General features: G+C 56.0%; 27 protein-coding genes, 2 tRNA genes, 2 rRNA genes and 1 pseudogene. 20 read left to right on the top strand and 12 right to left on the bottom strand.

Features of this window, described 5'->3' with window-relative positions:
- A partial coding sequence (locus RSSM_RS08940) for an MFS transporter (RefSeq protein WP_044301935.1) occupies positions 1 to 1351 on the top strand: 1351 nt, incomplete at its 5' end.
- 49 nt (positions 1352 to 1400) lie between these two features.
- Positions 1401 to 4886: a hypothetical protein gene (locus RSSM_RS08935; RefSeq protein WP_008676918.1), complete on the top strand. Its 3486-nt coding sequence runs from the start codon at positions 1401 to 1403 to the stop codon at positions 4884 to 4886.
- Positions 4887 to 5195: 309 nt separating this feature from the next.
- Here RSSM_RS08935 and RSSM_RS08930 read toward each other — a convergent pair whose 3' ends face one another.
- Positions 5196 to 6146 carry an IS1096 element passenger TnpR family protein gene (locus RSSM_RS08930; RefSeq protein ID WP_008676915.1) on the bottom strand — a complete coding sequence of 317 codons (951 nt, stop codon included), beginning with the start codon at positions 6144 to 6146 and terminating at the stop codon, positions 5196 to 5198.
- 763 nt (positions 6147 to 6909) lie between these two features.
- Between RSSM_RS08930 and RSSM_RS08925 the strand changes: the two genes are divergently transcribed.
- Complete coding sequence (locus RSSM_RS08925; RefSeq protein ID WP_008676914.1) at positions 6910 to 8997, top strand: M13 family metallopeptidase; 2088 nt, start codon at positions 6910 to 6912, stop codon at positions 8995 to 8997.
- Positions 8998 to 9091: 94 nt separating this feature from the next.
- Here RSSM_RS08925 and RSSM_RS08920 read toward each other — a convergent pair whose 3' ends face one another.
- Positions 9092 to 10660: a BBP7 family outer membrane beta-barrel protein gene (locus RSSM_RS08920; protein ID WP_008676912.1), complete on the bottom strand. Its 1569-nt coding sequence runs from the start codon at positions 10658 to 10660 to the stop codon at positions 9092 to 9094.
- Positions 10661 to 11111: 451 nt separating this feature from the next.
- Here RSSM_RS08920 and RSSM_RS08915 point away from each other — a divergent pair, with 451 nt between their 5' ends.
- Entirely contained in the window at positions 11112 to 13967 is a 2856-nt protein-coding gene (locus RSSM_RS08915; RefSeq protein WP_008676908.1) for an SdrD B-like domain-containing protein, read from the top strand.
- 40 nt (positions 13968 to 14007) lie between these two features.
- Here RSSM_RS08915 and RSSM_RS08910 read toward each other — a convergent pair whose 3' ends face one another.
- The 3 genes from RSSM_RS08910 to RSSM_RS08900 form a co-directional block, all read right to left on the bottom strand.
- Complete coding sequence (locus tag RSSM_RS08910; protein ID WP_008676907.1) at positions 14008 to 15336, bottom strand: alpha/beta hydrolase family protein; 1329 nt, start codon at positions 15334 to 15336, stop codon at positions 14008 to 14010.
- 103 nt (positions 15337 to 15439) lie between these two features.
- The gene (locus RSSM_RS08905; RefSeq protein WP_008676905.1) at positions 15440 to 17590 is read right to left on the bottom strand and encodes an ATP-dependent DNA helicase; all 2151 of its coding nucleotides are present in this window, start codon (positions 17588 to 17590) and stop codon (positions 15440 to 15442) included.
- Positions 17587 to 18765 (bottom strand): hypothetical protein, encoded by a 1179-nt coding sequence (locus tag RSSM_RS08900; protein WP_008676903.1) that lies wholly within the window; start codon positions 18763 to 18765, stop codon positions 17587 to 17589. The genes RSSM_RS08905 and RSSM_RS08900 overlap by 4 nt, the downstream gene beginning before the upstream one ends.
- A 162-nt stretch (positions 18766 to 18927) precedes the next feature.
- Here RSSM_RS08900 and RSSM_RS08895 point away from each other — a divergent pair, with 162 nt between their 5' ends.
- The 3 genes from RSSM_RS08895 (at position 18928) to RSSM_RS08885 (ending at position 22822) form a co-directional block, all read left to right on the top strand.
- Complete coding sequence (locus RSSM_RS08895) at positions 18928 to 19836, top strand: TrmH family RNA methyltransferase (protein ID WP_008676902.1); 909 nt, start codon at positions 18928 to 18930, stop codon at positions 19834 to 19836.
- Positions 19837 to 20016: 180 nt separating this feature from the next.
- Positions 20017 to 21411: a hypothetical protein gene (locus tag RSSM_RS33640; RefSeq protein ID WP_008676897.1), complete on the top strand. Its 1395-nt coding sequence runs from the start codon at positions 20017 to 20019 to the stop codon at positions 21409 to 21411.
- Between the two features lie 97 nt (positions 21412 to 21508).
- Complete coding sequence (locus RSSM_RS08885; protein ID WP_144059665.1) at positions 21509 to 22822, top strand: hypothetical protein; 1314 nt, start codon at positions 21509 to 21511, stop codon at positions 22820 to 22822.
- 94 nt (positions 22823 to 22916) lie between these two features.
- Here RSSM_RS08885 and ald read toward each other — a convergent pair whose 3' ends face one another.
- Positions 22917 to 23999 (bottom strand): alanine dehydrogenase, encoded by a 1083-nt coding sequence (ald, locus tag RSSM_RS08880; RefSeq protein ID WP_044301925.1) that lies wholly within the window; start codon positions 23997 to 23999, stop codon positions 22917 to 22919.
- 219 nt (positions 24000 to 24218) lie between these two features.
- Entirely contained in the window at positions 24219 to 26153 is a 1935-nt protein-coding gene (locus RSSM_RS08875; protein WP_008676890.1) for a TlpA disulfide reductase family protein, read from the bottom strand.
- Positions 26154 to 26544: 391 nt separating this feature from the next.
- Here RSSM_RS08875 and RSSM_RS08865 point away from each other — a divergent pair.
- The 4 genes from RSSM_RS08865 (at position 26545) to rrf (ending at position 30676) form a co-directional block, all read left to right on the top strand.
- Positions 26545 to 26618: transfer RNA gene (locus RSSM_RS08865), tRNA-Ile, on the top strand.
- A 90-nt stretch (positions 26619 to 26708) separates the two neighbouring features.
- Positions 26709 to 26781 (top strand) — tRNA-Ala (locus RSSM_RS08860).
- Positions 26782 to 27577: 796 nt separating this feature from the next.
- A 23S ribosomal RNA gene (locus RSSM_RS08850) occupies positions 27578 to 30460 on the top strand.
- A 107-nt stretch (positions 30461 to 30567) separates the two neighbouring features.
- Positions 30568 to 30676 (top strand): 5S ribosomal RNA (gene rrf, locus RSSM_RS08845).
- Positions 30677 to 31872: 1196 nt separating this feature from the next.
- Here the strand turns inward: rrf and RSSM_RS08835 are convergent.
- A complete protein-coding gene (locus RSSM_RS08835) occupies positions 31873 to 35481 on the bottom strand; it encodes a bifunctional proline dehydrogenase/L-glutamate gamma-semialdehyde dehydrogenase (protein ID WP_008676881.1) in 3609 nt (1202 codons plus the stop codon).
- A 140-nt stretch (positions 35482 to 35621) separates the two neighbouring features.
- Between RSSM_RS08835 and RSSM_RS08830 the strand changes: the two genes are divergently transcribed.
- The 3 genes from RSSM_RS08830 to rsmH all read left to right on the top strand — a co-directional run bounded on the left by RSSM_RS08830 (position 35622) and on the right by rsmH (position 37814).
- Complete coding sequence (locus RSSM_RS08830; protein WP_044301916.1) at positions 35622 to 36110, top strand: hypothetical protein; 489 nt, start codon at positions 35622 to 35624, stop codon at positions 36108 to 36110.
- Positions 36111 to 36329: 219 nt separating this feature from the next.
- Positions 36330 to 36719 carry an acyl-CoA thioesterase gene (locus RSSM_RS08825; RefSeq protein WP_044301914.1) on the top strand — a complete coding sequence of 130 codons (390 nt, stop codon included), beginning with the start codon at positions 36330 to 36332 and terminating at the stop codon, positions 36717 to 36719.
- Positions 36720 to 36866: 147 nt separating this feature from the next.
- Positions 36867 to 37814, top strand: a complete 948-nt coding sequence (rsmH, locus tag RSSM_RS08820; protein WP_261340252.1) for a 16S rRNA (cytosine(1402)-N(4))-methyltransferase RsmH — start codon at positions 36867 to 36869, stop codon at positions 37812 to 37814.
- On the opposite strand, the gene RSSM_RS08815 is transcribed toward rsmH, so the two are convergent.
- Positions 37811 to 38857 carry a hypothetical protein gene (locus RSSM_RS08815; protein WP_236621026.1) on the bottom strand — a complete coding sequence of 349 codons (1047 nt, stop codon included), beginning with the start codon at positions 38855 to 38857 and terminating at the stop codon, positions 37811 to 37813. The two genes, rsmH and RSSM_RS08815, sit on opposite strands and share 4 nt — an antisense overlap.
- Positions 38858 to 39023: 166 nt before the next feature.
- Between RSSM_RS08815 and RSSM_RS08810 the strand changes: the two genes are divergently transcribed.
- From RSSM_RS08810 to RSSM_RS08785, 6 genes are all read left to right on the top strand, one after another.
- Positions 39024 to 40934: an ATP-binding protein gene (locus RSSM_RS08810; protein WP_008676868.1), complete on the top strand. Its 1911-nt coding sequence runs from the start codon at positions 39024 to 39026 to the stop codon at positions 40932 to 40934.
- Positions 40935 to 41126: 192 nt separating this feature from the next.
- Positions 41127 to 41633, top strand: coding sequence for a Crp/Fnr family transcriptional regulator (locus RSSM_RS08805; protein WP_008676866.1), 507 nt, complete (start codon positions 41127 to 41129; stop codon positions 41631 to 41633).
- Between the two features lie 76 nt (positions 41634 to 41709).
- Positions 41710 to 42228, top strand: coding sequence for a hypothetical protein (locus RSSM_RS08800; protein WP_144059664.1), 519 nt, complete (start codon positions 41710 to 41712; stop codon positions 42226 to 42228).
- 92 nt (positions 42229 to 42320) lie between these two features.
- On the top strand, positions 42321 to 42860 hold the full coding sequence (gene ruvX / locus RSSM_RS08795) for a Holliday junction resolvase RuvX (RefSeq protein ID WP_008676862.1): 540 nt from the start codon (positions 42321 to 42323) through the stop codon (positions 42858 to 42860).
- A gap of 118 nt (positions 42861 to 42978) precedes the next feature.
- Positions 42979 to 44721 carry a C25 family cysteine peptidase gene (locus RSSM_RS08790; RefSeq protein WP_144059666.1) on the top strand — a complete coding sequence of 581 codons (1743 nt, stop codon included), beginning with the start codon at positions 42979 to 42981 and terminating at the stop codon, positions 44719 to 44721.
- A gap of 118 nt (positions 44722 to 44839) precedes the next feature.
- Complete coding sequence (locus RSSM_RS08785; protein ID WP_008676857.1) at positions 44840 to 46318, top strand: sulfatase family protein; 1479 nt, start codon at positions 44840 to 44842, stop codon at positions 46316 to 46318.
- A gap of 22 nt (positions 46319 to 46340) precedes the next feature.
- Here the strand turns inward: RSSM_RS08785 and RSSM_RS08780 are convergent, their stop codons facing one another.
- The 3 genes and pseudogenes from RSSM_RS08780 to RSSM_RS08770 form a co-directional block, all read right to left on the bottom strand.
- Positions 46341 to 47417 (bottom strand): acyltransferase family protein, encoded by a 1077-nt coding sequence (locus RSSM_RS08780; RefSeq protein ID WP_008676856.1) that lies wholly within the window; start codon positions 47415 to 47417, stop codon positions 46341 to 46343.
- 30 nt (positions 47418 to 47447) lie between these two features.
- Positions 47448 to 48824, bottom strand: a complete 1377-nt coding sequence (locus RSSM_RS08775; protein WP_008676854.1) for an O-antigen ligase family protein — start codon at positions 48822 to 48824, stop codon at positions 47448 to 47450.
- A 142-nt stretch (positions 48825 to 48966) separates the two neighbouring features.
- Positions 48967 to 49483, bottom strand: a pseudogene (locus RSSM_RS08770) (lipoyl synthase); the annotation flags it as partial.

Raw genomic sequence — 49483 nt, 5'->3', positions numbered from 1 at the left:
TTTCGCGATCACGGGGATGCTGACCTTCTATACCCCCGACCTCGGCCCGACAGGGAAACTGATCTATGCCTACGTGACTTATACCCTGGTGATGATGGCGTACACGGCGATCAACATTCCGTACGGAGCGTTGATGGGCGTCATCTCATCGGATTCGATCGAACGAACGAGCGTATCGACGTACCGATTCATTGCCGCGTTCTGCGGTGGCATCGTGGTGCAGTACTGCACACTTGGGATGGTGGCGTTCTTTGGCGGGACGGAAACAAGAGTCATCGACGGTGTCACTCAAGACGTCGTCTTGAACGAGCAACGCGGGTTCTTCTTGACCATGGTGGTTTTCTCCATCGCCGCGGTGTTTCTGTTTTTCATCACCTTCCTGACGACGAAGGAACGCGTGCAACCGATCGTGGAGGAAGGGTCCACGTTTCGCGCCGATCTCAAGTTCATCTTGACGAGTCTGCGTTTGCATCAAGTGTTGCTCGGGGGGCTCGCGTTGTTGGCGTGTTTGGCAACCGCATTTTCGTTAGACAAAGTCGTGCCGATTCTAATCGGCTACGCGGTGTTGAGTGTTCTGTCGTTGGGCGTTCGCGCGATCGCGTTGCAGCGGTTTTCGGATGAAACAGAGACCTCGACGTTCGAACTCGATTTCAATGATCTTCTTTCCAATCATCCTTGGATGGTGCTTTTTGTTTTCGGGTTGCTGCAACTCTCGGGTCTCTTCATTCGAGGCGGCGCGATTCTTTATTACTTCAAATATTACTGTGGCGACGCGAGTATCGCTCCGACGTTTTGGGTCTCGGGCAGTTTTGCGGCGATCGCCGGGATGCTGTTGACCAGACCGTTGACCCGCATTTTCGGCAAGAAGGTGTTGATGATCGGTATGAACGCAGGGGTTGCGGTACTCACGGGGGCGTTCTTTTTTCTCGAACCCGACCAGATCAACATGATGTTGGCGTTGCAGGTGGCCGCGTCGTTTGTTGGCGGTCCCATCCCAGTGCTGTTGTGGGCGATGTACGCCGACACGGCAGATTATTCCGAATGGCGTAGCGGACGGCGGGCGACGGGTCTCGTGTTCGCGGCGGCAACTTTTTCTCAAAAGATGGGATGCGCCGTGGGTGCGGCCATGACCGGATTTGCGTTGGATTTCTACCAATACGCGCAACCCATTGATGGTGTGGATCAGATGCAATCGGAAACAACTCTACGCGGGTTGCAAATGATGATGAGTCTGATCCCCGCCACATTCTTGTTTTTATCGGCGGCATGCTTGTTGTTCTATGGGATCGATAAGCATCTGACGGAACAGATCGAATCCGACCTGCAGTCGCGCAAGTTGAAGGAAGGCTAAGACGGCCTCTCGCATTTCTTATCTCAACCGTTATCCAAGACAATTGACAATGAATAATCTTTCTACAGCATCGCGTTCGAACGCGTCGGTTCATCCGAAAGACGAACCTTCGCAGTTGGTGGGCGGTCAATACGTCACAATGGATGACAGCGTCTGGTACAAAATCAGCAACAGTCATCGCATGTCCCCTTTCTTTATGACCGCGGTCAGTTCGGGCGATCATTGGATGTTTGTGTCCAGCCGAGGTGCGTTGACGGCGGGGCGACGGAATCCGGACTCGGCACTGTTTCCTTACTACTCGGCAGACAAAATTGTCGACACGTCGGACTGCACCGGACCAAAAACGTTGCTCAACGTTCGCCGCAGCGATGGGACGAGCGAACGGTGGGAGCCCTTCTCACCGGCGACTCGCTACTGCGGACAATGCACTCAGAACTTGTATAAGAACTGGTACGGAAACCGGATCATTTTTGAAGAGATCCACCATTCGCTGCGGCTCGCGTTTCGATACGGTTGGACGTTTGGAGAGCGATTCGGATTTATCCGTGGATGCGAATTACTGAACCTCGACGACAATCCGGTGGACGTGGATATTGTCGACGGAATCGAGAACATTCTTCCGAGCAGACTCGGCAGTGAGTTTCAATTGCGATACAGCAATTTGGCCGATGCCTACAAAAAATCAGAACGTCTCGATGAGTCAAACCTAGGTGTCTACTATCTCAGTTCGATACCGACCGACCGCGCCGAACCGAGCGAAGGGTTGCTGGCCACGGTGGCATGGCATACCGGGCTCGAGAACGCGAACGTTGCGATCAGCGGATCACAGATTGATGACATCCGCGGAGGTCAAGCGATGGCGGATGAGTCAAACATGCGTGGGCAACGTGGCGCCTACTTCATCTCTAAAACACTGCAACTGCCAACGCTCGAACCACTGCGATGGAATGTCATTGCCGACGTCAACTATGACCACTGTGACGTGATCGAACTGCATGACCGCATTGCAAATGGTCATGAATTGGCGAAGCAGATTGATGAAGATGTCGCCGCCAACGAAGCCAAGTTGTTGCAAATTCTTTCGGCGGCAGACGGGCGTCAGGTCAGTGAAAACCGACTACGAGCTCAGCGTCATCAGTCCAATGTCTTGTTCAACGTCATGCGTGGAGGAATTCCAGCGAACGGATACGAAGTCGCGGCGGCGGATTTCGTGCAGCATGTGGCAACGGCCAACCGGAACGTATCGCAGCGTTGTCAGGCGTTCCTCGATGGGTTGCCAGAATCCTTGTCAATTGATTCTCTGCAGGACCGGGTCGCCAATGCCGGTGATTCGGATCTGGTTCGCTTGGCGTCAGAGTACCTGCCGCTGCGATTCAGCCGTCGACACGGAGACCCGACCCGACCATGGAACAAATTCTCGATTGATCTGACGTGTGAAGACGGTGGCGAAAATCTGAGCTACCAAGGAAACTGGCGTGACATCTTTCAGAACTGGGAGGCGCTATCGGTCGCGTATCCGAAGTTCACCGTCAGCATGATTCTGCGATTCGTTAACGCTTCGACAGCGGACGGGTACAACCCTTATCGGATTACTAAAGACGGATTCGATTGGGAGGTACCCGATCCGGATGACCCATGGGCAAACATTGGTTATTGGGGTGATCACCAGATTGTTTATCTGTTGAGATTGTTGCAGCGTGGCCGATCGATGACGCCGTCGCAGTTGGATGATTGTTTGTCACGTGATACCTGCGTTTACGCCAACGTTCCCTATCGCATTCGTTCGCACAAAGAAATCTGTCGTGATCCACAAAACACGATTGATTTTGACTTCGACGGTGCCGCGGAAATCGATCGCCGCGTCCGAGAGGTTGGCAGCGACGGCAAACTGTTGTGTGATGAAGAGGGATCTCCCCTACGAGTCGGACTCGTTGAGAAATTGCTCGTTCCGGCATTGGCGAAACTCAGCGGTTTCGTTCCCGGCGGTGGACTCTGGCTCAACACCCAACGTCCGGAGTGGAACGATGCCAACAATGCGTTGGTCGGCCGGGGTCTGTCCGTTGTGACGGTTTGCTATCTGCGTCGGTATTTGTCGTTCCTCGTTGAATGGTTCGACGGAGACAGTGATCGGCTTCCCGATAACGTGCTTCTTTCAGGAAGCGTTTTTCGTTTTGCCGAGACGCTCAAAGACGTGCTGGCCGAACACGCCGGTGCGTTTGAGGGACCGATCGATGACGAGCAGCGTTTTGTCATTTTGGACAAACTCGCCGCGGCGGGATCGGACTATCGCGGTACTCTCTATGCCGAGGGAATCGGCGCGGAGAAAGTTTCAACCTCGCTCGATTGGGTCGTTGATCTGTTTCGTCGGGCTTTGGCGATGGTGGATCACACGATCCGAGCGAATCGACGCGACGACGGGATGTACCATTCGTACAACCTGATTCACCTAGAAAACCAACGTGCCTCGGTGTCTCATCTTTATGAGATGCTCGAAGGGCAGGTGGCGGTGCTCAGCAGCGGGTTGCTCTCCGGTGAGGAAGCCGTCAAGGTGCTCGACACGCTGCGCAGCAGCAAGATATATCGGGAGGATCAACAGAGTTACATGTTGTATCCCAATCGGACGTTGTCACGTTTTCTCGACAAGAATTGTGTGTCGTCCGAAGATGCACTGCGGTCACGACTCGTCCGAACGTTGACTGATGCAGGAGACAAGACGGTTCTGCAGCGGGATATTCATGGCGAGTTTCACTTCAACGGCGGATTCCGCAACGCGGCCGATCTCAATGTGGCGTTGGATCGACTGCGTTCTGAGGAACGCTACCGTGATCTGGTTGACGAGGAACGAGAACGAATCCACGAGATGTTCGAACAAACGTTCGGTCATCGACAGTTCACCGGTCGATCGGGGACGTTCTTCGGATACGAAGGGTTGGGATCGATCTACTGGCACATGGTTTCGAAACTCGCCTTGGCGGTGATGGAACACTGTGTCCAGGCTCATGAGCATTCGTCGTCAACCGATCCTGACGTGTTGGGAAGGTTGCACGAACACTACCGCGAGATACGCGACGGCATCGGTTTGACGAAAACGCCACAGCATTATGGTGCGTTTCCGTCGGATCCGTATTCACATACGCCCGAAGACGGCGGAGTACGCCAACCCGGAATGACCGGTCAGGTCAAAGAAGACATCTTGTCTCGATGGGATGAGTTAGGGATCCGGATTGACGGTGGACGGGTACGCTTTGACCCGAAATTCTTTGAAGCCTCCGAGTTTCTGCAGAGCGATTCGGAGTTGGACTATTTCGACGTCAACGGTCATCGACAACAGATGAACGTGCCGGCGGGTTGCTTCGCAATGACCTTGTGTCAGGTTCCGGTCACCTATCGCACCGGGCAAAGTCGATGCCTCGCGATTCACTTTGCCGATAAACCCACGATTCTTCGCAGCGTCTTGGAGTTATCCGAGAGTGAGTCCGACTCCCTCTTTTCTCGCCGAGGAGAAATCACTCAAATCGAGATCCGGTTTGAATAGGGCAGTCTGAAATTTGGCGTGTCCGGCGACATCAATCTTCAAAACGCTCTAGCGTTCGTAATTCTTTAGTCGCTCAAGATACCGATGCGATTCAACGAAGTCGCGATGTCCAGGGCTCGTTAGCTTTTCGAGTAACTCCAATGTTTTCGAGTAACTCCAATGCGGATAGGTAGCTGGCCAGATTTCCGTTCGACGAAAATCTCTTTGCCGTCACGGACAAAGCTGACTTTGCTGTCGTCCTGCACGGCGAGGTTAGGTACGTCTGCTGTAACAAACCACCGCCGACGATATAGGTCACCAACCGTTTCGCTACCAACTCGGCAGTCCGGCCCGCATCGCCGAGGTCGTTTCGGCGACATCAAAGTCGAGCGGATCGACCGGGCCGATCCACTCCATCAGTTCTTCATGTCGTTCGTGCTTGGGATCAGCGAGGGCTGCGAGCAGATCGGCGTAGCCCCAAACACCACCACAATCTTCCGGTGGACAGGCATGTTCTCCAGCAATGCAGCGGGGGAATGCTTCGGCCGGTTCGTTGCAATCGCGCAGGATCTTTTCCAGCTTGATTTCATGTTGCCAGTTATCTCCGAAGTCGTATTCGTAGCGTAACTTTAACTTGTTGCCGTGTTGGCTCACCAAGTCGCTAATCAGCAAGTCGTCGTAGGGTTCGCTCACGCCATCGTCAAAGTCACTCAGCATCCTGGACGAGCAATATGATTTTTTCTTGATCACAAACCGGTGCAAGTGCGAATTGGTCCAACCCATTGCGGTTTGAATGTGTTCGTGAAATGTTTCCAAGTTGGTGTCAGCGGTTTCAATCCGCCGCCAAATCGCGGGCTTGAAATCCATCAACGTGATTTTGAAGCGATAGATGTCGGGAGTCATCCGATTTTTAAATTTGACTGCGTTCTTGGCTCGGCGTCGCTGTGCTTTTCGAAGGTCGATGACTTCTTCGGCACGCTGGTCGAAGTCATCTTGGGAAGCGTTCTTTGGCATCCAGAATTGCATACTGACCCGGATAGCCTTTCTCCATTTGGGTAGAGATGCCGGATCGACCAGCACTTCGATCGACCTGGCTTCACCGTTGGTTCGTTCAATCAGGGCCTTTTTCTCGAGCGTCTTGAACATACCGCTGACCGAAGCCGTCGAGACATCCAAGGCATCAGCCACATCCTGCATCGAAGGCGGCTCCCCTGCCGCCTCGGTGTAAGCGTGAATGAACGACAGATATTTTGCTTGAGTCTTGGTGGGTTGGTTGGTCATGGGGCTGGCGAGTTAAGAGCAGTCAGAGTGCATCGTTCAACAGTTTCCATCAACGAAACCCGGATGCCAATGAAGCGGTATCGTACCCGAGTATTGAACAATCAGGGGCCTCAGCTTGCTGGGCCTTTGGCCCGGAAATCCCGAATCGCTTTGGTGATTAGTTGGTTGGCAATGCGTCCAGTTCGACAACGAGCAAAGCAGCGTTAGCTTCCGCTTGTTGCCGCGTTTTGTATTAGGGGCAACGCCCCGTTCGTTTGTCTAGCCCAGGGCAACGCCCTGGGTTACGAGTCACCAAACCAACGAATGATAGGGCCGAAGGTCCGTCCGTTTGCGTCGTTTGCTGGACCCGTGTGGGCAAACTGTCGGGCCTTTGGCCCTTGTGTTCGTGCGGTCGGGTTACCCAGCTCGTTGGGCTGGGCTAGGCAAATAGCTGGGCCTTTGGCCCGGAGATCCCGAATCGCTTTGGTAATTGGTTCGGGGCCGTTGGCCCGAAAACTCTCGGTGTACGCAACTTTGTAACTTCCGCGCGAGGTGACTCCGTTCACTGGGCTGGGTTTGGTGAAATGGGGGAGGTTTTGCCTGCAGTGGCTTCTTTGGGGGGACGATTGCTCTGGGGTGATGGCCCCTCTGGGCAATCGGGGAGACATGGCCCAGAATTGTTGATTCTCAGGCGCGTTCCGCCGGTGGCGTTGAGGTTTGACAAAGTCTCAGTCGCTGCACGCGTGGATGCGATCGAACATTTCTTCCTACCCCGCGACTTTCGATGAAACGCACATTGACGCAACTCTTCACTGCGGTCCTTTGGGTCTCGATCCCCTCACTGCTTCTGTTTCCGGTTTCACGTCACGTCGTCGCGATGGACGCGTCGGTGACTACGGATGAACAGACGACTGTTGACGAAAAGGTGTCAGGAATCGATCAATCGCTGTTCAGCGAAAAGGTCGCTCCGGGTGAGAACTTTTATCTGTACGCCAACGAGAAATGGTTGGAGAACACCCCCATTCCGGCAGACAAGTCGAACTATGGAATTTTCACGGTTCTCGATGACGAGACTCGCCAACAAGTTCGAACGCTGATTGAAGCCGCGGCCGAAGAAGATGCCGCGAAAGGTACGCCGTCGCAGAAGGTCGGTGACATGTACCGATCGGTACTCGATGTGGAGCAACGAAACGCGTCGGGTATCAATCCGATCGAATCGGTGCTGAAGATCGCAAACGATATCGATTCGAAAGAATCGCTCGCCGCGGCGCTTGGGTTGTTGGTTCAGAAGGGCGTCTATGGTCCCTTCGCTCCGTATGTCGGTGTCGATGCGAAGAACAGTGACCAGTACATCGTTTATCTGACACAGTCTGGTCTGACACTCCCGGATCGAGACTATTACCTCGAAGACGATGCCCGGTACGTGGAACTACGCGAGCAACTTGAGGTGTACGTGACTGACATGCTCGCAGCGATCGGTGTCGAGAATGCCGGCGAGGCGGCGAAGGAAGTGATCGCGATCGAAAAACAGATTGCCGAGCGTCAATGGACCAAGACTGAGAACCGCGACCCGGAAGCGACCTACAATCGCAAGACCCTAGAAGAACTCGCCGAGCTAGTGGAAAAGTTCCCGATCGGTGCGATGTTGGAATCCGCGAAGATCAGCGATCAGGATGCTGTGGTCGTTCGTCAGCCGACGTATTTCTCCGAAATTGACGATGTCATCGCGGACGGTTCACTCGACGCGTGGAAGAACTACCTCGCGTTTCATGTGATCGATTCGTACGCGGCGTTCCTTAGCGAAGACCTCGAACGACGCCATTTCGAATTTCACGGCAAAGCGGTTTCGGGAACGGACGAACAACAACCGATGTGGAAACGAGCCGTGGATGCGACCGGTTCGGTGCTCGGCGAAGTGGTTGGGCAGCTTTATGTGGAGAAACACTTCACTCCCGAGGCGAAGGCTCGGATGAACGAGTTGGTTGAAAACCTCAAGGCGGCGTTTGCTCAACGGATCATGTCGCGTCCGTGGATGGGTGAAGGGACAAAGAAACAGGCGCTCGCGAAACTGGCCAAGTTCACGACGAAGATCGGGTATCCGGATGAGTGGAAGGACTACTCGTCGTTGCAGATTACCGACGAGTCGCCGGCGACCAACATGATCGCGGCGGCCACGTTTGAGTTTGAGCGAGACCTGGCCAAACTCGGTGGTCCGATCGATCGCAACGAGTGGCACATGACTCCGCAAACGATCAACGCGTACTACAACCCGACGATGAACGAGATCGTGTTTCCGGCTGCGATCCTGCAACCGCCGTTCTTCAACATGGCCGCCGACGACGCGGTGAACTACGGCGGTATCGGGGCGGTCATCGGTCACGAACTGAGCCACGGGTTTGACGACAAGGGCAGCAAGTACGATGGCGACGGCAACTTGCGAAATTGGTGGACACCCAAAGACCGCGAAGAGTTCGAAGCGAGGGCATCGGGTTTGGTCGAGCAGTATGGCGAGTTCAAACCGTTCGAAGACATGACCGTCAACGGCGAGTTGACGTTGGGCGAGAACATCGGCGACCTGGGTGGGCTCGCGGTTTCTTATGCCGCCTATCGCTTGTCACTCGGTGACGAAGAGGCACCGGTCATCGATGGTCTGACAGGGGATCAGCGATTCTTTTTGGGTTGGTCGCAGATCTGGCGTCGTTTGTACCGCGAGCAGGAACTTCGCAAACGATTGATCACCGACCCGCACAGCCCGAGTGAGTACCGCGTCAACGGGATCGTTCGCAACATGGACGAGTGGTATGACGCGTTCGGCGTCGATGAAGACGACCCACTGTACGTCGCCCCAGAAGATCGAATTCGAATCTGGTAGATCGTCGGTTAGAGTGCAGCCTCCAGGCGATTCCAATCGCGCAGAATCGGCGGCTGCTATCTTTCAGCTCTTCGACGCTACCGCACGCATTTCGTTAGAACTCGCCAAGCAATCCGATCGTGATTGCTTGAGCGGTGAGGTCGTTGTAGAAGGCGGACCTCTGCGGTGCCTCATACCCTTGCAGTCCGCCGGGATCGAGGGCGGTGAGGTTGAGCAGCGGATCGATTTGTTCGCCCGCTCGCAAGACACGGCTGAGGTACAGAAAGTGGTACCCGACCGAGAAGCTCCAATCGCGGTTGAATCGGCGATTGAGGACCAAACGGATTTCTGGGGCAACGGCGAACTCATCGTGGTCGCGTGATCCCGCGTTGGTGTCTTGAACGAGCAGTCCGGTGTTACGCGTCGAGACATCGGTTCCTCCAGTGATCGGCACGGACGTGGTGGTCGATCCGGAGGCAGTGAGTGTGGAGCTGGTCACGCCGAGTCCGAGCTTCATGGTGGTCGCGAGAGACCACGGCCCGAAACAGGTTCGACCGCGAACGCCAAAGGCGGCCCCGTGGAAGTTGTTATCGGTCGCAAAACGGTCGGTTTCGTCGAGCGTGGTGTTGACGGCGAGCCCGCCTCCTCCGCCGATTACCCGTTTGAAATCGTGGATCGATATATCGTCATCGAGACGGATGTAGCTGTATCCGAAGAGGCCTTCGAGTTCGCGATCGGGTTGGCTGATCAACATCCCCCGCAGCAAGACATCGCCGGCGTGGAAACTGGTCGAAGAGCGGACGTCGATGTTACCAACCAGTTCACCGGGGAAGGCAACGAGTTCGGCGTCGTTCCCGAGACCTCCTGGGGAGACGTCGACAAACGGACGAGCCAAGATGCCGTAGGCGACCGAATCGCCTGAGAAGTTTTGGTCGACATCGTCTGCAAACAGGATCGACGCGGAGAGTCCGAGGCCGGAGTTTCCGAAGTAGCGTCCGATTTCAAATCGTCCGCCTGATCGTTCGTCATCACCGAGTTCGTCGGCTCCGAAGAGAATGGATGTGCTGCTGAGTCCGAGCACGCCGGCGTCTTCGCGGATCGTGCCCGTGGTGCTGGTGGTGACGAGCGCGGGTGCGGATTGACCGTTGATGTTCAGATGCACGTATTCAGCGCGTGCCCAAAAGCCCTTGAAGGGGTGCGCCAGGAAGCTCGCGATGTGTTCGACTCGGGGGTCGTAGACTCGGCCAGGGTGTTGGCAGGATTCGCAAAATTCCCCGGGCTGATAATTGCCGACTTCTCCGCAACTCTCGCATGTGGCCATGTCGGGGTTAGGAGCCAGAACGGGCCCATGCAAATCGACGTCTCCGTCGATGTACTGGATGTCTCCATCTTGCATATACACCTCGCCATCCTGCGTATATGCGGGGTCATGATATGTAGCGTCAGGGAATTCGGGTTCGTAATCGAACGTCGGTGACGAGGAGAGCTGCGTCGGGATTTTTTGGCCGATGGTGACCGGCATGGGTTCGGCGCCGAGGAAGTATTCGTTTTCGTCGAGCTCCCCGTCGATCAGCTCTCCGTCTTCGTTTCGAATTTCAACGCGGGTGACGACACCGGGTTGTTCGCCTGGCTTTTCCGTCAGAACGCGCGTGGGCTGGCGGTTCGGGCCGGCAAAGCGTCGCACGGGAATCCTCCGCGTGGATGTCGACGGGGATTCGTAGGATTCTTGCGCTGGGGCGCGCGTCGTCCAACAACCGGACGTGAAAATCACGCACGCGAATGCAATCAGGACGATTCGAGGAAACAAATTCACGTTGGAATTCCAGTAAAACTCATCGAGGATGGATTGCCGGGGCCGGCGGGATGCGTTCGGAGGTGTTTGACCGGTGGTGGACCGGGGTCGTGAAACACGTCAAAGGGGACATCCAATTGGTAGTGTGAGCAATCGTTTGAGCACGTCGCACGTGTCTTTCGACGCGAGGGCGAGCGGTGTCGGGTTTCGGGTTAGCAAACTTGAGCCAAAAGAGTCAAACCCGGATGGAATTTTTGGGACCAGGGGGCTCATTCATGGCAATCTGGGGGAATCGGTTTATCCTGAACTCCGTAGGTTTCCTGATTCACCCTCGGTGCCAGCTATGCCCCCCCTCACTCAACGCTCGTTCTACCATCGTGGCCGACGTTTGCTGCTCGAATCGCTCGAAGATCGACGGGTGCTCGCGACGCTCGGGGTCGATATCGGATTTTATTCGGGGACTCAATTTCCGGATCCAGAGGACGACCCGCCCGTCGAAATCAGTGGCCCGGTGCTTCGTGGGGAGACCGTGTATGTGGCGTTTCAGGTGCAAGACATTCGGGATGAACCCATCGATGACCCGGTAGGCGTGATCGCCCTGCCTCTCGATCTGGACTGGAACGGGGAGACGCTCCGATTCGAAGGCGATGCGAATCTCGACGCGTCGGGGAATCCCCAGTTGCCAAGCGATGACCGCTTGGTGACTCCATCGTTCCCGCTCCAGCGTGCGGTCGGTTCGTTGAACGTCCCGCCGGGTGACGGAGAGTTTGATGTGAACAATCCTGAGTTTGAACTGCAGGACGTTCGCGGCGGAGCCTTGCCGGCGTTGGGCCAAGGCCAAGCGATCGGTGTCGCCGCTCCAGAGGTGTTTAGTGAGTTGCCGTTTGTCGCAGTTGCCAATGCGGATGAAACCTTTTTGACCGCGGGGCTCAGCGGGGCGATGTCGTTTGCGGATGCGGCGGTGCTCGATGGCGTTGCCGGAATCGATCAGACGGAGGTCATTTCTGACGCACTCAATATCGTTCAGGTCGGATTGCAGATCGTTGGCGGGTCGATCGGCGGGGTCAAGTTCGATGACCTCAACGGCAACGGAACACGCGACGCTGGGGAACCCGGTGTCGAAGGCGTGACGATTGAGCTGACTCGTACGGATGAGGCAATGACCATCGCACCGGTCACCACCGACGCCAACGGGAACTATCTTTTCGACGATCTTCCCAAAGGCGTGTACTCCGTCAATGAAATTCCACCCACTGGTACGCAGCAGACAACGCCTGCGGATTCCTTGGCAAACCTTACCCTCAACCAAGACAACCAGAACATCGCTGACGTTGATATCGGCAACTTCACCCTAGTCACTCTTTCGGGTTCCAAGTTCAATGATGCCGATGGTGATTCCGTTCGCGACGATAGTGAAACCGGCGTTGAAGGGGTCACGATTAATTTGGACCTGGATAGTGACGGTTCCGTTGACCGAACCACTACCACGGACGCGGCGGGAAATTATGGGTTCGCGGATGTCGGACCCGGTCAACATACTATTCGTGAAGTGTTGCCCCCGGGTTTTGTCCAAACGCTGCCGGTGAACGACAACGGTTACGTGCAAAGCGTCACGAGTGGAGCCGACATCGAAGGGCTCGACTTCGGAAACCGAGAAGTGACCACGACGGTGTCCGGTTTCAAATTCGACGATGTCAACGGCGACGGCCTGCGGCAGGCGGGTGAGCCCGGTGTCGAAGGAATCACGGTCCAGCTCGATGTGGATAGCGATGGGAGTGACGTTCGCAGTGTTCAGACGGCCGCCGATGGGTCGTTCGTTTTTGAAAACGTTCCCGCGGGTATGCATCGCGTTGCGGAGATGCTGCCGGTCGATGCGGTCCAGACCGCTCCTGGTGGGAACGGCGTCATCGAGGTTGATGTCGATCCGCCGGCAACGGTCGAAGACCTGTTATTCGGAAATTTCACGCTGACAACGCTGAGCGGCGTCGTGTTTGAGGACGTCAACGGAAACGATATTCAAGACGCCGGGGAACCTGGTATCGAGACGACGGTTGAATTGGACCTGGACAGTGACGGCAGTGTTGATTTGACGGCGATGACGGATGCTGATGGACGATATGAGTTCGACAACGTGGGGCCGGGGACTCATCGGATAACCGAAGTGGTGCCGACAGGGTTTCTCAATCCACCAACGCCCGCAGAGTATTCGATCGCCAACCAAAGTGGCGTGGATCGAGCAGATTTGGACTTTGCGAATCGACAACTTGATTCCGTCGAAGGCAGTATTCAAGGGTTTGTCTACACCGACAACGACTTTGACGGTGTCTTTGACCCGGTTGAATTCGGATTGCCCGGTGTGACGGTACGTTTGGAGTCGGCCGATGGTGGTGTTGCCCGAACCGCCACGACCGCGGCCGACGGCAGCTATGTTTTCCTGAACGTTCCTGCGGGGAACTACCGGATGATCGAAGAGCAGCCATCCGGTTTTGGCGACGCGTCGATTACTCCCGGTCGGGTTTTGCCTCTCGGTGAAACCATTGGTACACCCGATGGATTGAACGCGTTCAGCGGCGTCACACTGGGGGAAAACCAAACGGCGATCGACTACAACTTCGGTGAAGTCCTGACGGCGGTTACCAAACGGATGTTTGTCGCCTCGGCTAATGTGCGTGGAGAATTGGCGTCCAACGCGGGTACGCCGGCACTGACGATCGATGGGACCCGCGGTGATGACCAGATCATCATCGAGAATCTCGGTGAGCAGGGTTTTCAGATCTTTGTCAATGACGAACCGGGTGTGATTGTTTCACCCGAGCAGGCATCGCTCGTGCTGATAGATGGACTCGGAGGTCAAGACCGGGTGGAGTATCGCGGGAGCGTCGACGCCGAACAGATCCGCACGCGGCCGGGTGAGTTCTCGGTCACTACGCCCAGGCAGTCGATCGGCGTTTTTGATGTCGACGACATCCGAATACAAGGTGGTGGCGGTGATGATCACGCAATCATCCGTGACTCGGCAGGTTCCGATACGCTCAACGCCGCGGCCAACGCTGTGTTGGTGAGTTTATCGAGCGATCAGAGCATTGGCGTTGTCGATGTTCCGGTGGTGCAAGCCGTTTCGGACGTGGACGAGGCGGAGGACACCGCGACGATCGAGGCGATTGATTTCGTACTGCAGCTCGCGGGCGATTGGAACTAGAGCATGTATCGACGAACGTGCTGCCACTTTCGCGATCGGCTTACTCTTCTTGCAGCCATCCGATCGCGGTGGGAATGCCGGGGTTGATCATCGATTCGTAGTGGTCACCGGTGGGTGTGGCTTCGAACGTGACGTTTTTCCCTGCAGACTTCGCTAGGCTGACGAACGTTTCGGCGTCCCGGAAAGGCACGTTGCTGTCGTCTCGTGCGTGGAAAACCAACACCGGACAATCGAGCGTATCGATATGGTTCGTCGGAGATGACTCCACAATGAATTCGTTGATACCGGGAAAGATCGTGCGAACGACGAGATTTGACGTCATGTCACCCATTCGCGATTCCAGGTCGTATGCGGCGGCGTAGGCGACACACCGGTAGATTCGATCATCGTGTGCGGCCAGCAGCAACGAGAGGCTGCCGGCGGAACTGTGCCCGGCACAACTGATTCGATTGGGGTCAACCATCTTTAACGAGTTCAGTGCGAACTCGATTGCATTACGTCCGTTGACGACTCCGGCGCCGGCTTCCTTGAACGCTGGATAGGCTTTGCTGATCAAACGCATCATGGCTTCTTCGTCTTCCGTCTCGGCGCCCGAGGGCAAGCCGCCGTCGAGGGAATACTGAATCACAACAAAGCCGGCTTCGGCGTACGGCAGCGTTTCTGCATCGTAGGAATCGTTCTCTTCGAGCGTGACGCCGTGAAGCATCGGGGTACCCGCCGGTGCCGTGAGGACGCAGGGCAGCGATCGATCGGCGTGGTCTCCGGGAGGAACAAAGACACGCATCTGCATCGTTTGGCCAGGAATAGCAGGGTTGGCGGCGATGCGGACGAAGTAACGCTTCACTCCCGAGGGATACGTCATTTCGGGGTTGCGGAGTCGTGGAAACTGCGCGGGCGGGAGGGCTGCTTTGAGCGAGACAGCAATCGGTACGGGTTTACCGCTGTTGATTCGTGATTGAAACGCGAGCCCGATCGCGCCGCAGCAGATAATAGGAAGAAGGATGACACCACCGACGACGAAAAAGACCCACTTGGGGATTCCGCCTTTTGGTTTCGATGGTCCCGGGTTTACCGTCGGGGACGTTGCGGGGCGGGGGCGGGGGCGGTGTTGTGGTGGTTGATTTGGAAAGCTCGCAGGTCCGGGAGTGGGTGCAGTCCCGGGAGTGAATGTCGAAGCGGGCTGCGGCGCAGGGGTGGGTTGCGGCGCAGCAGGTCGAGGTTGGGCGGCAGGTTTCGCGGTGTCGGTTCCGGCGATCCGCAGCATGGTTCCGCAGCCAACGCATTTGACTTGGGACGCGGTCGCCAGCGGGACGACTTTCATGCGTTGTTGGCATTTGCCACATCGGACAATGATCGGAGATGCTGGCATGCTTTCACTCTTTTCGCGAACGACTCATGTGGAGAATTCGTTCGGAGTATACCGCAGCGGAGCGAGACGATGCGCGTCGGTGGCGTTCGTCGCAGTGGTCGTGTCAGGACTTGCGGGAACGTTTCTTAGTCGGTTGCACGTTGAGAATAGGCATCTCGGGGAGAGAGCTGAGGAACCGCCGCCCGTAGGGTTTGGTTTTGATACGGCCATCGAGGACGACGACCATTCCCTCATCGCTGCGGGTGCGAATCAACCGTCCAAAACCTTGACGAAACTTGATGACGGCTTCGGGGAGTTGGTAGTCAGAGAACGGGTTCCCGCCCGCGGCGCGGATGGCTTCCAAACGGGCTTCGAGCAGCGGATGATCGGGGACGGAGAACGGCAATTTGGTGATGATGACGTTGGTGAGTGCATCACCGGGAACGTCAACGCCTTGCCAAAAACTGTCCGTCCCTAGCAGCACGCCGCGTGGGTTCTCGCGAAACGCGTCAAGCAATTGGGTGCGGTTTCGTTCGCCTGCTTGGCTGTAGAGTTCGAGATTCTTTTCGATCAGCCACGGCGTGATCGCTTCGGCGCAGCGTCGCAGTAACGCGTAGCTGGTGAAGAGTACAAAGGTGTGACCGTCGCAGTAGTCGGCGAACCGTTTGATTTGTTGCGGGATCGACCGTTCGAAATCTTCACGCTGCGACGAAGGATCGGGCAAACCGTTGACGATGACGAGTTTGGCTTGCTTTTGATAGTCGAACGGGCTGCCGACCTGTAGGTTGCGTCCTCCGGTCAGCCCGACGCGGCTGCGGAAGAACGAGAACTTTTGTTCGTCACCGCTGGCCAGTGTCGCGCTGGTCATGACGACCGAATCGATATCGTCGTTTTGAAACAGCTCGGTTCGGAGCGTTGCACCGATGTCGATGGGCGATGCGGAGAGAGAAACGCGGTCTCGCCCGCGTCGGTTTCCGGTGGTCTCGACCCAGTAAACACATTCATGTTCACTTTTTTGAGCCAGCCATTCCCGCAGACCTCCCGCGAGGGCGAGCAGTCGATCGTGAGCGGACTGGAAATCTTGCCGATCGGAATCGTTTTCCTGAGCGTCGGCGTGAGCCCGCAGTTTCCGCGCGAGTATCTCCATCGGTTCGCTCAACGGGTTGCTGACCAAGTCGGGATGGTGGACGCGTCCGTTGCGGGACTTGGTTTGTTCGAACCAATCGAGGACGTCCGCGAAAAGGTTGCTCGCGGCGTAGCGGCATCGATCGACCTCGGCTTGGAGACCTTCCAGTCCGTGCGCAACGAGTAGACCTTTTTGTTGCCGATCGTTGTAAAGCCGATCAAACAGATAGTCGAACTGGCCACTGGTCAAACGCATGCCGAGGTGATCGCCGGCGACGGATTCGATGGTGTGACATTCGTCGAGGATGACGGCGTCGTAGTCCGGCAGGAGCGAGAACCCTTGCCGCCGCATCGCCATGTCGGTGAACAGCATCGCGTGGTTGACGATCAACACCTGTGCGTTTTGGGCTCGGCGTCGGGCGCGGAAATAGAAGCACTCTTTGAAGTGCGGGCATTTGCTCCGTAGGCAGTTTCCCGTATCGCTGCGGACTTCGTCCCAAACGGCCGCATCGGGTTTGATTTCCAACGAGGCGAGCGATCCGTCATTGGTTTCTTTGGACCACTTTTGGATGTTTCGCAGTTGTTGGATTTGGAAGTCGTTTGCCATCAGCGACGTGGATTTCGCGACGGCACGTTGCATCCGGCGGATCGAGAGGTAGTTGCCGCGACCTTTGACGAGCACGGCGGAAAACTCTCGCGGGATGACACTGTTGAGCAGTGGAATGTCTTTGCCGACGAGTTGTTCCTGCAAGCTGATCGTGTGTGTTGAGATCAGCACGCGTCGGCGTTGGTTTTCGTCTGAGGTGGCTTTTTTGGGTTGGGAGACGACGTCGTCGATTTGATCGTCAGGATCGGAGTCGACGGCGGGGCGTTTCCCCTCGGCTTGGTTGCGGGTTGCGAAGAGGATCGCGGGAACGAGGTAAGCGAAACTCTTGCCCGTCCCCGTTCCGGCTTCGGCGATCAGGTGTTCTTTTGCATCGATGGCAGCGGCCACCTCGCGAGCCATCGCGAGTTGCTGTTCGCGTGGTTCGTAGTTGCTCAGTCGCCGGCTGATGCTGCCGCCGGGACCGAGGATGGAATCAACGTCGAGCACATCGCCGCGCGGAGGTTCGTTCCCGCCGCTCGGTTGTTGGTTCGGTCCTTGGTTCACGGAGTTGAGTCCGCCTGCGGGTCGGAGTCCGGATTGTCGGGGGCGACGTCCACGATCGGTCGGTCGTAGATGCGATGTGTCTTGGTGCAGGTCGCACCACCGCGGGTGATCGTTCCGCGTGAGAGTTGGTTGCTCTCGAGCACCCACGAGAACTCACCGACGGTGATCCCGTAGTCGATCGAAGCGGGCACGATCGGATAGAGCGTGACCAGACCGAGACCCCATTTTTGATATTCGGGCAGCACGTTCGCACTGACCAAACGCAGCCGTTTAATTTTCTTTCGTCCCAGCAGCAAGTGCAGCCAACCAAACGGAAGCAGTTTGCCACCGATGCGGCGGATGATCGGGTTGTAGTCGAGCAAACCGAATCCGGCGCCGACGGGTTTGCCATCGATTTCCGCGATGCTGGTCAATTCGGGGACGAGCAAATGTTTGAGTCCGTTGCTTTGTTCATCGACCTCGGCTTCGCTCATTGGGACGTAACCCCAGGTTTGTTTGAGCGATTGGTTGTAGATGTTGAGGAAGATCCGAACGTCTTCCTTGAAGTGTGATCGTCGGATCGGCCGGGTCGTTGCTTTGAATCGCTTCATCGACTCTTCCATGATGTACATCATCTTGGGGTCGAGTTCGCTGAGGATGTCGATCGAGGCTTCGTAGCTGAAGATGTCTTGCGACTTTTCGAAGCCGAATGAATTGATCAGCTTCTCGTAGTACGGCTTGTTGTAGGTGATCAAGAATGTCGGTGGCGAATCGAACCCGTCGACGAGGAGTCCGACCTCATAGTTGAGGCTGGGGTGGACCGGTCCGCGGGCGACGGTCATGTTCCGATCGCGGAGCCAATCGCAGGCGGCGGAAAGCAGCGCGGTGGCGGCCTCCTGGTCGTCTTCGCATTCGAAGAAACCGAAAAAGCCGATCGTGTCTTTGTGGGTACGGTTGTGAGCGTGATTGACGATTGCGACCACCCGGCCGACCACCACATCACCACGCTTGGCGAGAAAGCACTGTGCCTCGGCGTCTTCGTAGAAAGGGTGGGGTTTGAAACCGACGAGCTTTTTGCGTTCATCCCACAACGGCGGAACCCAGTTCGGGTCGTCGCGGTAGAGTCGCCGTTCGAGTTCCAAGAACGCTTTTTGGTCGCGGCGGGTCTCGACGGCGAGGCAGGTGACCTCCGACATGTTGGTTCGACTTTGATGAGGCGGGGATGGATCATGGCGACGACTGCGACGGCTAGGGTGTTGAACAGCCGGTCGGTATCGTGAACGATAAAGCTCCGCCAAGAATAACAAACCTCACCCGATCAGCCCATCGACGAACGGGCACCAGAAAGGCCGACCCCCTTGGAAATTCTCCGCAGCAGCCAAAACGCGACGATCCGACGGTTGGCCGGTCTTCGGAACAACCGTCGCCGACGAGCCGCTGGGGTGGTTTTAGTGGATGGAGCTCGCGAGACGCTGCGGGCGATCGAGTCAGGGATGCGTCTGCTCGGCTTCTATGAGCAGGTCGCCGGCGAGACCCTGCCGATCGATGGCGGTCCGGAATTGCAAAGTGTTCGAGCACATGCGATCGAGTCGGGTGTGTATCGGGGCGTGACCCGTGAACTCTTCGCAAAGGTTTGTTACGGCGAGGCGGATGACCGGTGCCTCGCGGAGTTTGTCCATCCGGGCGATTCGCTCGCGGATCTTCCGGAGTTGCGGCCCGGTTTGGTGTTGGTGCTCGATCGGGTGGAAAAACCTGGCAACATCGGCGCGATTTTTCGGACCGCGGACGGGGCGGGCGTTTCTGCGGTTTTGTTGAGTGATTGCCCGAGTGATCGTTTCAACGCCAATGCGATCCGCGGGTCACTCGGCGCGGTGTTTACCGTACCCGCGGCATCGGGCACGGCGTCGGAAATTGCAGAGTACCTGTCCGATCACGTCGACGAGATGTTTGCGATGAGGGTGGAAGGATCGACGTCGTTGTATACGGTCGATTTGAGTGCAGCGGGGCCGCGTGGTCGAACGGCGGTAATCATGGGCAGCGAAGCGGATGGACTGGCCCAACGGTGGCAAGAATGGCGGTCGCCTGCTCGGCGAAACGACCAAAAACTTTCGGGGGAGAAGCCTCCGATGGCGAAAATCCCCGGAATTCACCTACCGATGGCGGGTCATGTCGACAGCCTCAACGTCTCGGTTTCGGCGGCATTGGTGGCGTATGAGTCCGTTCGCCAGCGTTGCAATCGGTGCGAATCGGACGTTCGGAACGATTGATTCCAGCGGAACCACCGCTGCATCTCGGAGAATCGTTAATGTCGGCGCCACCGGTCGACGATACAGAGGTTGTCCGACAATCCGTTGGTGAATACCTGTGAGTGTCGGAGCGGAAAATGTGCCGGGGGGGTACATGATCCAACAGATCGTGAGCGTAAGGATTCCGCTATGGACAGAGAGATGCCTCGTGAGTTCCGTCAGTGTCGACGGGTCTCTAAGAAGCGAATTTGGCTAGCCGGTTTGATTGAATCAAACTGGCTCAAGCTGGGAGCCGGTGTATCGGTGGGAATCGCCTCATGCGGTCTCGTCGAGGGAACTGCATCCGCGGCCGACGCTCACACGAGCGGAGGGCACGTCCGCAGCAATCCATACGTCAGTCCGACGTCGTTGCCCGCGAGCTTGTTTGCAAACGCTCCTCAGGGCGAAGGGCAACAAAGTGCCCAAGCCAAAGGGGTCGTGCAAACGTCGGATCTTCAGTACTCCGAACTGCGACTCAAAAGCATCGGCACGGCGGTTGGTCTGGTACCGATCGGTAACCCGCGGTCGGTGACTCCGTCGGTCGAGGTCAGCAAGCCGAATCCGTCGAAGATTCGGGTTAATCCGATGGCCAGCGGGCCGTCCGATCTGATCGATCAACCCGTTGTCGTGTTGAACCAAAACGCTCCCACCGCAACGAACCACCCACGCATCGTTTCGATGCGACGCAACGGGTTTTCGTCCGATGGGCAGTCCAGCAGCGACGCGGCCGAGCCGGTGAACGGACCGCAGTGGGGAGTCCCCTCGGTCGCTCAGACGCCCGTGCCGGAACCGCAAACGACCGCCAAAGCCATACCGGCCGAAACGCCTGTCCCTGCGACGGTCACTACAAAGCCCGCCGTTCGGCCGCATGTGGTATCCAACGAAATCCAAACGCGAGTCGCGGCGGTTCAGGAGGAGACGCACGAGCCGGTGATGTTCTCGTTCAGCGATTTCTCTGAATCGAACGATTCCGATCGAACGCCGGTCACAGAGCAAGCCTCGGCGGAACCGCAACCGATCGATGCAGGCCCCACCGGGTTTGTTATCCCGCCACCACCGGCGGATGCCTTCGCGGCGACCGGACCGACGGCAACCCGCGATCGAAAACCGACCAAAACCACAACCGAGAACCTGCCACCGCTGCCCGCGCCGAGTCGGCATTGGGTCGCATCGGCGGGATCGGACGGTTCGCCCGTGAAACGCATTCAACGTCATCGGAAACATGTCGAGGTGGCTGCACCTCCGATGATTCCGACGGCCAGAAGAGAACACACCGGGACCGTTTCGGCGGCCCCGATTGTTCCGGCAAAACTTGCCGGATTCGCTCTGCCCAAACCGGCTGCAGCGAAGCAAGACACGAAACCGCAGAAAGAGGCTGTTCCCGTGCCGAAAGTCACGGAATCACCCCTGATGCGTGAAATTCGTGAAACTCATCCGACGGCACGCATTAGCTTGGCGGAGATGAAGGACCAAGTGATCGTTCGGGGCGTCTGCCGCACCCGCGAACAGGCGACTGAAATCATTCGCCTGGTCCGTAGTCGGTTTTTGGTCCTGTAGATGACCAGTTGGTTATCCGTTAGTCGCAACAACAAAATTCTGTCATTCGCAACGTGTCGGTCTGGTGACCGCCAAACAATGTCTCGAGGTTCGGATCATGAACATTACTTGGATTCCTCGCACCCAGAAGTGCTCGAGCGGGGCTGTTTCCCGCTTCCGGGCCGGTATCGGTGTCGCTCTGGCAACGCTCGCGTGTTCGCTCACCGGGTCAGTCGCTGACGCACAACTGCTCAAGAGTTTGCAACACGAGGGACAGTCGTTCCAGGTCGTACCGGCCTCGGAGATGTCCAGTTTGCTGCCCGGGCCGCTGTCGAATCTCGATAGCGAAATCGCCCAGGTGGGTTGCAACAGCGGCAGCTGCAGTACCGGCCAGTGCAGTACCGGCGAATGCGGCAACGGGCAGTGTACCGGCCAGTGCGGCGGGAACTGCAACGGTGCCGGCTACGGCGGCTACGGCGGTGCCCCATGCATGAGTTGCCCGACCTGCGATCCGTTCTGCTATGGACGGGTTGAGGCGTTGCTGATGCGTCGGGAGGACCTGTCGCGGTTCACCCGTTCACGCGAGTTTTCGATGGACGAATACGACTTTGAACTCGCCCCGCGGGTCACGATCGGAACCGTGCCAGACTGCGTCAGCGGTACCGAAGTCAGCTTCACCGGACCGATCAATTGGAATATGTCCAACAGCGCTGCAGGCGTGACGGGCAGCACGTTCCTCTCCGAACGAGTGCCCGCCGTTTTGCTCGGCAGTGCACTCGCCGATCAGGACATCGGTTTCACGTTCCTGTATGACCCCGAAGCAACGGGTCCTGCGGACGATCCGAGCGACCCGATTGCTTTCCAGAGCCAACGCTATGAGTCGACCTACTGGAGTGCCGAAGCGAGCCGCACGTCGGTCGCTTGGGACATCGCGAAACTGCTCTTCGGTGCTCGTTACATCAGCTTCGAAGAGGAGTACCGCTACACCGCGTCCAACGGTGCCGCACCGGCCGACAACGGATATATCTACGCCGACACGCAGAACGACCTGATCGGTCTGCAGGTCGGATTGGACATGTACAGCCCGGTTTGCCGCTTCGGTTCAACGTATCTGCGAGCACGGGCCGGTGGTTACTGGAACCTGTCCGAAGCCACCGCAGTGGTCGACGACCAAGACGAACGCCTCTACGCAATGCGAGATGATGACGGCGACTTCGCCTACATGATCGAGCTGAGCAACGGTGTGAACTACCAAGTCGGCGAACTGTTGTCGCTGCACGCCGGTACCGAACTCTGGTACCTCGGCCAAGTCGCAACGGCCGAGGACCACATCCCATCGATCGTCGGGGCACGGGCACCGGTTCAATCGCTTGACGCCGGTGACGATGTGTTGTTCGTCGGTTTCAGCGTCGGGGCGACGATGAAGTACTAGGTCCAGCAATGACCTCTTCCGACCTGTTGGGGTCGGAGGAGGGTGAGGTTGGAACGTCGATTTGACACCGCAAAAGACGGGAAAAAACGACTTTTTAAGAAGCCCCGTTGAACGCGTCCGCCACGGCTTGATGAACGATCTCGCCACGATGAATGTTCAACGCCGAGGCGAGTGATCCGGAAGGAGTCGCATCGCCCTGACCGGCCAAGCGAATGACATACGGCAGGGTCGCGTTGCAAAGGGCAAACGTACTCGTGCGGCCTACCGCACCGGGCATGTTGGCGACACAGTAGTGAACGACATCATCGATGATGTAGGTCGGGTCGCTATGAGTCGTGGGGCGGCTGGTTTCGATACAGCCGCCTTGGTCAACCGCGACGTCGATAATCACGCTGCCCGGTTTCATCATCTTCAAGTCCGATTCGCGGACCAATTGAGGGGCCTTCGCACCTGGGATCAACACCGAGCCGACGACGAGATCGGCTCGTTGGATCTCTTCGAGAATAGTATGTCGATCGCTGAAGAGCACGTTCACGTTCGCCGGCATGATGTCATCGAGATACCGAAGCCGGTCGAGATTGACATCGAGGATCGACACGTCCGCCTGAAAACCGGCCGCGATTCGAGCCGCGTTGGCACCGACAATGCCGCCACCCAAGATCGTAATGTGCGCCGGTGCAACTCCTGGTACACCACCTAGCAGAATGCCGCGTCCCATCTGCGGTCGTTCGAGGTATTTTGCCCCTTGTTGGATGCTCATGCGTCCGGCCACTTCGCTCATCGGCGTCAGCAGAGGAAGTCGCCCTTCATCGTCGCGAAGTGTTTCGTACGCGTAGCATGAGGCGTCCGATGCGAGCATCGCTTCGGTGAGTGAATCGCTCGCGGCGAAGTGAAAGTACGTGAAAACAATTTGACCCGGCCGGATCAATTCATATTCACTCGGTTGGGGCTCTTTCACTTTGATGATCATGTCCGCTGACGCAAAGACTCCTTTGGCGTCATCGACGATGACCGCGCCGGCCTTGCGATAGACTTCGTCAGGCATGCCCGAACCGGCTCCGGCGCCCGATTGAATCAACACCTCATGGCCCCGGCTGCGTAGTTCCTCCACGCCGACGGGCAACAACGCGACTCGGTATTCGTCAGATTTTACTTCGGTTGGGACGCCGATTCGCATGGCATTTCTCGTTGTTGACGTGGCGGGAATTCCGCGTGGGAAGGGCAATGTTGCGATCTTGCGGGGCAGCCTGCAGGATCACGGTGGGTGAGTAGATTCTGCCGCCAACGATCGGTTGATTGTCAATCAACGCCTTGCTGTCGGCAAACAAAAAAGGCCCGCTCCAATCAAGGAACGGGCCTATAGATATCAATCTGCTTTTGCAGAGGGTCAACCGGTCTATTTCAGCAACTCAGCTAATTCGCTGTCGAGTTCCGCTTCGCCCACGTTGTGGCGAACCACACGTCCTTTACTGTCAATCAGCATCATCGTAGGTAGGGTCTGGACGCCGAATTGTTTGGCCAATGGGCTGCCTTCGAGTCCGCCGTCTTCGTAGAGCTGAACCCACGGAACGGAGTTTTCTTTCAGGTAGGCGATGGCCTGTTCACGCGAATTGTCGATGTTGACACCGACCAATTGCAGGCCCGCACGCTGGTAGCGGGCTTGAAGGCTGCGAAGGCGTTTCATGTCCTGTTTGCACGGCTCGCACCAGGTTGCCCAGTAGTGCAAGACGATGGGGCGACCCCGCATTTGGCTTAACCGGAACGGCTTGCCTTGGATCGTGCGGCCTTCCAATTCGACCTCGCGGCCGACCGATTGCAAACGCACCGCGGCGCCGGTGGCCCGTTCGGCGGCGTCGGTTCCGCGGAAATCGCTGGCGACTTCCTTGTAGAGCTTCAACGCGGCCTTGTCGTCACCCTCAAACTCTTTGCTGAGTGCGAGTTGTAGTTTGGCCGATGCGGTTTCAGGGGCACGTGGGTAACGCTCGGTGAACTCGGTCAGTTCGCCCAACCACCATTCTTGAATCTTTGCGAAGTCAGCGTCGGGGCTTTGGCGAGCAATGTACTCGGTTCCGATCAACTGATACTCGGTGTAGGCACGAAGAGCTTTGCTTTCCGGTGCACTCGATTTGGACAGTGAACGGGCGAGCGATTGCAACCGCGACAAACCCTCTGGGTAGGCACCGCTTTGCACGGCAACACTTACCGTGTCGACCAGTTGGCGGGTCCATGTATCGCGTTCTTCCAAGGAAGTGGCCGCATCAATCAGGCTTGCAACGACGTCAGCCCGTTTGGCGTTGAGGACGGCGAGGTCCTTTGTTTCAGTTGCCCGAGCCAAGCGAGAATCGATCGCCTCGAGTTGGCCGACGAGTTTTTGCGTCTTGGCGTCACCGGCGCTCGAACCGTTCGATGTTGGGGCGGTGACACCGCCGGGAGTGAAGAAATTCCCGCCCGACTGAGCGATCGGTTCCCCGTTTTCAGCGAGTGTCGGAAGGTCGAGGAGCTTCCAAGTATCACCGGCACGCAAGATGGTGCCGACCATCAATTGTCCTGATTTGTTGCCGGATTCAAACATCGCTACGGCGTTCTCGTAGGCGGTGACGTCTTTGTCGAAGCCAGGTTCGCCGGCCGGCATGACACCCGGTGAAGTGGCCGCAAATTGCAGCCATTTTGAGTCTCGATTGACGATTCGTTGGGACCGGGCAAAGTCCTTGAACTTGGACGCCGCACGGACGGCTTTCTTGGTAAGGCTGTCTCGCAGATCGCCGGTGATTCCGACCCCACGGATGTCCGAAGGGGTGGCCAGGAGGGCAGCAAATCGAGTCGCGTCTTGGTCGGCGAGTGCCGCGATCAGCTCCATCGTGACCTCTTCGGCCGAAATGGTTTTCCATTCGTCGATGACCCCGTCTTCATCTGAATCCAGGCCCCATCGTGTGCCCCCGGTCGCCATCCAGCGGTACTGATCCGCTTTCCCGTTGTAGTTGGCATCGACGTCCCGGTAGACCTCGACTCCGTATTGAAAGTAGCTCCAAAGGTCGACTTTTTTGTCCCCGTTGGTGTCGGCAAACCGTCGCAACATGGTCCCGTCAGGCCCCAGAACCTCCCAACCGGACCAGTCGTCTCGTTCAATATCGCGGACTTCGCAGCGACTGACTTGGTCCTTCGTGACTTCGTCGAATTCGACGCCATTTTGGACGGGTTTCAGACCCAGAGCGGCAGCGGGAGAAGGCGGCGCGGCCTGTGACAAGGAGGCACTCGTCAACGCGGCAGCGATCGCCAGCGAGAGAGCAAGAGGATGCAGGCATGGTGACTGCGGGGACAGCGAATGGTTCATGGTGACGCTTCAAATCCTTCTGATGGTACCGATTTAACGTGGAGGCTTGTTCACGAATGGAAGGGGCGGAGATTGTCGACTGTTCGTCACGGCGACCGGAGTTCTCGGCATCGAGCCGGCCGGGACCACTGTGATTAACGGTCGGAACGGATTTTCCGCACCGGATCGAGCTATTTTGCCTGAACCATGTTGTTGAAGGGAATGTCGATTCAAGTATTCACCCTGACTAACCCGAAAAAACTTGCTCGTGCCGGAGTGAAAAGCTTCGAACTCGCGTACCAAGCGACTGAAATTTTGCGAATTTTCGACGCATTTCCAGGCAAAAGAGCCTTTGACAAGCGTCAAAAAGTTCCTACACTTCGTCCCCTCTGGTCGCGAGACCGGGGTACACGGGCGTGTAGCTCAGTTGGTTAGAGCGCGTCGCTGATAACGACGAGGTCCCAGATTCGAGTTCTGGCACGCCCATTTTTGAGGTTCGAAAAGGAATCGCCGAAGGCCGAGATTACAGGTTTCCCTGAATCACCTTCTGCGTTACTCTGTCGAGCTTCAACCCAAGGGGGTATAGCTCAGTTGGGAGAGCATCTGCTTTGCAAGCAGAGGGTCGTCGGTTCAAGTCCGTCTACCTCCACTAGAAGATGTTGGAAGTGAGTGAGTTTGTCTCGCTCGGACGCGTCTTCGCGGGATAAGAGTAACTAGCCATTGGCTGGTCGTTCTTGCCGCGAGTAACCGTCCGAACAACGAGATAAAACGGTCAATGAAAACAATTTGAAATTTTGTTTCAGATTGAACTTGACCTCCGGCGACGGATCGCTATTCTTCCCAACCCGCAACCGAGAAGTGGTCGCGAGCTTCATCGCTCCGGCAGGTTCTCAGTTGTGGTTTTCAAGCGAAACGCTGATGAAAACTTTTTAAAGATTTCCTCACTGTTCCGCTTGACGCGAAGTCAGCTCATCGCTAACTTCTCCGCTCGCTCGAAAACGACCGGCCGAGATCATCTCTCACTGTGAGGGGAAAATGATCTCGACCGGCTGCTTTCGGCAGCGTCTCTTGGTCTGCTCGCAACAGCGAGTGGTTCAGGAAACTGATTTTTGACAATTTGGTTGTTTGGTAGTTGGCATCTGAAAAGAGCACCATATGTGGATGTTGAAGCCGGCCTTTTTCCGGGGCACGGTGAATCATTCACGCAAGGTAGTTTATAAAGTTCTTTGGAAGCGTCGCCAGTCATGAACGCCTGTGTTTTCACGGGTTGATTGATCTGGTGATTGATTCGATTGGATTCTTGAGAGGCCAGGCTCAATTAAATGAGTTTGGCCACTATGTGATATCGTTAATAGATTCTATTGAAATCTATGAGCAAGAGCAATGTCGGTTTTGTTCGCGGTTCGCCGCGGTCGGGATCGGTGGCTTGAGTTCGGGATTTCGGTGGCCAATCTATCAAGGGCACATGGGGGATGTCTTGGCGTTAGAAGGAGAAGGGCGTGGAAGTCTGCGAAAAGCCTGGGGAAGTTGACACACAAGTGATGATCCCGGGATTCCCGACCGCAGCATACTGAATACATAGGTATGTCTGTAACAACCTAGTGAACTGAAACATCTAAGTAACTAGAGGAATAGAAAGAAAAATCGATACCGTTAGTAGCGGCGAGCGAAAACGGTATAGCCCAAACCGTGAGGGTTTCCCTCGCGGGGTTGTAGGACTTCGATATAGGATTGTGATTGGTTAGCGGAACGGCTTGGAACGGCCGGCCACAGAGGGTGACAGCCCCGTACGCGAAAACTTCATTGCACCTTAGAAGCACCTGAGTAGGTCTAGTCACGTGAAACCTAGACTGAATCCACGGGGACCATCCCGTAAGGCTAAATACTCTCTAACGACCGATAGCGAACCAGTAGCGTGAGTGAATGGTGAGAAGAACCCCTGCTAGGGGAGGAATGTGAACCTGAAACCATGTGCCTACAAGCGGTCGGAGCACTATTTTAATGTGTGACGGCGTGCCTTTTGCATAATGATCCGGCGAGTTGTGGTAAACGGCTTGGTTAAGTTCTGACGGAACGAAGCCCAAGGGAAACCGAGTCTGAATAGGGCGATTGTCGTTTGCTGCAGACGCGAAACCTGTGTGATCTACCCATGAGCAGGTTGAAGCGCGGGTTAAACTGCGTGGAGGACCGAACCCACTTAGGTTGAAAACTGAGGGGATGACTTGTGGGGAGGACTGAAAGTGTAATCAAACCAGGAGATAGCTCGTTCTCTCCGAAATATCTTGAGGGATAGCGTCGAGTAAATTAGTAACCGGGGGTAGAGATACTGAATCGGATGGGGGCCCTTCCCGGGGTACCTCACTGAACCAAACTCCGAATACCGGTTGCCGTACCTCGGCAGTCAGTCCCTGGGGGATAAGCTCCAGGGTCGAGAGGGAAACAACCCAGATCGCCTGCTAAGGTCCCGAAGAATTACTTAGTCACTAAGGAAGTTGAAGTGCTATGACAGCTGGGATGTTGGCTTAGAAGCAGCCACCATTTAAAAAGTGCGTAACAGCTTACCAGTCGAGCATTTCTGCGCCGATAATGAACGGGAGTAAGTAATTCACCGAAGCAGCGGATTCTAGATTTATCTAGAGTGGTAGGAGAGCGCCGATGATCAGATACGAGCCGTACGGTAACGAGCGGTGTTGGGGTCATCGGGTGATTATGCCGGAATGAGTAACGATAAAACAGGTGAGAATCCTGTTCGCCGAAAGCCTAAGGTTTCCTGGGGAAGGTAATTCCGCCCAGGGTTAGCCGGTACCTTAGTCGAGGCCGAAAGGCGTAGACGATGGATAGAAGGTCAATATTCCTTCGCCGGTTGTGTATTCAAAGCAGGGACGGCGTCCAGAAAGTGAGCGGTACGAATAGAAATGTCCGTAGCGAAAACTGAGGTGACCGGGGTTAAATGTCCGGTTATAGCCAAGGTATAGCTCGAGAGCATCCAAGTTCTCGAAGTCATTGGAAGGACGTCCAAGAAAAGCTGCGATGATTAAGCAACTGACCGTACTAAAACTGACACAGGTAGGCGAGATGAGAATTCTAAGGCGCTCGGGAGAACTGTGGTTAAGGAACTCTGCAAAATGGCCCCGTAAGTTCGCGATAAGGGGCGCCTCTTTCGGTTCACGCTGAGAGAGGCCACAGAAAATCGGCTCTAACGACTGTTTATCAAAAACACAGGTCTCTGCTAACACGCAAGTGGATGTATAGAGACTGACGCCTGCCCGGTGTTGGTAGGTTAAGGAAGACTGTTAGCGTAAGCGAAGCAGGCGACCGAAGCCCCAATAAACGGCGGCCCTAACTATGAGGGTCCTAAGGTAGCGAAGTTCCTTGTCGGGTAAGTTCCGACCTGCATGAAAGGCGTAACGATTGGAGCACTGTCTCAACCACAGACCCGGTGAAATTGTAGTTGTGGTGAAGATGCCACATACCCGCGGTTAGACGGAAAGACCCCGTGAACCTTTACTGTAGGCTGCTATTGGGTTGAGATATAATTTGTGTAGGATAGCTGGGAGGCTTTGAACTTTGTACGCCAGTACATCGGGAGCCGTTGTTGAAATACCAGCCTGGTTATATTTTAATTCTAACTTTGATCCCCTGAATCGGGGCAAAGGACAGTGTCAGTCGGGCAGTTTGACTGGGGCGGTCTCCTCCCAAAGAGTAACGGAGGAGTGCAAAGGTACACTCAGCCTGGTCGGTAATCAGGCGTAGAGCGTAAAGGTAAAAGTGTGCTTGACTGCGAGACTCATAAGTCGAGCAGGAACGAAAGTTGGTCTTAGTGATCCGGTAATCCCGAATGGAAGGGTTATCGCTCATCAGATAAAAGGTACTCCGGGGATAACAGGCTTATCGCATCCGAGCGTCCACAGCGGCGATGCGGTTTGGCACCTCGATGTCGGCTCATCACATCCTGGGGGTGTAGAAGCTCCCAAGGGTTTGGCTGTTCGCCAATGAAAGTGGTACGTGAGCTGGGTTCAGACCGTCGTGAGACAGGTCGGTCCCTATCTGCCGTGGGCGTTCGAATCTTGAGAGGATTCAACTTTAGTACGAGAGGATTTAGTTGGACGAAGCTCTGGTGTACCAGTTGTCGCGCTAGCGGCACGGCTGGATAGCTAACTTCGGAAAGGATAAACGCTGAAAGCATCTAAGCGTGAAGCCCGCCTCGAGATTAAGATTCGTAGACATTAGTCGAAAGCCCCCTGGAAGACGACCAGGTTGATAGGTTGGACGTGTAAGCACGGTAACGTGTTCAGCAAACCAATACTAACGGGCGAAAGTTTGGCCACCGATATCCCGCACTCAAGAAAAGTGCCAATCGATGGCTTCCAAGACGTCATTTGCTACTACCAAACAACTCGGCCTGACGGCGGCGAAATATTCGTCGTCAGGTCTTTCTGGCGACTATATCGCAAAGGTTATACCTGTTCCCTTCCCGAACACAGAAGTCAAGCTTTGCGAGCCGATGATAGTGCCCACCAGCGTGAAAGTAGGTATTGCCAGATTTTTAAAAAACCCTTTGGTTTCGACCAGAGGGTTTTTTTATGCGCTCATGGTTGTGCCGTATATGTATGAACTGTTCGTTAGCTTCACTGAGCCTTCGATCGTTTCATGGCGGCAACCATTGGCTGCGCAATCCGAGCGGTATCTTTCAGATGCTGCGACACCGAACGGATCGATTGAGCATTGACCGGCTTCCCAGCTTGAGCTGCCCAAAGAATGATCGCCGTGTCCTCGGTCAAGCGTACAAGGACTTTGCAGTCCCGTTAGTGCGGAGGGTTCCTTATTCGTACGACAGGGTAGAGATTGCAGATCGGAAGAATGCTTCCGATTCGTTTCTCTTTGAGTTGATGGAGCCCGGACTACGGCGTCATGATCGAGATGAATGAGGAGGCCGTTGGTGACTATTCTCCTATCGACTTTCAACTGACGTATGCTCAGCTGGGTTTCAATTCGCTTGCTGACCCGGAGTCCCGGGTCAGAGCATTTTGCGAAAGACGGATGTTTGATTCGCTCTGGACGAAGTCGAATCGGCCGGTAGGAGCCGCCGCGACGTGAACCACATCGATCTGCCCCTTGGCGGTTTGTGTATGAAGAGCCCGGCTTTCATTGCGTTTGGCCAAATTTCTCGTCGCGGCATTCCTGCGCCCGATTTCTTCACGGCCCGATGGGGTGCCGGAAATCTCTCGATTCCCCGGAGGTGCATTTTTATTCAGCCCAGGGCAACGTTCTGGGGACGGGAATCAAAATAAGCCGCAAGCCCTAACGGGGGTGGCCCTAAACTTGCCAGATCACCCGCATCCCACGAATTTGGGCAGCCTCTTCGAGGTTGGAGAATGAGAATTCTGCTTGCCGTCCTGACATAGCGCCGCCCCCTTTGACTCTGTTCGTATTCGGTTCGTTCTACTTGTCGATCGGGCGATGGTATGAACGGGATCGGGCCGGTGGATTCACGCAAACCGCCTATCGCTTCGTGTTTTGAAGCGATAGTGTTTCGTAGAATTTGGTAGCCAAGTTCAGACGCTACAAAGTACCGGTACTTTGTCCCACGTTGTTGTTCGGATTGATCGAACGGCCATGAATTCGCGGCGCAAAACAAAGCTCCCGCCCCGGTACTTGGGTTGAGAGCGATGCGTGTATCAAAATGGGGCAGTTGATTGTCTGCAGAGTCCCAGAGTTTCCTCGTTCTGAGCTCACGCGGTTATGGTTGTTGTCGGCGGCCAAGGTTTCCGTATCGGTGGTAGTCGTTGCTAATCGACTGTTCGTTGATGTAGCGCAGGCATTCGATGCGACCGTCGGCGAGCACTGGCTCGTCGATAATGGAAACAAAGTTCTCGGCACATGCGGTCCGAATCGGGCCGACGTCCAGTCTCGAAACACTTCGTAGCCTGGAAACGCGGCCGTCATTGATCCGTTTGGTCAATTCGTCGGTCGTTTCTTCCAGCGGTTCAATCAGACCTGGTAGCCAGTCGGCGATCGACTCGATCCGTTGACGCTCTTCTTTTGGCAATTCAGGATCAATGGAGAGTGTCAGTTGGGCGGAAACCGCCGTTGCTGCCGCGATTGCGACGATGGTTTTAACGCGTCGGTTTTCTATTTCGGATGTTGTGGCGGATTCGACTCGAAGGGTGAGATCGGCGGCAGCTTGATAGCGCCGGATGTTGTCTTGCCCGACGAGTTGAAACGTGTCGTGCTCTTTTCCAAACTCCTCAAAAGCTGCCTTGCGGCAACTGAGAACCGAGTCTAGGAGTATTTTCTTCTCGGCGCTCGAAAGTGTTTCGTTGTGCGGGCTGCGATGAACCCAATCGGTGAAGCGATCGAGTGGTGGGTGTTCGGAATCAATGTCGGTGTTTCCTGCGATCATTCCCTGTTCATTCGCATTGCTGCTGTCGTTGATTTTGCACAACGCGAGGACATAGTGCGGACCTCCGGCTTTGAGCCCTGGTCCGTAGGCGCTCATCCCGACTCCGCCGAACGGCTGGCGGAGGACGATCGCGCCGGTTGTGGGTCGATTGATATAGAGGTTTCCTGCTGGAGTGGTCTCTCTCCACAATTCGATTTCTCGTTTGTCGAGGGATTCGAGTCCGCTCGTGAGGCCGTAGCCGGTTGATCGGACAATATTGATTGCTTCTTCGAGTCGGCCGTACTTCATGACACTCAAAACGGGACCAAAAAGCTCCGTGGTGTGAGAGAAACTGCCCGGTTTGACGTTCCATTTCACGCCGGGTCGGTACAGGGTGGGGTTCCCGTCGACGTGTTCCGGCATCACTAGCCACGATTCGTCGTCATCCAGTTCTCGTAGGCCTCGGGTGAGTTCGTCGTTTGGTACCGATACTAACGGTGTGACCATTGTGTGGAGATCCCACGCCGACCCGACGTGCAGGCTTCGCACGGCATCGGCGAGGTGTTCTCGGAAAGATTCATCATTAAAGACTTCATCTTCGAGCAGCAACAACGATGTTGCACTGCATTTCTGGCCGCTGTGTCCGAACGCGGAGTAGAGGACGTGTTTGATCGCGAGGTCACGGTCGGCCATGGCGGTAACGATGGTGGCGTTTTTTCCACCTGTTTCTGCGAGAAGATGCAGGTCGGGACGAACTTTCAGCATCCGTTTGGCGGTTTCGGTACCACCGGTGAGGATGACGGTGTCGATCTTTGGATTGACGACAAGCGTTTCCTCGGCGACATGATCCGGACAGGGAGCAAACTGCAATGCGTCGACAGGAACGCCGGCTTCCCAGAAGGCCTCGCAAAGCAGATACGCAGGCAAAATGGTTTCCGCAGAAGGTTTCAGAATCACTTGGTTGCCAGCGGCCAAGGACGCGGCGATGCCGCCACAGGCGATCGCCAGCGGAAAATTCCACGGGGTGATCACCGCAACGATTCCGCGGGGCTCGATTTCGAGTGTTGGTCGATCGGCCCAATCGACCATGGTCAACGGATAGAACTCGCAGAAATCAATCGCTTCGCTGACCTCCGGATCGGCTTGGGCGACTGTTTTTCCGGCGTCGGCGACCATGGAACCGATCAGATCGCCACGACGTTCGCGAAGCAGTTGTGCCACTTTTCGCAGAATTTCGTACCGTCGCGACAGCGGCCTTTCTGCCCATTGATTTTTCTCATCAATGGCATCGATAGCACTGTGAATCTCTGGCGCCGTGGCTTGGCGTACCCGGCAGACGAGTTTTTCTGGTCGAGAGATGTCATAGGAAGGTTGCCAGACGTGGTCGTCCGAATCTTTCGATGCGTCGACGGCCAATACCGGTCGGATATCCACGGCGTTTTCGTCACACCGTTCTTTCCAGGAGGCGAGGATGTTGGACGCCCACTGAGAATTGTGTGGCAGAGACCAATCCGTGTCTGGTTCGCAGACGAACTGTGTCCAATGAGGTGCGGGATCGGGTTGGGTGGGCGGAGTGGCGCGATCTTGCTTGTTTCTGGGCTCGACCGACACGGTCTCCATCATTTCGAGAGACTTTTCGAACCCTTCGGCGAGGCGTTGGAAGGTTTCCGAACCGGGTTGCAGCGAATACGAGTGCCTCAAGAAGTTTTCCGGGCCTGTGTTTTCGTCGAGTCGGCGGATGAGGTAGCCGATCGCGTTGAGAAAATCGACTCTTCGGCAGGCCGGGGCATAGAGGAGCATCGGGACGTCGCGATTGGTGATCGCGCGGCGTTGATGGTTCGCCATTCCCTCGAGCATTTCGAATTGGACGTTTTCCGAACAATCCATTTCGGCGCACCAATTCATCGCCAGGGCGACGTCGAACAGGTTGTGAGAAGCGACGCCGACTCGCACGTACCCATCCGCGGCCGCCTCGAGCAGGCGGCGTAGCATTTTTTTGTAGTTCGCATCGGTTTCGATTTTGTGAACGTAGGGAGCCATCGGCCAGCCCGACACGCTCGCGTCGACCCGTTCCATTTCCCAGTTCGCCCCTTTCACGAGCCGGACGGTGATCGGTCGGCAGCCATTTTGGACACGATTTTTCGACCACTCGATCAGATCTTGCATGACGCCGAACGAATCGGGAACGTATGCCTGCAGCGCGATACCTGCCGCGGTTTGTTCGAGGCCGCGTCGGTCGAGCGTCCGTTTCATCACGTCAGCGGTGAGGTGGAGGTCTTTGTATTCCTCCATGTCGAGGTAGACAAACTTCGCCGGTGAATGGTGGTTTGCGTTTCGATAGAGCGACTCGAGCCGGTCCGACACGATGCTGATGGTGTGTTCGTAGGCGAGCGAAGAGACCTGGCTATAGAGCGTGGTGAGTTTGACCGAGAGACAGCGAACCTCTGGAAGACGCAGCAAATGGATGTAGGTTTGCAACCGGCCCCGCGCGTCGTCCTCACCGAGGAGGGCTTCGCCGAGCAAATTGACGTTCATGGAAACGCCAGACTCTTGTCGTTTCTGAAGGTGTTTGACCAGGAGTTCCGGTTCGGCGGGCAAGATCACGTTGGCCGTTTCCTGACGCATCTTGTCTTTGACCAACGGGACCGCGACGCCCGGAAGGTATTCACCGAAAGACTGAAACCCTCGGAGCATGGCTTGCTCAACGGGACTGAAGAAGCGAGGGATGCCCTGCACGTCGAGTAGGAACGAGAGTTGATCGGCGACCCGCGCGGGGGTGTTGGTTCGGAACGCTTGGTCGGTCATCTCCACCAACGTCGCCTTGTCTGCATCGTGATCGATCATCCGATTCAGTTCGGCTTGTTGTCGACGTTCTTGCGGGGTTTGTAGTTTTTGCGCGGCGATCAGTAATTCTTCCGCCAATTGAATTGCTGAGGTTGCGTCGTCGAGTTGGGTTGATTGGTTCATATCACCATTGGAGCTGGTTAAAGGTGGGTTAGCAAACAAGCAGCGGAAACTAGCCTTCGCGGTACGAAGATTGCTATAATCGACGGACCGTTGGAGGGGTGTGGCGTATCATCCCGTTTCGTCCTCCGTGGATTTAAAAAATGGATACATCTGTGATTGACCCGAATCGGTCGGGTGCAGCGTTTGGTTTCTCACCATCTTCAGTTGCTGTGAACCCGCCTGAATCGGCAGTTGTCACATTGGCGAACTCGTCGCCCGTGTCGAGCACGCAAAGCGAGGAAATGGCTCACATGCGTCGCCGTTTATTTCGCACTCTTGAGTTCCCTGAACGGTGCATTGTTGCGATCAACTGCAAAGTGGTTTCGACCGACCGAATGAAAGAGATCGCAGATCAGTTCTTTGCAGACGAAGTCTATCGAGAATGCCACAATTTGGTGTTAGCGATTCCTGCCGATGACGCGTTCGCACAATCATCCGCGTTCGATTGCGTCCAAGCGATCAAGCAATCTGCGTTCGAGAATCATCATGACGGAAAGGTCAGTTGGTTGTTGATCCACCACCCTGACTCTGAATTGAACGCCCTCGAAAGCTTGGTTCGTCAGCAAGGCGGCCAGTGGTACGGATCTTAGTGCCGTGGTTCTGAATTCGGTTTGAGAACTCATCGGGCGTTCGGCGTTTGCTGTCGTTTTCCGATGGGTTTGTGAAGGTGTTGGTCGTGTTGCTAGGCATTGTCTGATGCCGGTTCATCGCGAAACGTATTGACCCTGCGTGGAAGTGAAACCGGCATGCTGCTATTCTGCCCCCGTTTCTAAACTTTCGATTGGGGCGACGGGGCGGCATCTGAACTCATGTCCGAGAACAAAGAACAAACCATCACCTTACGAGTGAGATATGATGAATGTGACCCGATGGGGTTTGTTCATCATTCCAACTACCTTCGATACTTTGAAATCGGCCGTACCGAATTTCTTCGCTCTGCAGGCGGACGGTATCGCGATGTCGAAGCGGCTGGCTTATTCGTAGTCGTTGTGCATGTTGATTGCCGGTATCGAATGTCGGCAAAGTATGACGACGAGATCCAGGTAACGACTCGGATCGCGAAAGTCACCGCAGCGAAGATTGTTCACGAATACGTAATCGCTCGTGACGGAAAGGTGCTCGTCGAAGCAACCGTCACGCTCGCGGTGATCGATCGGGAAGGACGTCTGCAGCGAGTCCCGGAGTCGGTTATCCAATGATCACGCGAACATGCCATTGCGGTATCCCAGCGACTGTTTGCTTACGTTCGTCCTTTGTCCCTGCCCTGCAAAGGTGCGTAGAGTTTGGGCTGGAACGATCCGCGGCAAGATCCGTGTCCCCTTTCACGTGCTTGAGTTGGCCCGGCAGTGACTATTGAACATGTTTCCGTCATGCCGTTCGAAATCGTGCATTGGGTTTCGGAGGCGAACCCACGAACTATCGTCGATGGGACCTATGGAGGAGGGGGGCACACACGTTTGTTGCGTGATGTTTTGCCAGACGATGGGGCATCGAATCTACCGAGTCCTTTGGTCATCGGCATGGATCGGGATCCGTCGGTGATCCAACGCGATGATGTGCCTGGCGGTCCGGGGAGTGATCCGAAAGTCGAACTGTTTCTAGGCAGCTACGAGAAAGCTCCGGCGGCATTGGCCCACTGTGATCGTACTCATGCGGATGCGTTCGTTCTCGATCTCGGATTATCGAGTGACCAGCTCGCCGATCGAGATCGTGGATTCAGTTTTACGTTGCCGGACGCGGAGCTCGATTTGCGGTTTGATCCGGAGTCGGATTTGCCTGCCCACCAGTGGTTAGCTTTTCATGGCGAGAAGGAAATCGCCGACGCGATTTATCAATTCGGTGAGGAGCGATTCAGCCGCCGCATTGCCCGACAAATTTGTTTGCGTGCGAAGGAACGGTCACCGGTGAAAACGGTCGGTGATCTCGTTGAGATTTGCCGTCGGTGTGTTCCTCGATCGAAGAATCACGATATCCATCCGGCAACGCGGACTTTCCAGGCGCTGCGAATTGTTGTCAACGATGAACTGGGAATCTTGGAGCGGACGTTGGCATCGGCGGCGGATTGGATTGCACCGGGTGGACGAATCGCCGCAATCAGTTTTCACTCGTTGGAAGACCGTATCGTCAAGAATGCATTCCGCAACGACGACCGGTGGGAGATTCTGACGAAGAAGCCGTTGCGTCCTTCGGAAGAAGAGGTTCGCGAGAACCCGAGGAGTCGAAGTGCGAAGTTGCGAGTGGCAATGCGAAAGGCTGATGTATCCGGCGGTTTGCCGGGCAGGCCACCGCTCTAGTTGGGCTGCGACGATGTCGAGGCTGCACTATGGGTGACGCGCCATCCTCCGGGAGGATCGGGCAGTCCGAATGTTTCGTGATATTCGCGTTGTTGCAGTTCGAGCCAGACGAGGGTTTCTTTCGCGAGGTCACGGTTGACCGGCGAGAAAGCGGAAAGCTGGATCGCGCGAGTGATTCGCCGCTTTGCTTCTTCGAAGTCTTGCCTCGCTGCGGCGGCGATAGACGCGTTGATCCAGGCGGCGACCTGGCCCGGACGGCGTTCGAGCGTTTCCGTCCAAATTTTCTCAGCGGCTGGCCAATTTCCTAGTCGGGCGAGTTCGTTGCCGCGACGAACCGCCTTGCTACCAAGGCTGTAACGAGGCTCCGCGAGCGTGACGAGTTCTCGAACGACGGATTGATTCAGCAAACTAAGCGTTTCGCGAATCATCGCTTTTTGCAAACGCACATGAGGATCGGTGATTGCCATCAAGTCAGGGTGTCTTTGCTCGATCTCTTTCTGGCTGATCGAGATCGGCATCCCCTCGGTTGGGCAGTCATCGTCGAGACCGACCAATTTCCAAACCACGCTGAGCCTTTCGTCTGAGCGAGGGTTTCCGGTGGCGTGCATGATTTGACCACGCATCAGGTACCGCAATCCCGATCGACGGGCTGCCGCTGCAACTGCGAGGTCACTCGGTTCGTTGTCGACTGCCGAAACGAGCCGGATTGTCGACTCGTCGGTCAATTGATCGGGCAGTAGGAACGAGACCGCGGAGGCGGGAGGCTGGCCGGTTCGATTTTTCTTACTTGGCTGAGTTTGTTCTAGCAGTTCTTGCTGCAGGCCCGTGGCGGTTTGATCCGGGCCCGCGATTTCCATTAGAACAATCGACTCACCGGCGACCGACGCGAGCTGGGGCGGTTGCCATAAATGAATCGGTGCGGTTGTTTGACAGCCGAGTAGACAACTCAATAGACACCCGAGCAGAAATGCGTAACTGCCGCCCGCGCTCGCCTTTTCGCGGTCGTGACGACGGCAATTTCGGTGCAATCGGAGGCTATGCATGGTCAGTATCGAGAAGTTCGAGCGAATGGGCTCGTGAGGTCGATATCGAAAAGTGCGACGGTAGTCAAACATCCACGTCGATGACAAGTTATCTTGGGGGCCCGGCAGTGAAATTATCGGTACTCGCAACCGCTTTTTGCGTGAAACTCAAAGGAACGACTTCAAGATGGCCTCGTTGTTCGTGATTCGAGGACGTGACCAGGGCAAGCACTTCCAAGTTGCCGCGCCGGTCACTCGGCTGGGACGCGATTCAACCAACGATATTCAATTGCTCGACAACGAGGCGTCTCGTGGTCACGCAGAAATTCGCTGCGATCCGGCCCGCGGACGGTTCGAACTGATTGATTTGGGCAGCAGCAACGGGACCTTCGTCAATAGCGAACGCGTCGCACGGCGGGAGCTCGTCAGCGGTGATCGAGTTGAGATTGGCGGCACGCTTCTGATTTTTACCGGCGGCGGAAACGTCGCGGCGATGGACGCGGCTCACGGTGTCGACATTGTTCGCCAGGTTCGTGCCGGTGACGCGAGTCGGATCGTCTCGTCCTTCTCGCATGGGGGCGTGACCCGCGGGAGGAACCCGAGCGTGTCTGAGATCGCTCGGCTGAAGAAAACGCTCGCAGGTTCGGACTCGCCCGGCGAGGACGATCGCTCGTCTGCCAAAGCGAAAAAACAGCCCACGGTCGAGGAAAAAGTCGACGGTCCGGTTACGACGATCGCGGACACCATCGTCGATGAACCTGACACAGATTCATCGGTATCGTCGCTGGTTCATTCCCATTCTGAGACAACGAAGAGTTTCCTAGACACCGATCAGTCTCTCGAGGTGATGTACTTAACGGCGTTGGCGGTGGGACGGACCGACGATCTGAATGAAGTCCTCGACCGTGTCTTGAAGTTGATTTTCGATTGGGTGGAAGCCGACCGAGGTTGCGTGATGTTGCGTGACCCGGAGTCCAAACGTTTGACCCCGGCCGCCCGTTGTGATCGGGAGCAGAGTAAGCCGACGAAGTCGAAGTCCGGCAAACCGAGTAAGCCTCCTGGACGCATCACCATCAGTCATACGATCCTTGACTACGTGTTGCAAAGAAAGGAAGGCGTGCGTACGAGTGATGCCGTCGATGACGAGCGTTTTGATAACGCGGCTTCGATCGTTCAAGGCGGCGTTCGTGAAGCGTTGTGTGTCCCTTTGCAGGGTCGTTACGACGTGGTCGGTGCGCTATACGTTGACACGTACACACCGCCGGGCGAGTGGATACAGAAAAAAGGGGCCACACGTTTTCATGATGATCACCTGAAATTGATTACAGCGATCGGGCACCAAGCGGCGTTGGCGATTGAAGACACGTTCTACTATTCTGCGCTGTTGCAGGGAGAACGATTGGCGGCGATGGGGCAGACGATCGCGACGCTTTCTCATCACATCAAAAATATTCTGCAGGGTGTTCGAGGCGGTAGCTATCTGATTGAGTCGGGCCTCGCGAAGGATGATACTGAGGCAATTCGGCGTGGGTGGGCGATTGTCGATCGCAACCAAGAACGCATCAGCAATCTTGTTTTGGACATGCTGACGTTTTCGAAAGAACGCGAACCCCAACGTGTCGACGCGGACCTGAACGAGACAATTCGAGACGTCGTGGAATTGATGCAGGGCCGAGCCAGAGAATCCAAAATTGAATTGCAAAACGCCCTCGACGATGACCTGCCGATCGCCAGTTTTGATCCCGACGCGATTCACCGAGCTTTATTGAATCTGATCACCAATGCGATTGATGCAGCGGTGTCATGCGTGCGGGTTCGTAGTCGCTTCGATGCGGTGCTGGGGTGGATCGTTGATGTGGAGGACGACGGCGAAGGGGTGGATGAGGATGAACGAGATCAGATCTTTTCGCTCTTTGAGTCGAAAAAGGGGGCCCGTGGCACAGGTCTCGGTTTGCCCGTGACCGCAAAAATCATGCAGGAACATGGCGGGAGTGTCGAAGTCCAAAACGCTACCGGTGGCGGTGCTTTGTTTCGAATGGTGTTGCCCACGATCGGAACGGACATCAGCAACACGACCAGTCGCGATACGCAAACCTAAGTCGAACGACGAATTGCTATGCCGCGTCGATTCGACAGGCCGCATGGCAGGTTGGCGGGTATGAAAATTGTCGCACGTGATTCGCGCAGACTGTAGAATGAGTTTGCAAGGGTTTGATAAGAAGCTTTTGCGGAGATTGGTCTCATACAGATCGGATCCCCTAACACGCCTATTGTTAGAAAGGGAGCGAGAGTGACAGCCACGCGAATCGAATTGCTCCGCCGGATGGCGGCATTTGGCGGAATGCGTGAAGACTCTCTCGAGAGAATCCTGCATGAGTCCGATGACATTCAGAAATCAGCGGGAGAAGAGTTCTTTACCGAAGGTGACACGGGTGAATCATTGTTTGTCTTGGAGTCAGGCAAAGTGAACGTGTTGCGACAATGGGAAGGAAAACAGGTGCCGCTCAGCACGCTCGGACCTGGTGACTGTTTCGGTGAAATGGCGCTCATTGATTTTCAGAAACGTTCCGCATCGGTGATCGCAATCACAGAATGCTGCGCGATCGAGGTTTCTCGAAAATCGATTGCCGGTTTATGTCAAGAGGATCTGCAGCAATACACCATGATCATGATGAATTTGGGGCGGGAGGTCAGTCGGCGTCTTCGCAAGGCGGATCAGCGATTGTTTGAACTGCGACGGTTGCTCGAGCCTCAGGCGTTCGCGGAGCTGCAGAAGCATCATCATATAACGTCTTAGTAAGACGTCGTTTTCGCAGAACGATCGGTCCGGGTTTCAGTGGGGTTGGTGTTAAACGTCCAGTTTGAGTCGCAACGTGTTAAAGATTTTTCAGCTCCAACCTGCCTTCACGATTGACGTTCCGGTCGAACAGAAACAGGCCATCGAGCGGTTGAAAACGGCGATCGCTAGCGACGAACTGCGGGGCTTGGCGGAGTCGGCAGGTTCCGTGTTTGATTTCAAAATTGCTCGCGCCGAACGAAGGTTTTGGTCGCCGCATTTGTCGGCTCAGTTCAGCGAAACGGATTCCGGGGTAAAGCTCTTTGCGAGATTTTCTCCACGCCCTGAGGTATGGACGATGTTCATCGCGATTTATTTCGTTGTGGCGATCTTGATGGGGTTGGCGATGATTGTGGGATACGTGCAGTGGACGCTCGGGTACTCGCCCTGGTCTCTCGCGGTGGTTCCGATTGGTGCATTTCTGATCGCCTGTTTGCATCTGGCGAGCATGATCGGACAGAGTCTGAGTGCGGATCAAATGGCGTTGTTGCGAGAACGACTCGATCGATCTATTGAAATTGCGTTTGGCGAACAATCAAGCGATTTACTGGCCTAGGGTCCGTCGGATGACCTGAAATAAGGAGCCACACGCCGAGAAATCGATATTCGGCGTTGACGTGTTGATGAACCTTGCGTTGACTAGTGCGTATGAATGACGAGATATCCCCTTTGCCGACGTCCCAATTCCCGACCGAAGGTCGTATCGCGGCGGTTGACTACGGAACCGTGCGGATCGGAATCGCGATATGTGACCCGGATCGAATTTTGGCCAGTCCGTTGGAGGTGCATCCGGTAACTCAGCCGGACGCCGGTGGGTACGAAGCGGATGAGGATTATTTCAGCAAACTCGCCTCCAGCGAGCGGGTCGCCGCGTGGGTTGTTGGGCTTCCGATTCACTGCGACGGAGGGGAGAGCGACAAGAGCGTCGAGGCGAGAAAGTTCGCCGAATGGTTGCAGCGGGTGACCCGATTACCGACTCGGTTGTTCGACGAACGATTCACGACGGTTGCGGCGAATCAAAAGATTCGTCAAAGCAAAACGACCCGTAAGAAAACTAAGAAACGAATTGATGCGATCGCGGCTCAGGTGCTTCTCGAATCCTTTCTCGAAGCGTGCCGTTATCGAGGGGAACTTGCCGGACATGCACTCGACGATGTTAAACCGGCGGGTGAGTCGCTCGCGGACTAGATGATTGCGGGTTGGATGTTCGCGGTTGGTTTCGATTGTCACGGTTGGATTCTCTTCGGCGGCGAAGGCACGGTCAGTGACAAATCAAATGGCGTATGATGAGGACTCAGGGATGGCGATGAGTTTAAGCACATTGAAAATCAGCGGACCAAACGAAAACACTCGGTACACCCGTGCGCTTTGTGCCGTTGTTGCCGGAGGGTTGATTGCATTTGGTTTGCTGGCGTCGCCCGCAGTGAATGCTGCGGATGTGGTGGTCGTTTGCGGTGCCGAATATCGTGACGCCTTGTCACCTTGGTGCGAACTGCGACGCGGAGAAGGTCTGGCGCTTTCGTTCTGCTCACCCGAAGCAACCAATGGTGCGATGGCTGAGAAGATCAGACAGACGGCGACCTCGCAGACCCGTTACTTGCTTCTCGTCGGAGACGCTCCGCCGTTTCGACCGCAAGGTCAATCGGTTGCGAACACGGACCGTCAAATTCCAACGCACTACTTAAAAAGTCGTGTGACGTCGCAGCACGGTTCCACGCCGACCTATCCCACGGACGTTCCCTACACGGATTTTGATGGTGATGGTGTCGCGAATGCTGCAGTCGGACGTCTACCAGTCAATGCCCCGGAGCAACTCGAAGAGTTGGTTTCTCGAATCTCGGCCTACGAGTCTTCGAGCGACTTCAGTTCTTGGCGACGATGCCTGCAGTTGACGGCCGGTGTTGGTGGGTTCGGAACGTTGATCGACGGTGCAATCGAATCGGTCACTCGGACAGTACTGACGAGTGTTCTGCCTGCGGATGCGAAACCGCAGATTGCCTACGCCAGTCCTGGGCACGCGTTTTGTCCCGACGGGGATTCGTTTTTTGATGCGGTGATGCAGCGGTATCGAAGCGGGGCTCGCTTTTGGGTCTACGCTGGACATGGCAGCGTCGATCGTCTTGATTTCCTCACGCGTGCTAGGGACGACGCGGGGGCGTTGTCGCAATCAGGTGCGTCTCGCAATGCCTCGCCGCAATGGCAGGTGGAGTCTTTGCTCAACAACGAAACGGCACGGCAGTTGGCGGGCAATCCGAATCGAGCTCCGATCGCGGTTCTACTCGCGTGCTACGCGGGTGCTTTTGACGCGCCCGGTGATTGTCTCTCGGAACGCATGTTGCTCGCCTCGGGCGGACCGATTGCCGTGATCGCAGCGAGTCGCTTGACGATGCCGTATGGAAATGCACGGTTCGGTCTCGGGTTATTGGAGTCGGCATATTCGCCTGGCGGTGATGGTTTATCGTCCGAACGACTCGGAGATGCGATGTTGGCGTCAGTGCAACGTTTGCAACAACAAACCTCCGGTGATGGCGCGGCGCAGAAGAACACACCACCGGTATCTACGACGCAAATGATGGTAGATGGATTGGCAGGGTTGATGTCGCCGGCGGGCAGCGACCTGGAGGAGGAGCGTCGAGAGCACGCGGGGCTGTATCATTTGTTGGGTGATCCGACGCTACGTTTGCAACGCCCACAGAAGTTGGCAATTCGTATAGAGGCGGGAGACGAGGAGGAAAACGGCGAACTCGAAAAGCAGGAATCAACGAAGACGGTTTGTGTCAGTGTTACCAGCCCGATTGCCGGTACGTTGACGATTTGCATTGATCGTCCGTTGACCGCGACGGCGAGTGGCCAGGAGGTCACGGCGTCTTACCCGGATGACCCGCACGGTTGTACGCTCGGTCAAGTTTCACTGCCGGTGGGAACGAGCGAGATGAAGAACGCAGTGATTTCGTTGCCCGACCATTGGAGTGGCCCCGTAGTTGTGCGTGGTTTTGTTCAAGGGGTGGATGCGTGGGCGACCGGTGCAACACGTACCCTCGTGGATTGATTATGGTGGCTGCGTTGAGTTTTGTTACAAAGTCACACGCACGCCTTGGCTGAAAACGATGATGCGACCGCTCCCGTGCAGGTTTACTCGAAGCGTTGTTTGTTCCCTTTTGTTGGGGATGCTATCGAGCCCTGCGAATGAAGTCGAGGTTGATGCTGAGCACGATCTGCGCGGTCAGCGTCCGAGCATCGTTCTGATTTTCATGGACGACATGGGGTATGCGGACATTGGTCCGTTCGGCGCGACCGCGTATCCCACGCCGAATCTCGATCGGATGGCGGATGAGGGTCGGCGTTTCACCGATTTTGTAGTGTCCTCTGCGGTTTGCTCGGCGTCACGAGCGGCACTGCTGACGGGATGCTGTCATCGTCGGGTTGGGATTTCCGGGGCGCTCGGACCGAAGTCCCGTATCGGTTTGGATCCTGATGAAACAACGATTGCGGAGGTCTGTAAATCGACGGGCTATCGCACGGCATGCTTCGGGAAATGGCATCTCGGACACCTCGAGTCGTTCTTGCCTCATCACCAGGGGTTCGATCAGTTTTACGGGATCCCGTACAGCAACGACATGTGGCCGCTTCACCCCGATACCGTGCGGCGGCGTAGGATCGATCCATTGGATCCTGGTAACTGGCCGCCGTTGCCGCTCTTGGAGGCACGCGCGGGCGAGAAAATGCATGTGGTTAACCCAGACGTGCAACCCGCCGATCAAGAGCAGATGACGGTGGAGTTGACTCGGCGAAGCGTCGAATTTATTCGCGATTCGAAAAGTGGACAACCATGTTTTTTGTATCTTCCGCATCCGATGGTTCACGTGCCACTCTATGTTTCCGAGCGATTTGCGGGAAAGAGTGGGGCGGGTAGGTTCGGTGATGTCATGATGGAGGTGGATTGGTCCGTCGGCGAGATTCTTCGTGCGATTGAAGAGAGTCCTCATGCCGACAACACACTCGTCATCTTTACGAGTGACAATGGTCCGTGGTTGTCCTACGGGAGCCACGCAGGCAGTGCGGGAGATCTGCGTGAGGGAAAAGGGACCATGTGGGAAGGCGGTTGCCGCGAACCGACGATCATGCACTGGCCCGGACGCATTCCACCCGGTTCGAGTTGCGATGATTTGTGTTCGACGATTGACTTATTGCCGACGATTGTGCAATTAGTCGGTGGCGCGATTCCGGAGAGGAAGCTCGACGGTAAAGTGATCCTCGATTTGATGAGTGGGGCGGACAATGCAACGACTCCGCATCGCTCGCTGGTGGGATACTACGGTGGAGGCCAACTGCAAACGGTTCGCAATGAACGTTTCAAACTCGTTTTCCCGCATCGGTACCGAACCCTCGCGGGTGAGAAAGGAGGCGCCGACGGCATGCCGAGTCGGTACCAAATGCGAAACGCCGAGTTGGCACTTTACGATCTTGATAACGATCCGGCCGAAACGAACAATGTGATCGATATGTATCCGGAAGTCGTGTCATTCTTAAGCAAGGAAGCCCAGAGTTATCGTAAGACGCTCGGGGATAAGCTGCACAAAATGTCTGGCAGTGAAATGCGTCGCCCTCGAGTGGTCGATGCAGAATCAAGGGAAACGAACCGGTAGCGACGTGGGGCGTCGATGGCTATTAACGTTCCTCGTTTTCCTGCTGAGTCGCGATGACATAGTGCGATGACGGCAACAGCCAACGAGACTCAATCCATTTCCAAGAGATGACCGAGGCGACGAGAGAAATCGTCAGACCGACGGCGAATTGAACCGGGGGCGATAGTGGGAGAGAAAGGGCGGCAATGATCTGCAGAATTGGGTAATGGAGGATGTACAGACCATAGGAGAAGTCTCCGTAGCGTCCAAAATTACCGAGGTAATAGAAGTGGTTTGCAAAGCAAATGACGCAGACCGCCAATGCCAACGGGTACGCCGCATACGCCCAGACCGAATGAGTCCAAAAATACGCCGCTACGATACCGGCGGAAACAATGGTTGCCCAAATGAGGTGGCGCTCAAAGAAGGGGCGGTAGTAGTACAAGAGGGCACCAGCGACAAAGAAGGACATTTGTCCAGGTAATTGCTCGGAGATTTTGTCGTAAAGAGTCCTTTCAGTGGTGTGTCCCAGGTGGTCAAATCCCGCGTTCCACACAATGGCGAGCGCATAGATCAACGCAAAGATCCAGAGCCGGCCCGATCGCGTTCGAAGGTTCAGTTGCCGCGTGAAGTAGTCGATGATCGGCACCGCTGCGTAGAACATGACTTCGATTTTGATCGTCCAAAGCGGTCCGTTGACATAGGCCGTGTAGTTGTCTTCAAACACGCCGGGGAGCGTGTTCTGCAAGAATCCCACGAACGCTAGATGGGAGAACAAATAGGCGTACACTTCGGAGCTGCGAAAATACTCATCGATGTCGAGTGTGCTGAGAAGACTCAGGCCAAACGTGCAGGCGAGCAAAACGGCGACGTAGGCCGGAAGGATGCGGCGTGCCCGTTTCTCGATGTAATTTTTCAATCGCGGTTGTCTGTCCCACGATTGAAAAATCAAGTAACCCGAAATGACAAAGAAGCATTGAACCGCCCATCGACCTCCGAGAAAGTAATGGTCTTCCGTCCATGGTAAGGACCAACCTACCAAAGCCGCATGGCAACGCACGACCATCAACGCGAGTGCGAGGCGTAGAAGGTCGAAGTTGTTCTGACGAGGCTTGCTCATGCCGGCAAAATCAGTTCCTGCACTCGGTTTTCACTGGCGGTCACTTGGTTGCAGAGGTTGCGTTTCGGTTCGTTGCATGTAGACCATGTTGGGCGCCAACAACGCAACGATCCAAATGAGGGTCAGCATGGTTGGAAAGGATTCAAAGATTGTGTCTTCGACTAGTCCTGAGACGAGGACAAAGACGGTCACACCTCGTATCCATTCATAGCCCGAGGTTGCGCCGAAAATCAAAGACCATCCGAGCAGGCCCAGGAGCAAAAGACATGCGACCATGCCGGCTGAAAAAGAAATGTGCAACAGTAGATTGTGGGTGCCTGTGGCTTCCTTGCTCATGACGGACGCTGCACTATCGAGTCCCCATCCGGTTAGCGGACGCTCCGCGATGAGATCGACGGCTTCTTTCCAGATGACCGTCCGACCGGTCAGAGAGGTGAGTTCTTCGACATCGCCGCTCTTGGTGACCACCGTAACAGTGGATTCGGAAAATGGGCCTTCACCAGACCAAAGTGAGAACGCGAAAATGACCAGGGCGGCGGCGGAGACCGATGCGATGGCAATCGCCAGTCCGCCTCGACCATAAAATCGGTCAATCAACATCATGCCTGCGGCGGCGAAACCGGCAATGATTGCGGTGCGGCTGATCGTCGCAAGGACAGTGGCGGTAGCCAGCACGACGATACCGGTCCAAATGAGGTTCCACCACGGACCGCGAGTCGCGATCGCAAGGACCCGGTCGCTAACGGAATGGGGCGATGTGTCGAATTGATTGTCTGCGTCGCTCGGCAACGTCGGTGGGTTCGTTCGTCCGGTCAGTAGTGCGAGGCCAAGCAGGCCGGTTGCCACGGCGACTTTCGCGATCGTGTTGGGGTGCCCGGTTCCTCCCATCCGCTGAACGGTTTCGGTGGCGCTGACATACTCGGTGAAGGTGCCGCTCTCGGGGAGCAGAATAAAAAGCGCCCAGGTATACGAGAGATAGATGGAGGTCCCGAGCACGAGACAGATCGCGACCCGCTTGGCACCGATCGTGGCCAACGCGGTGGTGATGAAGAGCAGGTAGCCCATGAAAATCAGCGCCGATGCGATGCTGATGATGCGTACTGTTGGCGCGGCAAAGACACTGGTCGCGCAGAAGACAAACCCGAGTGCGAGAAGGGCAGCCCCGGGGACACTATTGAGAAGGTGGCGGGTGCGTGGGCTCAGCAACACACCGAGAAATCCGATCAGCGTCGCCATGCCGGCCAGCCCGAGTTTGATCAGCGTTTGCGGGCCTGTGGAACTGGTCGCGCGATCGAATTCGGATGCCCCGGTGATGATATCAAGCGGATTAATCGCGGCGGCAGCGATCAGTACCAATCCGATGATCCACGGCATCGCCGCTCGCGGTTGTTCATCGGATGACGTCATGTCCGGGTGAGGATGGGAAAGTGGACGGTGCTGGAGAACAATGTCGCGGTGACGCTGTACTGAACGACACCGATTGTAACCAGAGCAACGCAACTCCGCGGTCTGTTCTCCTCATTTCCTGCTGATCGAGACTCGGAGAGAGTCAGACGTCGGTTTCGGCCATGTCCCGGGCGTGATAACTGCTGCGTACGAAGGGGCCAGCCGCGACTTTGGTGAACCCGATTTTGCGAGCCAAGTCCGCGAGTTCGTCAAACTCCTCCGGCGGCACGTATCGAACCACCGGCAGGTATTTGTCGCCTGGTTGGAGGTATTGCCCGAGGGTGAGGAAGTCGACGCCGTGTTCGCGGAGATCAGACAGGGCGTCGAGCAATTCGCCACGTTCCTCGCCCAGGCCGAGCATCAATCCGCTTTTTGTTTTGACGGTCGGATCGATTTTTTGACGTCACGCATCATTTGCAACGTCCACGCATAGTCGCTCTTGGGTCCGCGAACGCGTCGGTAGAGGCGGGGTACCGTTTCCATGTTGTGATTGAAAACGTCCGGGCGGGCCTCGACGACTCGTGCCAGGGCGTCTTTGCAGTGGACGAAGTCGGGGGTCAGGACTTCCGTGGTCGCTCCGGTTCGCTCGCGGACGGCGATGACGCATCGATAGAAGTGAT

This window comes from Aporhodopirellula sallentina SM41, from assembly GCF_000346505.1.
Lineage (GTDB): Bacteria > Planctomycetota > Planctomycetia > Pirellulales > Pirellulaceae > Rhodopirellula > Rhodopirellula sallentina.
This window is presented reverse-complemented; position numbering and strand designations above follow the sequence as displayed.

Excerpts from the sequence above, each read along its gene's own strand:
- RSSM_RS08935 (WP_008676918.1), top strand. The coding sequence starts at position 1,401 with ATGAATAATCTTTCTACAGCATCGCGTTCGAACGCGTCGGTTCATCCG.
- RSSM_RS08930 (WP_008676915.1), bottom strand. The coding sequence starts at position 6,146 with ATGACCAACCAACCCACCAAGACTCAAGCAAAATATCTGTCGTTCATT.
- RSSM_RS08925 (WP_008676914.1), top strand. The coding sequence starts at position 6,910 with ATGAAACGCACATTGACGCAACTCTTCACTGCGGTCCTTTGGGTCTCG.
- RSSM_RS08915 (WP_008676908.1), top strand. The coding sequence starts at position 11,112 with ATGCCCCCCCTCACTCAACGCTCGTTCTACCATCGTGGCCGACGTTTG.
- RSSM_RS08910 (WP_008676907.1), bottom strand. The coding sequence starts at position 15,336 with ATGCCAGCATCTCCGATCATTGTCCGATGTGGCAAATGCCAACAACGC.
- RSSM_RS08900 (WP_008676903.1), bottom strand. The coding sequence starts at position 18,765 with ATGTCGGAGGTCACCTGCCTCGCCGTCGAGACCCGCCGCGACCAAAAA.
- RSSM_RS33640 (WP_008676897.1), top strand. The coding sequence starts at position 20,017 with ATGCCTCGTGAGTTCCGTCAGTGTCGACGGGTCTCTAAGAAGCGAATT.
- RSSM_RS08885 (WP_144059665.1), top strand. The coding sequence starts at position 21,509 with ATGAACATTACTTGGATTCCTCGCACCCAGAAGTGCTCGAGCGGGGCT.
- ald (WP_044301925.1), bottom strand. The coding sequence starts at position 23,999 with ATGCGAATCGGCGTCCCAACCGAAGTAAAATCTGACGAATACCGAGTC.
- RSSM_RS08875 (WP_008676890.1), bottom strand. The coding sequence starts at position 26,153 with ATGAACCATTCGCTGTCCCCGCAGTCACCATGCCTGCATCCTCTTGCT.
- RSSM_RS08835 (WP_008676881.1), bottom strand. The coding sequence starts at position 35,481 with ATGAACCAATCAACCCAACTCGACGACGCAACCTCAGCAATTCAATTG.
- RSSM_RS08830 (WP_044301916.1), top strand. The coding sequence starts at position 35,622 with ATGGATACATCTGTGATTGACCCGAATCGGTCGGGTGCAGCGTTTGGT.
- RSSM_RS08825 (WP_044301914.1), top strand. The coding sequence starts at position 36,330 with ATGTCCGAGAACAAAGAACAAACCATCACCTTACGAGTGAGATATGAT.
- RSSM_RS08815 (WP_236621026.1), bottom strand. The coding sequence starts at position 38,857 with ATGCATAGCCTCCGATTGCACCGAAATTGCCGTCGTCACGACCGCGAA.
- RSSM_RS08810 (WP_008676868.1), top strand. The coding sequence starts at position 39,024 with ATGGCCTCGTTGTTCGTGATTCGAGGACGTGACCAGGGCAAGCACTTC.
- ruvX (WP_008676862.1), top strand. The coding sequence starts at position 42,321 with ATGAATGACGAGATATCCCCTTTGCCGACGTCCCAATTCCCGACCGAA.
- RSSM_RS08790 (WP_144059666.1), top strand. The coding sequence starts at position 42,979 with ATGAGTTTAAGCACATTGAAAATCAGCGGACCAAACGAAAACACTCGG.
- RSSM_RS08785 (WP_008676857.1), top strand. The coding sequence starts at position 44,840 with ATGCTATCGAGCCCTGCGAATGAAGTCGAGGTTGATGCTGAGCACGAT.
- RSSM_RS08780 (WP_008676856.1), bottom strand. The coding sequence starts at position 47,417 with ATGAGCAAGCCTCGTCAGAACAACTTCGACCTTCTACGCCTCGCACTC.
- RSSM_RS08775 (WP_008676854.1), bottom strand. The coding sequence starts at position 48,824 with ATGACGTCATCCGATGAACAACCGCGAGCGGCGATGCCGTGGATCATC.